The sequence below is a fragment of the Marinobacter sp. CH_CUG1437-1 genome, assembly GCF_037029655.1.
GTDB lineage: Bacteria > Pseudomonadota > Gammaproteobacteria > Pseudomonadales > Oleiphilaceae > Marinobacter > Marinobacter salsuginis.
Genome location: NZ_JAYMEW010000003.1, coordinates 172868 through 228004, shown reverse-complemented (window position 1 = coordinate 228004; position 55137 = coordinate 172868). Strand labels below are relative to the sequence as shown.

The window sequence follows — 55137 nt, the reverse complement described above, 5'->3', positions numbered from 1 at the left end:
CCAGGGTCATTTCCAGGATGTCACTGGCCACGTGAGATTGATTGCCGGATTTGGCTTGAGCTCCGCCAGCCATACCACCCAGTCCACCGCGCAACAGTGAGGGCAGCAATCGACGCAACAGCGGATAAAGAAACGCCAACCCGGCGAACACAAAATGCAGGCGTCCGGTTACGGCGAGAACGACCACGATCCCGATACCGACCAACAAAGCGAGTTTGAGAATGGCTGCATTACGTTGGCTGGCTGGCTGATTGCGCAACCACACCCAGGCAACAACCGCGACAACGATGGCAACAAGCGTTAACGGCACTCAGATACCCCGGGCACACCGGCCCTTGAATGGATTTCCAGAAGCACTATCGGATCTGTTTCGTCAGGCGCTTCACTTCCGGGGAACTGCGGCTTGAAAAGTCCTGCAGGGCCTTGGCTCCCCCGGAAGCATAGACCGCAACCGCCGCCATAAGATCCTTCAGAACCTCTGGGCTGTTCCGATCAAAGGGCGCGTACGCGCCGCCAGAAAGCTTGCTCACCTGCTGGAAGACCGCCCTGGCATGGGCGTCACTGCTTTCATGAAACATAAATACCGGCGTGCGCAGCATGCCCAATTCCCCGGCGGTATGGCAGAGCTCGTCTACAGGTTCCTCGCAGCAATCGCCGATAAACACCACCGCCTTGACGGGGTTTGTGCGAGTCTCTTTCACCGCGTGGGCCAATACCCGGCTGATCTGGGTTCGCCCACCCAGACAGGAAACGCCGTTCATCAGGTTCAGTAGCTGTCCGGTCCCGGTCACAAAGACTGTGGCCTTGAACTCGCCAAAACCTCGATAGTAACAGAGCTGAATGGCCAACCCGCCCAGATCCCGGGTTGCCATAAACAGTTCGCTCTGCAAATGGCAAGCCTGATCCCAGGTTGCCTCCCGGCTTGCGGTTGCGTCCAGCGCGAAAATCAGACGCCCCTGGCCGCCACCCTGTTTAGGCAGCGAGCGAACCTCGTTAATAAACTGATCGATCGCCTGTTTGTCGGATCGGATTCGTAAATCTTTATCGGCCATGGGCTCCTGAAAATCGCAGCGATTGCAGAATCTGACGCTAAAATAGTAGGGCATAGATTGCTCAATTCACAGGTTTGGGAAGAGGCAACGCATGTTGGGCACAGTGCGTTGGTATCGAATCGGGAATTTGGCCAGATTCCGGCTGCCCCTTCTGGCCCTGCTCCTGTTTGTCTCCCTCGCGCTGCCATGCGCGGTGCAGGCCTCAAACAGCTTTTATCTGCTCTATCGCCAATGGCAGCCTTACGATTGGCCAGAGAATCTGCCGTCTGCCAACGAGGTGACCCGCTCGCAGCGAGGGCTCGGCTGGCACACACAGGGTTCTGCCAGCATCCTCGGTCTCGACTACGATTATCAGCCACTGCGCACCCGCAACGGCGATCCGGCCCACAACGGGCACTTGCATCGGTTAACCTTCGGTGGCGAATGGCAACATCAGTTGTACCGGCTAGAAGCGCGGGCCGGCGTTGCCGGCACCTCCAACATGTTCAAATATCAGGACTTTCACAGCGAGGTCCTTAACGGCCGTATAGCACTATTCCGGGCCCTGAACGACTCCAGCGCCCTGAGCCTGGGTATCGGCGGCGATCACAGGTTTGGTTCCTTCAGGTGGCTCCCGAGAGCAGGCTGGGAAAGAAGTAATGCACAAGGCCATTGGCTGGTCGACCTGCCGGTACTGATCCAGTGGCAAAGTCCGCGGGAGCTATGGACATTCCGGGTGGAACGCGACGGAGATCGTTGGGCGACGTTGGACAAGGCCAGAGAGGTAGAAGGTGCGCTGTATTTACGCGAGTGGAGAACAGAACTGACCTACCTGATAAACAGGGGCCACGGACCATGGCCAACCCTGACTATTGGAATCGGTGCCAGCTTTGATACCCGTGTCCAATATGAAGACCTGAACACGGGCACCATCGATCTGAGCCTGGGCGATGCCCTGCTGGGCAGCCTCAGGCTCGATTGGTAGATCCCGAGACCGGATCAAAACCGGGGATCAGTCCACCCGGTTGAGAGTCACGTCGATGTTGCCACGGGTCGCATTGGAGTAAGGGCAAACCTTGTGCGCTTCATCGATCAGCTGCTTCGCTTCGGCATCGTCCATACCGGGCAGACTGATACGCAGTTCCACCTCGATGCCAAACCCATTGGGAATCTGGCCAATGCCAACAACACCCTCGATGGAAGCATCTTCCGGCATCTTGAGTTTGTCACGGCCGGCAACAAACTTCATCGCGCCAATGAAGCAGGCAGAGTAACCTGCGGCAAACAGCTGCTCCGGATTCGTGCCCTTGCCGCCGGCACCACCCATTTCTTTCGGGGTTGCCAGCTCGACGTCGAGAATGCCGTCTGAAGAAATGGCCCGGCCGTCACGACCACCGGTTGCTTCTGCATGGGCACGGTATAGCACTTGTTCGATAGACATAACGCTTTCCTCTTCTACTTGGCTTTCAGATGAGACTGCCAGCTCAGGCACTCTCCTCCAGATGACTTTCCAGGTGACTGTGCAAGCGGCTCCTGAGTGCACAAAGCTCCGTCTTCAAACCATCCAGCTCCGACAATGAGCAACCCGAAGCGCCGGCGACCCGCTCCGGAATCCTGGCTGCTGCCTGCTGAAGATTCCAGCCCTGCGGAGTGAGACGAACAATGACCTGACGCTCGTCCTCGGGCGAACGCTGCCGAACCAGCAAGCCCTGCTTCTCCAACCGTTTCACGAGCGGGGTCAGAGTGCCGTAGTCCAGAAACAGACGATCTTTCAGACCGGACACCCGAATGCCGTCCGTCTCCCACAGAACCAGCATGACAAGGTACTGGGGATACGTCAGCCCAAGCTCTGACAACAGTGGCTTGTACAGCTTGGTCATAGCCAACGACGCCGAGTACAGGGCAAAACACATTTGCCGATCCAGTGTTAACAGATCATTTCCGGGGACCGATCGTTTTGAAGACTGATGCTCTGGCATTTAACTCGCTCACGATTACCTTGTGCACGATTTAAATTAGCGAAACACGAGTAAGGATGCAACCCCCGCTCGTTCTACCAAGCGGGGAAAGCTTTTGATCAACCCGTCAGCGCAGCTCGAACTTTCTTGCTCAGATGCCCCATCTCAACCCGACCAAGCACTTGGGGCTTAAGCTCATTCATCACTTTGCCCATGTCCTGCATCCCTTGGGCATCGGTTGAACTGATGGCCATTCGGATCAAACCATCCAGATCATCTTCGCTCAGGGCCGCGGGCATGAACTCTTCAATGATCACCATTTCGGCGCGCTCTTTATCGCCCAGCTCTTCACGGCCGGCGTCATCATACTGACTCGCGGCATCGCGGCGCTGTTTGAGCATCTTGTCCAGCACCTTCAGAACATCTTCATCGTTGAGCTCGCGGCGTTCATCAATCTCGATCTGCTTTACGGCAGACTGGGCCATGCGCAAGGTAACCAGACGGGTTTTATCCTTGTTCCGCATTGCCTCTTTTACCGCGTTGTTCAGTTTTTCCTTCAGAGTTGGTGCCGTCATTTCCGATCTCCTGTTTGTTTGCGCCTTTTCCGTTTACATGGGGACAGGATCCCGAAAATGCAAAGGCCCCTCGGTGAGGGGCCTTTGGGTCGGTGACGTGGTTTAACGATCAGACTGCCGGTTACATTTTGCCCTCAGCGATCAGCAAGCGGCGCTCATGGTGAAGCCCCTTGAACAGGCTGTAGGTCATTACCAGCAGCACGAGAGTGAAAGGCAGACCCACGCTCAGGGCACCGGCCTGAAGCGCTCCCAGCGCTTGCTCGCCGCCTACGAACAGCAACACCCCGGCAATCGAACCTTCAATAACCGCCCAGAAAATCCGCTGGGCTTTGGGAGCATCGGTCTTGCCGCCCGAGGTAATGCTATCGATGACAAGCGAGCCGGAGTCCGACGATGTCACGAAGAAAGTCAACACGAGGGTAATACCGATAAACGAGGTAATCCCCGACAGTGAAATATTTTCAAGCGCCTGAAACATCGCCAGTGATACTTCGGTGAGTCCCTCCGAGGCCAGCACGCCAATATCATTCTGCACCTGATGGAGGGCACCGCCGCCGAAGGCGCTCATCCAGAACAAAGTGATGATGGTCGGGATGATCAGAACCGCTGTGACGAACTCACGCACCGTGCGGCCATGGGACACCCGCGCGATGAACATACCCACAAACGGCGACCAGGAAATCCACCAGGCCCAATAGAATACCGTCCAGCCGTGGAACCAGGTCGTGTCTTCCTCCCGGCCGAACGGGTTACTGAGCGCGACCATGTTGGAGGCGTAGGACACCGACGTATCCCAGAGCCACTGGAACACCGCCAGCGTGGGACCGGCAAACATTACAAACAGAAGGAGCAGGCCCGCCATGATCATATTCGCGTTACTCAGGATCCGAACACCACCGTGGATGCCTCGAATCACAGAGTAAGTGGCCACAGCCGTAACGCCGGCAATCACGCCTACCTGAATATTCAGGCCTCCCTCAATATCAAACAGGTAGGAAATACCAGATGCGGCCTGCTGGGCCCCGAATCCGAGCGAGGTCGCAAGACCAAAAATGGTCGCCAGCACCGACACCGTATCGATCACATTACCCGGCCAGCCCCAGACCTTGTCACCAAGTATCGGGAAAAACGCAGAGCGTATGGTTAGCGGCAGGCCCTTGTTGAAAGCAAAGAAAGAAAGTGAGAGCCCGACAATTGCGTAAATTGCCCAGGGGTGCAGGCCCCAATGGTACATGGTTGCACCCATTGCCAAGCGCGCACCTTCTTCGGTGTTAGGTTCAACACCAAGAGGCGTTCCATACCAGTCGGTATAATAGGCAACCGGCTCGGCAACCGACCAGAACATCAGCCCAGTGCCCATACCGGCTGCAAACAGCATGGCAAACCAGGAAAGCAGGGAAAATTCAGGCTTGGCTTCAGTCCCGCCAATCCGGATCTTGCCTACCGGCATGAAAATCAGGGCCAGGCAGAAGAGAACAAACAGGTTTGCGCTGAGCAGAAAACCCCAGTCGAAAACAGCGATCGCGCCATTCTTGGCGCTATCTAGCAATTCCTTTGCACCGGATGGAAAAATGAGTGTCCCGACAACAAAGGCCACGATCAGGATGGCGGTTAACGGGAATACGATGTTGTGGATGTCGAAGCCGAATTTCTCGATATTATCCTGACCGGCCACGTAGTCAGTCTGGTAATCATCTTTAATGACGTCGCCCAATGTGAGGACTCCTATGACTGCATCGACCCGCAGTCGGTTGGAAAATTTACCTCCTTAAGTGCCACACCAATATTTTGAACTCTAAGAATTGAAATTTCCAACCGGTCTGCAAAGCTCCGCACAAACCACTGCGTTCACAAATTTCTATTCGTTCGCATCGCGTTGAATTTAATGCGCGAGCTACTCTGATAGACTTGCTTTAACGGTTATCTCCTCGAGCACGTAAATGGGCCAAACACCATGAAACTCAATCCCTTTAATACCCGCATTGGCCTTGCCCTCGGTGGCGGCGCGGCAAAGGGCATCGCCCATATCGGCGTTCTTAAGGCCTTCGAGGAAGAGCAAATCAGGATTCACTGTATTTCCGGAACCAGCGCCGGCGCACTCATTGCGAGCTACTACGCCTTCGGCCGCCCGGCGGAGTCCATCCTTTCCATCTGCTCCACCCTGAACCTCTCGAAAATCATCAACTTTACCTTCGAGCGCGGCGGGCTTTTCAGCACGCATAACATCAGGGAAATGATCCATCGGGATCTCGGGGATGTCCGGATCGAAGACGCCAAGATTCCACTGGCCATCTGCGCAACGGATATCGAAACCGGCGAACAGTTGATCTTCCGGGAGGGCAACCTGGCAGACGTTGTGTGCGCCTCAATGGCGGTACCCGGCCTGTTTGTACCGGTAGAGATCGATGGGAGAACACTGGTGGACGGCGGGCTGGTAGAAAATGTGCCGATTTCACCACTGGCGAAAATGGGCGCCGGCATCACTGTGGCGGTTGATCTCAGCCATGTGAGCCGATACCCGAAGCCGGATAACACCTTCGATGTGATCACCAACGCCATCAACATTGGCATCGATTTCAACACCCGCAAGCAACTCAAGAATTCCGATATAGCCGTGCCTCTGGACCTGAGCAGCTATAGCCTCACCAATAACGCAGACCGTGTTGAGGAGCTGTACCTGGAGGGCTATCACCCCATGAAGAAAAAGATCCGCCAGGTTCTCTGGTACAAGCGAATGCACGTTGCCATCAGCCTTCTGAAGACAACCCGCACGTTGATGCCCTTCAAGGTGCCCGAGATTCTCAAGGAGCTCAAACGCCACAGCTTTGCCGTACGCAATCGGCATTAGCCCAACAATCACCTTCCGCGGTGAACCAAAACGCTTTTTGAAGCCTACTCTTCACACCAGATCATTTTTCGATGCGAACGGAGCTTGCGCATGATTACCGTCCACCACCTGAACAATTCCCGCTCACAACGCGTTCTCTGGATGCTGGAAGAGCTGGGTGTGCCCTATGAGATCAAGCATTACCAGCGTGATCCCAAAACCATGCTGGCGCCTGAAAGCCTGAAGAAGGTGCACCCGCTGGGAAAATCCCCTGTGATTACCGACGGCGATCTGGTGGTAGCCGAATCGGGCGCCATCATTGAATACCTGGCCCACACCTACGGCAAAGACACCATGCTGCCCGAGAGCGGCGGCCAGGCCTGGCTCGACTACACCTACTGGCTGCACTACGCCGAGGGCTCACTGATGCCTCCTCTGGTCATGCGCCTGGTGTTTGAAAAGGTCAAAACCAGTCCGATGCCGTTCTTTATCAAACCGGTCGCCAAGGGCATTTCAGACAAAACCAATGAAGTCTTCATCGGCCCGATGATCAAGACGCATCTGGATTTTGTGGAAGACCACCTCGCAAAAAACACGTGGTTCCTGGGTGACAAACTGAGTGCTGCAGATATCCAGATGAGCTTCCCGCTTGAAGCCTCGGTAGCCAGGGGCATTGTCGGTAAGAACAGGCCTCACATCACCGGCTGGGTGAAACGGGTTCACGCCAGGCCGGCTTATCAGAAAGCACTTGAGAAAGGCGGTGACTACGACTTTGCCTGAAGAGGCAGCACAGTCATGTCGAAACTATTCACACACTGGCGCGCATCGGAGTGAGCTCGTCAATGGGTTTGAGCCGCGCTTTACTTTTTCAGGCTGATCTGCTTTGAACCTGTGGAAGAAACTTGTCCGCTCTGGCCCTTGCCGACATATTCGACAGACCCGCCCGCTTTCAAAAAGGCGGCAGTCTGTTCCTCAATTTCGGCGGAGGTCAGGGTAGCTTTCTCGTTTTTCTTGCTCATGATGATATCCAGGTCAAGGTGGCTTGTTTTACAGCATAAGCCGTTCATTATACCCGATGTGGCTAAAAATTGTTCGCTTCCTAAAGGCCGCGTTCCTGGCGCGCCTCAGCAACAATCTTTACGGTGAAACAGAACGGAGGAGTTCATTGCATGGAAACCGCTGACATCTTGCTAGCGCTGCTGTTCGGCTGCATCGGCTTCGGGTATTTCATGTATGGCCGGCGAACGAAAAACCTCGTAACCCGATACTGCGGCATTGCCATGATCATCTATCCTTATCTGGCCAGTAGTGCATGGGAAATGGCAGCTGTGGGTGTTGTGCTGATGGTGGTGCCGCGGTTTGTAGAACTCTGAAGTTCGAGGGTTCGGTCACTCCGCTGCAGGCAGACTCCCACCCAGCATATTTTCAATCACCGCTGCGTTATAGAAAGTTTCAACGCACTGGATCTTTTGCTCCCTTACGCGACACCAGATTGCCAGGCGCACATCACCAATCGGCTCGAAGTAGGTGCGGTAATCCAGGATCGCAAACACGTGCTCACCGTCGGCACTCAGTTGCCGTAAAACCAGATCTTTCTGAATGGCAAACATGCCGAACTGATAAGCCAACATGTCGTCCCGGCTGAGGAATCGCATGTTGGGGCCCACATACTCAAAGCCCTCTTCAGCAAGCAGATCCTTGGCTTCATCCAGGCGCTGGGCGCGGATATTTTCGATGAACTGAGCCACAATGTCCTTTGGCTGCATGACCGTTCTCCAGATTCCGGAACTGACAATCTAAACTGCTCCCACTACCTTGAACAGTAGCCTATTCGGACCTGCAGCAACACAGTCACCAATCAACCTTGGGCTCAAAACCAAAGCCTTTCAGAACACACCCGTCTCCGCCAATTGCCGTATGATCTGAATGGTTTCCACGTCTGTGGCCACATACGCTTCATGAAGATACTGATCATAGGGCATCGAGTCACCGCGGTTCTCGATGCTCGCTGTGTGATACCGGAAGCGGACAAAAAGCGCCCCAGGCGCCGGGCTCGGAGCACAAGGCCTTCCCAAACCTGGAATCGGGTCAGGACCGGTAGCTCTGGCTTGGTCAGGTCGTTTATCTGAACAATATGCTCGAACGTCATCTAGTCTCCTGTCAGGTGCAGTACACAACACTGTGCCAGTCCTTTCGCGCGTACGGAACCCGCGATTCAGAGCCCCGAACGGAACACAAAAACGAGGAGAGTCGCGAACAGCGCGATGTTTACTGCCCAGACGATCCAGGAAACCCGGCGCCGTAGACTTGCCCGCTTGATGGGATTAGTCATAACTGAAACGCTCCGATAGGATGTGGTGGGAAGGCGCGCCTCGCTTGATCAGATGATCCTCAACAACATCCATCATGGGTGCAGGCCCGCACATCACAAAGAGCCATTCGCTGAATTCTTCCTCGGAGAAAACCCTGTCGATCAGCGCGCCATCAATGAAGCCGGTCTCACCCTCCCAGTTATCTGGTGGTTCCGACAACACGTAGACCACATCCTCGGTCCCGAGCTCTTTCCGGTGAGCGATCTGATCAATCACGCGATTACCATAGATCAACCTCACCTTGCGGGGATCGTTGGTGGCCCGCATTTGCCTGAGTATACCCAGCAGTGGCGCTAGTCCTACTCCCCCGGCAATGAGGGCAACCCCAGGTTCCGCTCGACCATCAACAGAAAGATTGCCGTAGGGGCCGTCAAGGAAGGCAAGGGTTCCAGGTTCTATCTGGCCAATGGAGCGGGTAAAGTCGCCGAGCTCTTTGATCATGAAAGATACCCGTGGTCCCTCGGCAGGTGCCGAACAAATAGAGAAGGGATTTTCTTTCAGCGAGAAGGGGCTGTGCCCCACATTCAGCCACAGAAACTGACCGGCTTTGTAATCCAGCCCCGCATGCCCTTCAGGCTCCACGGTCAATTCCCATTGCTTCGTTGTCAGCTGGTTCACGGAGACCACGCGCCAAGCGCGTGCCCTTTTCTGAAGGGGAACCCACAGGTAAACCATGAGCAATGACCCGACCGCAACTCCTGTCATTGCCAGCCAAACCCAGGTCATCACTGGCTCTGATCCGTAACGTCCCCCATAGACCGTGTGGTGCAGCAGAAGAAGTGCAATCAAAAGCGCGCCGACCCCGTGCATCAGGCGCCATGTCTCGTATTTATAGTCCAGCTGGGTCCGGCCGATGGCGAGGAGAACAAGGCTGGGAAGAAGCAAAAAAGCGCCAATTCCGCTTAAAATCGCGGAAAAATCGGTTGTGAGCGTCAATTCACGGGTGGGATCCCACGGACGGGGACCTCCCGAGGGCGTTTCCTGGTAGAGAAATGGGTGCACAAGCGCAAAAACCAGGGCCGTACGGGCCATAATCTGATGAAACCGCATCGTCACATCCATTCCGACGCCATTCGAAATGGCCTTGAAACGCCCGGAGAGAATGAATTCCATAAGGATCATCGAGAAGGCGAGGATGCCCAGACCCGAGGCGAGTTCCTGGTGCCATTCGCGCGGAGGTCCCCCAACCGCAGCGGACAGGATCAACGGCAACGTGACAGCACCAAGATATACAGCAATCAGAAAAAACGGCTTCATTTCCAGAACCTATGCCAACTAAATCGCAACGCAAACACCCTGCTCGTCCAGGATATGTTTAACTATAGCCATCAAACATCAAAGGACAGCTTTACGTGCAATCGAAGTCCTGGGTAAACCATTTGCGCCCCAAAAAAATTCCTTTCCGGCGTCGATTTGCCCGAGCGTCAGTCGCGCTGATCTTTCGGCGAATGGAAAACGCCCACGAGGAACTGCTGTTTATCCAGCGGGCGCGTCGGGAAGGCGATCCCTGGTCCGGCGATATGGCCTTCCCCGGAGGCCGACTGCAACCAGAAGATGAATCCGCCCGGGCCGCCGCCGAGCGGGAAACGCTAGAAGAAACCGGCATGGATCTTGGCCGCCATGGCCGATACATAACCCGACTGTCAGATCTGATCACCCGACACCACAGCCGCCTTCGCCCGATGGTCGTCACTCCCCACGTGTTCGAGTGGCACGGGTCGAGGACGATCTTGCCGAACCATGAAGTCGAACGGGCGGTCTGGGTTCCCCTGGACTACCTTGCAGCCGGGGAGAACCAGAGCCAGCTTCCCTGGCGAACACCTCTTGGTACGCTGAACATGCCCTGCTGCCGCTATCAGGATGCCTGCATCTGGGGATTAAGCTACAGCATGCTGCAGGAATTGCTGACAGCAGACATCAAAGCAAAGTCAAAAATACCCCAGTAACCTGCCGAGAATCAGTACGCTGATCCAGACAGCCAAAGACACCAGGCCCCCGACCCGGAGGACCACAGGCATAGGAGCCCTCATCGGGAGGCTCCGTATATCCCGGAGTTTCATTAACCGGCCTACCGCAAACGCATTCAACACACCCAGCAGGACAAGCGTAATCTTCGCCTGAAACAGCGGCGAAGTGGCGTAGTCCGGGGCTGCGGTGGTAAACAGCAATGCTCCGCAAACCACGGCCAACGCCAAACCGACCGCGGCTGAGATTCGAAGCACATCGACAAACACCATCACCGGGTATTTACGCCAAAGCCCGAGCAGACGCAGATCCAGCGGCACGATGCCGCCTACCAGTAACGAAACCCCGAGGATATGTCCGGCATTCACCAACGGGTACATGAATGTGGAGTTGCGTAGGGCCGAGACAAAAGCCAAGTTTTCGATGGCAACCAGCGCTTGCTCAATCATCCCGGGTGTCAGGACGTTCGGCCCGGATACAGGTTGTAGTCCTGCCCGTCGATCACAACCTGCTCCGCCTTGACCAGCCGCTCGCCTTCCCGGGCGGAGCGATGACCATGCACTGTGATTTCCCGGCCCTGACTCAACATCTCTTTGGTGAGTCCGACCCGGTCGTTGCGCCAGGGCTGGCCGACTTCCACAACCCAATCCTCGCCATCCACGCGTATGGTGACTTCGCCATGGGGATTACCCAGGCGCACAGACTGAATGACACCGGTGATTTCAAACTCCTCATCGGTCGCCCACGCCCAGCCGTGATGGGCCTGTGCGGAAGAGGCGGCGAGGAAAGCGGCAAGAACAGCGAAACACATCAGGTAGGTAAAACGAAGCTGAGGCATATCTAATCCTCCTATCGCGATTGTTCGGGGCAACGACGCACCTGAATCAAACCCCTCAATCAGGTACGCATCTGCCTTCACACCAGACTAGGACAGGGAAGCCTGAAATTCGTGCCCGAACAGCAAAGTACCCCTAAAGCCGAATGACACCCGCCCCCTGATCATGCAACCAGCGCCGCCAGTCCAGAGCCAACATAGCGACACCGCCGATGTAATTGTCGTTGACCAGATAATAAGAAATGGTGCGATCACCCCGATTAAAGTTGTGCATCAGTCGAACCACAAAGTTTCGGCGGGTGGAATTGGATAGCAGGAAATACACGAACTGGCCGGATTGGGCCCTCAAGCTTCCGCGCCCCGACAGGTCTGAATGACGCCACTTATTACTGGGCAGTTTCAATAGCTGGTCGATACCCGCCAGGGAACCATGTTCACGGGCCTGGTTAACAACCCATTTGTTCTCGCGGTGCCGCTCAAAATACAAACCCGACTCATCACGCTCGATGGTCTCCATCTGCTCGGCCAGCCCTTCGTTCAGCCAGGCGGGCGCATAGGGAACGATGGTATCAACAACCGCATGACTCACTTCATGCTTGATGGTCGGAAAGGTAAGAGCCCTGTTTTTCCGTATATAGACGACGATCTGGTTCTCGGAGGACATGTAGATCCCGTAAGAAGCAACGGCCATCCCCCTGTTACGACGGATGAGGTAATTCCGGTAGGCTGTACTGTCCTTGAGGATCAGGATGTTGACCGGTACCGTCCTGTTCATATCAAAGGACATCACCCGGTCAAAAAACTCATAGACGTTGTTCACACCCTCCACGATCTGCTGGTGTTCCTGTTCACTCAGCTCAACATCAACAGTTTTGATATCGATCTCGAAACGCGACCATTCCGAAACACCCGGCTTAACGTCCACCACTTCCTGCTCAATGCTGTGGTCCTGGCGGTCGCTGAAGTGAACCTTTCCATCCTCATCAACCCATTTATAGATCTTTGCCTGACCTGCGCTCGCAAATAGCAAAAGCAGCGAGAAAAACAGGACGGGATCTATGGTTTTCCTTAACCTTTCAAACACTGCGCGTTACCCAAGGGTGATGGCAAGATGACTCCTTGCCATGTACGTCTTCAATGATGATGCCCACCCGGCCCATGTACGTGGCCGTGTGCAATTTCTTCGGCATCGGCGTCGCGGACTTCCAGGATCTCGATGTCAAAGGTCAGGGTTCTGCCCGCCATCGGATGATTGGTATCGACATCGGCAAACTTATGGCCAACCTTGGCAACAACCACATGGCGCGGGCCCTGTTCGGTCCGTACCTGCGCAACCATGCCTGCCTTCCAGCGTTTGGCGCCCATCAAGTGCTTGATCGGCACCCGCTGAATGGCGTCGGGCTTGCGCGGTCCGTAGGCCTTTTCCGGAGTGACGGTGACGCTGAACGTATCACCCGCATCGCGACCTTCCAGGGCTTCTTCGAGGCCCTTGATGATGCCGCCGTGGCCATGGAGGTAAGCGTTCGGCTCGCCGCCGTGGGAGTCTTCAACAACGTTATCTTGTTCATCGCGGACACTGTAATGGAACAGGACGACCTGGTTCTTTTCGATTGGCATAGGATTCTCTTCGACGTTTAAAGATGCGCCATTGTAACCGGCTGCGGCTTTGACTTCAGAGTGGAAATTGGCTTCATCCCTGCCAATATGCCTTACTCGCTTCATCCATCGGAAAGAAATGCTCTATCCGCAGATTCTGAGCGGTGACATCCAGCGGGGTGCCGATGGTTGCGATGGTGGAAAAGATTCTGAGCTGTTGGTCGCCCAGATTCAGTGTGAAGGGAATCGCCGGATAGTCCAGGTGTTCCACCACATGGCTTTTCCAGTTCGGAGGAACGCCGGGCACAGTCAGAGCCTGCTCCAGCAACCGATTGGGCTGATCCCGGAAGGGACCGGCAAGATGCTCATGATAGACCCGTTGCAGCATGTGGCAGGCAATATTTTCCCAGTCGCCGACGAATGGCTTCATGCCGTGTTCATCCAGTAGTGACAACAGAAAATTTGGCCGGGCCGGGAACTGAGCCCCCAACTCGATCATTCTCGCCATCATCGCCTGCATGGCCTGGTTGGCCATCACCAGATAATACTCGTGGTCGAATACCACGGCCGGGTACGGCAGGTGTCCCTGCAACAGGTGCCCTAGCGCCTCCCGGATCATGGCCATGCCGGGCGCGTTCAAATTCTGGTCGGAGTAAACCTGGCTGTAACCGGCCGCCGACAGAAGCCTGTTGGTTCCGGCCAGATCCGTCTGCAGCATCTGCGCCAGATGCAACACCATGCCTTTGCTGGGTTTGCTTCGGCCTGTTTCCAGAAAGCTGATGTGTTTGGGTGATACCTCACAGGCAAGGGCAAAATCCATCTGGCTCAGGCGCTTGCCCTGCCGCATTTCTCTGAACAGCGTACCGAAGGCGCTCATTGACTTTCCCGTGAGTTCCGAGTGTTCAATCATTATCGTAGTCGAGGGTAGGCGAAACCATTACCTCACAGGTAATTGAGACTAACACCGCCCGGGTAGAAGCTTTGCAGTGTAGTCCAACCCATTGCGAAACCCGATTGAGGTGATCCCATGAAAAACCTAGTCCGTCGATTCAGCGTCAAGCAAATTATCCTGAGCGATGTCTTCCTCTCCACGCCCCTGGCATTGGCGCTAATCCTGGCTGCAGAGCCGATTGCCCAGTGGGCGGGTGGCCCTGGCGCAACTTTCTATCTGGTGGTCGGCGTCGTCATGCTGCTGTGGTGCGTGGATATGGCCGCTATCGTCAGCAAGGAACAATGGCAGGAAAAGTTTCTCAACCTGATGGTAGTGGTGGATGTCACGTGGAGCCTGTTGGCCCTTGGCCTGATGATCTGGTTTGCCCCGAGCCTCCAACCGTTGGGCTGGGTGCTGTTCGCCCTCAACGTGCTGGTTCCACTGGACATGGCTTGGATGAAGCGGATTGCTGGCAGTAAGCCACCCCAGCCTGCGTTCGGATGATGGATCAGCCCCAAAACGCTACCCAGATTGGGTAATTTCTTACCCAATCTGGGTTTTCAATACGCCTTCCGAAAACTACCCCGATAATCAAAAACCCGCTCCTGCACCTGCCAATAGTGCTTCTGCTTGCGAGCGATCACGAAATCCGGGGCCGGCAAGAGGGCCTGACATTCAAGCACCTCATCCACTGAGCTGAACACTTTCGGGGCCTGGCCATTGGCAAAACGACGCCCGAATATCCTGTTGAAGACGGTGCGCTGGCCCGGTTTGCTGAAATCAAACGATTCGTTGAGTTCCTCTCCATCCTCGCCGTGATAGGTGATCCTCAACTTGCTGCCGTCAGCGCCCAGCGATAGGCCGGCACATCGAATCACCATGGCATCCTTGAGCTTCAGGGCATCCCGGAGCTGATCGTCCGGATCGATAATGGCTTTTTGGCACTGACGGCAGTTGCGGGCGGCAATGTCATTCTCGGCGCCGCAGTGTGGGCACTCCTTGAACCGGAAACGGTAATCGCACTGTTGCGGGCTCTGGCCGGCGAAGCCATCATTGCCCGCGGGCTCCAGCAGGCCCTGACAACGACGCCCGTAATGCTCGATCACACCACCGTCACTGTCGGTTTTGCCCCAGAAGATATTGGCAAACCCACAGCCCGGGCAGAACACCTGCACCGGTTCGCTGTCGGGGTCCGGTTTCGGCTCACCCACTTCCGGGTGATGCAGGTTCACATGGTTGCCGGCGTAATCAATCACCAGGCAATCACGCTTCCCCTCGTCCAGACGAAGACCGCGACCCACAATCTGCTGGTAAAGACTTACTGACTGCGTGGGCCGCAGTATGGCTATGAAGTCCACGTGGGGCGCATCAAAGCCCGTGGTCAGCACGGACACATTGACCAGATACTTGAGCTCCCGCTGTTTGAAGCGCTGAATCAGCAAGTCCCGGTCCTTCAGATCGGTCGCGCCCGTCACCAGTGCGGTTTCGTGCTCCGGCAGATACCCGGTAATCTCCCGCGCATGCTCCACCGTGGCCGCAAAGATCATCACACCCTGGCGGTCCGCGGCCAGCTCCATCACCTGCTCAATGATCGCCCGTGTAACTCGCTTGTACTTACTCAGCAACCGGTTCACGTCTTTCTCGGCATACTCGCCAAAGCGATCCTGCGGCAGCGCCGAGAAATCGTATTGCGCCACAGCTGCGTTCACGAGTTCGGGTTTGGTGAGATAACCGCGGTTGATCATGTAGCTCAGCGGCAGCTCATAAATGCAGTGCTGAAAAGGCTTGTCGTCCTCACCACGAACAAAGCCCCGATAGTGGTAGCGATAGATCCAGCCCATCGCAAGACGATAAGGTGTGGCAGTCAGCCCGAGCACTTTCAGGGACTCATTCTGCTCGCGTAAAAGTTCAATGATTCGTTGATACTGACTGGTTTCCTCACCGCTGACCCGATGGCACTCATCAATGATCAAGAGAGAGTATTCATCCCGGAACTGATCGAGATTCGCCGACACTGACTGCACGCTGGCAAAGGTCACCTGATGGTGGCGTTCCTTGCGCTTCAGCCCAGCTGAAAAAACGCCGCCCTCCAGCCCATAACTCTCATATTTCGCGTGATTCTGCTCGACCAGCTCTTTCACATGGGTCAGCACCAGTATCTTCCGCCGGGCGAGACGAGCCAGCTCGGCAATCACCAGACTTTTTCCGGCGCCGGTTGGCAGCACAATAACGGCGGACTCATCCGACTTTCTGAAATGATTCAGCGTGGCCTCGACCGCGTCCTGCTGGTACGGGCGTAGTTTGAAAGGAGCGCTCATGTTGCAGTATCTGGCCATCTTAAGTACGAAAATTTGGCCATACTAGCAGATGCCATTACCTTTACCCTTGGACCGACACGAGATCCGTCCCGTCTCCCTGAATGGCCAACCTGGACCACCATGAACGACGCTGCCCCAGAGCCACTCATCACTCCCACCCCTGCTGAGAGCGGCCTCACCAGCCAGCAGGCCAGTGCCCGGCTGGAGGAGTTCGGATACAACCGGCTGCCCGCGCCTCCCATACCGGGTGTTGTAGAGTTGTTTGCTCGGCAGTTCCTCAGCCCTTTCATTTACATCCTCCTGATCGCTTCCGGGGTTTCATTTGCCCTCGGCCAGACCCCGAGCGGGGTTTTTATTCTGATTGTTCTGCTGATAAACGCGATCATCGGCACCGTGCAGGAGTTTTCGGCTCAGAAGGCGGCGGCTGCGCTGAAACAAATGATGAAAGGGACAGCCCACGTGCTTCGGGACAGCCAGATTGTCACCGTTGACGTCGAGGAGATCGTTCCGGGCGATATTGTTTTGCTGTCCTCCGGCGACAAGGTACCCGCTGATCTTCAGTTACTCAGCGCCAGCAGCCTGGCAGTGGATGAGTCCATGTTGACGGGGGAATCCCTGGCGGTTGCCAAGAATGTCGATACCACAAGCGATGACAGTACCCCGCTGACTGAGCGCGCTGACCAGTGCTTTGCCGGCAGCATAATCACCCATGGGCGCGGGCGCGGCCGGGTGATCGCTACCGCCTCGGCGACCCAGCTTGGCAAGATTGCCCAGGGTGTTACCGGCAAAACCTCGGCCGAGCCGCCGCTGATGATCCGGATCCGCAAATTCACCTATCAGGTCGCCTTCGGCATTCTGGCGGCTATTGCCGCCCTGGCAGGTCTGATGATCCTGGATGGAGGTTACTCCATCGAGGAGATGATCCTCATGACCATCGGCCTGGCGGTTTCGGTGATCCCCGAGGGTCTGCCTGCCGCACTCACCGTTGCCCTGGCCATTGGCATGTCCCGAATGGCAAAACGCAATGTCATCATTCGCAAGCTTGTCGCCGTGGAGGCTCTGGGATCCTGCACTCTCATCTGCTCCGACAAGACCGGCACACTGACCGTTAACGAGCTCACCATTCGCAGGGTGATGCTGCCTGACGGGCGGCAGTTCGAGGTTACTGGCGAGGGCGTGGCACCGGGAGGGGAAATCACAGGGCATGCCGGCACCGAGATGGATGCGACAGGCCAGGAAACACTCAGGGAACTCTGTGTCGCAGGCGTCCTCGCCAATGAAAGCCACCTGGACTACAGCGGCGGCGAGTGGGTTTCCCAGGGAGATATCGTAGACATCGCCTTTCTGGTGATGGCCAAGAAGCTGGGTATGTCCATCACGGACCTGCGAACCCGGCAGGAACAGGTGGCCCTGATCCCTTACGAGTCGGAAAAGGCCTACAGCGGCGTGGTCAACCGGGTTGGTGATCAAACCGTGATTTACGCCAAGGGCAGCCCCGAAAAAATGCTGGCCATGTGTGACCGGATGACCACCGCGGACGGCTCCATAGCCATCGACAAGCCGGCCCTCGAGCGTCAATTCACCGAACTGGCCTCCCGGGGCTACCGGATTATTGCCCTTGCGAAGAGAACCTCCGCCCACGGCGACCATGAAATGGCCGGGATGGTCTTTCTCGGCATGGTTGCCATGATTGATCCACTTCGCCATGAAGCCTTCGACGCCATCGAAAAGTGTCGTACCGGCGGTATTGAGGTCGCCATGGTCACCGGAGACCACCCGGCGACCGCCAAATCGATCGCCCAGGAACTGGGCCTGTGTGACGCAGACGCAACCGTCGTAACAGGTCCGATGCTGGATGAAGCCAGCGCTCGAGGCCAGGAGGCCGTCGATCAGCTCATTCGCCCCGCCCGGGTATTCGCCCGCATAGAACCCACTCGAAAAGCCCAGATCGTGGACAGCTTTATGCGGGATGGCCATTTTGTTGCGGTTACCGGGGATGGTGTGAACGATGCCCCCGCCATGCGACAGGCCCATGCCGGAATCGCCATGGGTAAGCGAGGCACCGATGTGGCCAAGGAAACGGCCGACCTGATCGTCACCGACGATAATTTTTCGTCGATTGTCGCCGGCATCGAGCAGGGCCGGGTGGTATACAACAACATCCGCAAGGTCATCGGGCTGCTGGTTGCTACCGGTTTCTCCGCAATCCTGCTCTTTTTCCTCTGCGTCATGGCCGGTCTGCCGATGCCGATGATCGCGGTACAGCTCCTGTGGCTGAACCTGGTTGCCAACGGCTTCCAGGACGTGGCCCTCGCCTTCGAGCCGAAGGAAGGCGGTGAGCTCTCTGTGAAACCGCGCTCTCCCCACGAGCCCGTGTTCGATAAACACATTATTGAGCATGTTCTGGTGGTGGGCTCATGGATGGGCCTTGTTGCCTTCCTCAATTTCCAGTGGACGCTCGACCAGGGCCAAACCATTGAGGAAGCCCGCAACCTCACGCTGATGCTGATGGTGCTGTTCGGCAACATTCACGCGCTCAGCAGCCGCTCGGAATCCCGCTCGCTGTTCCGCATTCCTCTGCTCCGCAACCCGTTCCTGATGCTGGCGGTTCCCCTGGCCCAACTGGCGCACATTGGTGCCATGTATGTGCCGGGGCTCTCCGATGTCCTGCAGATTCAACCCATATCCCTGGCGGAATGGCTGCAGTTGCTCGCACTTGCCATGAGTCTTGTCATTGTCGAGGAACTGCACAAGGTATTGATCAGGAAGCGGCGACAGTGAATCTGTGGTGAGATCCCGATAAGCTTGGAACAGGTTTTCTTCAGGACACTGAACACATGATCGATTTTCGCAGCGACACGGTCACCCGCCCTACCCCTGAAATACGCGAGGCCATGGCCAGCGCCGAGGTGGGCGACGACGTTTATGGCGACGACCCCACCGTGAACAGCCTTCAGGCCTACGCCGCCGAACGGCTGGGCTTCGAGTCGGCCCTGTTTACCGCCACCGGCACCCAGGCCAACCTGCTGGCCATCATGAGCCACTGTGGCCGGGGCGATGAGTACCTCTGTGGTCAGTCGGCTCACAACTACCGCTACGAAGGCGGTGGCGCTGCTGTCCTGGGCAGCGTGCAACCACAACCGATCGAGAACGAGCCGGATGGCAGCATCAACCTTGGCAAAGCCAAGACCGCCATCAAGCCCGACGATTTCCATTTCGCCCCTACCCGCCTGCTCTCACTGGAAAACACCATCGGTGGCAAAGTGTTGTCGTTGGACTATCAGCGCGAGGCCCGCGCCTTTTGCGACGAAAACGGTCTGCTGCTGCACCTTGATGGCGCCCGGGTGTTCAACGCAGCCGTGAAATCCAACTGCGACATTACCGACATCACCAGGTACTACGATTCGGTGAGCGTTTGCCTTTCAAAAGGGCTGGGTGCACCCGTCGGTTCGCTGCTGCTGGGTTCGAAAGCTTTTATCGAGCGAGCGACACGGCTGCGTAAAATGGTGGGTGGCGGCATGCGCCAAGCCGGCATACTGGCTGCAGCCGGGCGCATCGCCCTTGAGAAAGGGCCACTTCGACTGATTGAAGATCACGAGAATGCCGAGTACCTGAGCGCCGGCCTGGCCGACATTCCGCAGCTGGAGATAAACCCCGCCAGCACTCAGACCAACATCGTCTACGCCCGCTGCACGTCCGGCAGAGCCGCGCAGCTGCGAGACTACCTGGCTGACCAGGGCATACTGATCACAGCGGGAGACCCCATTCGCTTCGTGACGCACCTGGACGTCAACCGCCAGGATGTTGACCGGTTGCTGGATGCTATCCGGCAGTTCTACCAGGGTTGAAGGGGGCTCCATGGCAACACCAAAACGTATCTACCTCGCCGGTCCGGAAGTCTTCTTCCCCGCCGAAGAACACCAGGCCATCGTGGCCGAGAAAAAGCGCCTTCTGCTGGAATACGGTTTGCAGGGCGTAGACCCGCTGGACGCCGAACTGGCCTCCTCCGAACACGAGGCGAAATTCAGGCTTGGCCATAGGATCTACCGGGCCAACCGCGAACTGATGGACAGCTGCGATGCCATCATCGCCAACCTCACCCCGTTCCGTGGCATCAGTGCCGACCCGGGTACGGTCTTCGAAGTCGGCTACATGATCGGACAGGGCAAGCCCGCCTTCGGGTTTACCCTGGATAACCGGTACTACCGGAAACGGGCAGGCGGCACCGACCTGGACGGTCTGGGCCACAGCATCGAAGACTTCGAGATGAGCGACAACCTGATGATTGAGGGCGGCATCTACAGCTCCGGTGGCCAGCTCTTCGTGGCAGACCGGCCAGGCGAGCATTCCTTCTTCTCAGCGAACCTGTTCCGTCTATGCGTGGAGGCGCTGGCGAGCACCTGAGACTATTGGTTTTGCGAAGCAAATGAGTGCGCGCATTGCTCGGCGATATCACAATACTGGCCCCGGAAATACAGCAATGGCCGGGAGGCTGTGGTTTCCTTCACATTCAACGCCCTCACTTCGCCAATCACGATCAGGTGATCCCCTGCCGCGTGTTCAGCGTGGATTTCGCAATCCAGCCAGCGCAGGCTACCGGGGATGATCGGGTTGCCCAGCGGCGATGCCTGCCACTGGACGTCCTTCCATTTGTCGGCGCCCTGGCGGGCAAACAGATTGGAAATTGCTTCCTGCTCGGCGGACAGGATATTGACGACGAATCGACCGGCACGGCGAATCCGCGGATAGCTGAAGGAGCTGGACTTCACGCTGAATGACACCAGCGGCGGGTTCATCGACACGCTGTAGAACGACTGGCACGTAAAACCAACCGGTTCGCCCTCATCGAGAGATGAAATCACCGTGATACCCGAGGCGTAGTGCCCGAGCGCTTCGCGAAAGCGCGCGGGTTCGATAACGCTGCTGGTAGACGATAGGGTCATCAAATCCGCACTCATTTGAGACTTCCCGTCACCGAAAGCTCGCGCCTGACAATATCAGCGCCGGCACTCAGCGCTCGCAGCTTGCCGCTGGCCACACCGCGGGAGAGAGGCGTCATGCCACAGTTGGTGCAGGGATAGAGCTTGTCGGCATCGACAAACCGGAGCGCCTTTCGGAGCGTCTCGGCCACCTCTTCCGGCGTTTCGATGGTATTGGTGGCGACATCAATCGCACCCACCATCACTTTCTTGCCCCGGATCAGCTCAATCAGCTCCATCGGCACGTGCGAATTCTGGCATTCCAGTGAAATCAGATCGATATTGGAGGTTTGCAGCCTGGGGAAAATCTCTTCGTACTGTCGCCACTCGGACCCAAGCGTTTTCTTCCAGTCGGTGTTGGCCTTGATCCCATAGCCATAGCAGATGTGCACGGCGGTCTCACAGTTAAGCCCTTCAATGGCCTTTTCCAGGGCAGCGATGCCCCAGTCATTCACCTCATCGAAAAACACGTTAAAGGCGGGTTCATCGAACTGGATGATATCCACACCGGCCGCTTCCAGCTCCCTGGCTTCCTGGTTGAGTATCTTGGCGAACTCCCAGGCCAACTTTTCGCGGCTTTTGTAATGGGCATCGTACAGCGTGTCGATCATCGTCATGGGGCCAGGCAGTGCCCACTTGATCGGTTGATCGGTCTGCTCACGCAAGAACCGGGCGTCGTCCACAAATACAGGCTTCTGGCGACTCACAGCACCGACCACCGTGGGCACGCTGGCATCGTAGCGATCACGAATTCGAACGGTCTCGCGCCTCTCGAAATCAACGCCGTCGAGGTGTTCGATGAAGGTGGTCACGAAGTGCTGGCGCGTTTGCTCGCCATCACTGACGATATCAACGCCAGCCAGTTGCTGGTCCTGCAATGACACCCGCAAGGCGTCCTGCTTGCCCTCAACGAGTTCCTCACCCTGCAGCTTCCAGGGCGACCAGAGTGTCTCGGGCTGAGCAAGCCAGGCCGGCTTTGGCAGACTGCCGGCGGTTGAAGTAGGTAACAGTTTTTTCACGATGGGTAACCTATGGGTTCTTGATGATCAAAGCGCGTAGTCAGGCAAGTAGTTCGCGGACCACTGCTCAAGGAGGGCTCGGTAAGGTTTGATGAGGCGCTCCTCGGCATATTTACCCTGCTCAACCGCCAGTTGGCTGCGCTCATCGCGATCGTATACAACGTCTGTGGGTGAGTGATCACGGTTTTTCAGATCCGGTTGATAACGCTCGCCTGCTGCAGAGTGGGCGTTGTAAATCTCCGGTCGATAGATTCGCTGAAAGGTTTCCATGGTGGCGATGGTGCTGGCCAGCTCAAGATTGCTGTAGTCGTTCAGCAGATCACCGAAGAAATAAAACGCCAGAGGCGCGACGCTGCCGGCGGGCATGAAATACCGAACCTCCAGTCCCATCTTCCGGAAATACAACTCGGTTAAGGAGGAGTCGTTGGGCTGGTATTCAACACCCAGCACAGGGTGCTGATTGCCGGTGCGATGATAGGTTTTGCTGTCTGAAACGCTGAGGCAGATAACCGGCGGCTTGCCGAAATTCTGCGTGTAAGCTTTTGAATTCACGAAATGCTGAAAGAGCTTTCCATGCAGATCGCCAAAATCCTCGGGCACGCTGAATCCGGATTGATGCCGGTTGTGCTCCAGCAGCCGCACACTGAAGTCATAATCGCGCAGGTAGGAGGAGAAATTATTGCCAACGACGCCTTCAATGCGCTTGCCAGTTTTGCGATCAACGATGCTCGTTTGCAGCACCTCTATCGCCGGGAAGGTGTCGGCCTGCTGTTCAACACCCACGATCATGTCAACGGAAACGATATCAAGCTGGACTGAATAGCGGTTGCCTTCGGGGTTATCCCAGTGCGCCAGAGCGTTGAAACGATCATCAATCATCGTCAACGCGTTGTGCAAATTCTCCCGGCGCTTCTCTCCCCTGGCCAGATTGGCAAAGTTGGTGGTAATGCGCGTGTTCTGCGATGGACGGTAGTTTTCATCGAAACGAAGACGCTTGATGGCGAATGTGAACTCGTTGTTCATGACGATCCGGTATCCTGATTTCTGAGATAAAACCTGAATTCATTGGCTGTCTCCCGCCGTCGCCTTTCAGTCGGCCACGGTTGAGACTGAAATCTATGCTAGGCGCATGAACCAATGATTAAAATTGATTTAATCTCATCTAACTATGAACCTTCGTCATATTTCGACTTTCAGATCCTCAAGTCTGAGCAATGCCGAGCCTGCAAAATACGCAGCTCGACACCCTCACGCACAATAATGTGCTGGTTCCGCGAATCCTGATTCTTACATCGAGGTTTTATCCCCGTCGGACATTTCATCTTTTTTCATGGTGTCTTTGTCCATATGCTCCTTCTTCATTCCCTCATCCATCATGCCGTCGGTCTTCATCCCGTCATGCATGGTATCGGTCTTCATTGAGTCCTTGGCCATGCCGTCATCTTTCATCTCGTCATGCATCATGGTCTCGTCCATACCCTTGCTGTCCTTATCCATGTCGTCTGCGTGGGCCGGTGCCATCAAGGCCAGGGTGGTACCAAATGCCAAAAGAGTGGCTGTCAGCTTTTTCATTGTGCATTCTCCTTGCTGGAAACAATTTGTGTTCGACACTGCCCGGCTCCTGAGTCGGAGCCTGCAGCGCCAGAATGCAGGATAAAAAGGAACGCTTACGCGGCCGTCACGGCCCGGTCAAAAGTCGGTAAAGAAGAGGTCACAAAACCTTCACGGGGAGAACCAATCCAGCACGCAAGGCGTAATGGCCTGCAGCGTTCTAACCCAACGTGAATACGGTAATACCGCGTTAACACCAACAGCCTGCAACGGAGCTTTTTAATGAACTACGAACACGCAGTTGTGGAAGTGAAAGGAGACGTTTCCATCCTGCTCTGTAACGGCTGTGGCATTAAGATCGCAGAAGGCACCAGCCACGAGGACCGCGAGCATTACTGCACCATGTGCATGAGCGGTAACTGCAAAGCAAAATTCAAAAAGGGAGATTAATCCAGACTGGCGTAGTCTGGGCGAGCATCGATGAGAGCGCCCCATATCCTCAACACGGGTTGACGAGTGGTGATCGTGACCAGAATGCAGGCGTCATCAACGCATGCAGACAGGAAGAGGATGATCACTTTTTAAAGCTCCAGTTATCGTATATGATAACCAGATGGAAGAGGAGCACCCATGGATTGGGATATAGAATTCTACAGGAACGTAGAAAAAGAGTTCGCCGACCTGCCGCCCAAGATTCAAGCTAGAATGATTCGCCTGATGGAATTGATGGAGAAACATGGTGCAAATCTCGGGGAGCCGCACACAAAGCCACTAGGAGAAGAACTCTTTGAAATCCGCGCAAAAGCCAAAGAAGGGATAGGAAGAGGTATTTTCTGCTACATGCAGGGAAAGCGAATCATCATCCTGCATGTTTTTGTAAAGAAGGATCAGAAAATCCCGAAAAAGGACCTGGAGCTCGCCAAAGAGCGGTTGAAGGAGGTCAGGAAATCATGAATTTCAAACAGTTTAAGCAGAAAGCACTTGAAAATCCTGAAGTCCGTCGGGAATACGACTTTCTTGAAGACGAATTCAGCCTGATCGATCAACTGATTACGATGAGAACCAAGGCTGGCCTAACCCAAGAAGAGGTTGCCAAGAAACTCGGAACCAACAAGAGCAACATCTCCAGACTTGAGCGCGGCCGAAGCAACCCGAGCTGGGAAACACTCAACAACTATGCTGCTGCCTGTGGTTTTCGGGTGAAGCTAGAGGCTGTTGAAAACGGTTCGGTTTCGCCATAAACGGTCCGGAATCGTAAACAAAGAATCTACAATCCCCAGATTCTCTATTGTTTCTAAGAATCCTTCAAAGGCGAACCGGACCGGTAAGGCACCTTCCCCGCAGGCGTATATCTGGCCGCCGGCTCCAGATGCACATCCTGATCATCGAAAAAAATGTGCGCCTTGAACGCCTTGATGATCTTGGATTTATCCAGGCCACCCAGGAAAAAAATCTCATCCACATATACGCCCCAATGGCGCAGGGTTTTGATCACGCGCATCTCGGCCGGGCTGTTTCTTGCGGTGATAATGGCCACACGAACCGGTGAAAAGTCGACCTTGTGGGGCAGCCGGTCCTGCAAGCGCGAGAGCTTCCGAAGCAGCGTTGCGTAGGGGCCATCGTTCAGGGGATTGTCCTGTTCTCTGTCCTCCGCCGAATGGAATCCTTTCAGGCCCTCGGCCTTGTATACAATTTCACTCTCATCGCTGAACAGCACCGCATCGCCATCAAAGGCTATCCGTACCTGGCCATCTGGGATCGCTTCCATGTTGGCGGGCGGCTCTTTTACCAAAGCCACAGCACAGCTGTCGCTATCAATGACTCGCTGGGCGTCTTTGGTGTTGGTGGTCAGGAAGAGGTCGACATCGTAGGCATCCAGATAGTCCACCACCGACTCACCTCCGGTGAACGCAGAGCGGGTGATATTCAGACCGTATTCACGGATATTGTGAAACACCCGCACTCCGGTTTCCGGGCTGTTGCGAGACATTACCACCACTTCCACCAATGGGGTTTTGTCGCCGGACTGGAACTGGTTCAGGGAGAGAAGCGCCTTAACCAGGTAGAACCCGGTGCCGGGCTTCAGCGATTCAGACTCACGAGCGGCCATGTAATCACGGTACTCCTCGATGGCCTCTTCTCGATTGGATTCGAACTTACGCCGGAATACTGCATCCGCTTCGCTCAAATCAAACAGCGCAGTTGCTGTGATGCCAACCACCAGAGTATCCGACAAATCATAGGCCATAAGCAGTCCTTTCAAACCGGCAATTCGTTAATCTCGCCCACTACACCGTCTTCACTCACTTGTAACCTCCTCAATCGGCCGTCGCAACGAGCGCGGCATCTGCGGGCCATGGCCAATCCGTACTACCAGGTCGGGCCGCCGGCCGCCGATGCCAATGGTGCGGGCGAATTCCGGGCGCAGTGCCGCCACTTCCACAGGCTGATTTATAAACGCCGTGCGTAAATCCAGGGCGGTGGCCTGAAGCGCCAGGCGTTGGTAACACCGACCCGCCTCGATCCAGTGGGGAATATCATCGGCCTCGGAATGGATAACGGCAATGGCAGACGAGCTTTGGATATGCCGCCGATCTTTCTGGTTCTGGTTTTTGGCAGAGAACGAGCCCTTCATCGCCAGCAATCCCAGCCAACGGGGAACGGCCGGGTTTCCCATGGCAGGCCCGTAAAGGCCATCGCCGGAACGGATCGCCTCCTTGCCATTGAACCTAATCCAGCCTTTGAGTTCATCAGCCCAAGCCGCGTCCGAAAACTGTTCCTTGTTGCCCCTCGCGACGTAGTCTGCCACCAGGCTTTTCTGATCGGCCTCGGTCATCAGCAGCACCGACACACCTTCACCCTCGCCGGCACTCTGAAGCAACTCCAGCTCTTCGGGGGTAAGGGGCACACCGTCATACTCTGAGCGGCTGCACTGGCGCAGGGGAATTGCCTCGAAAAGCGCAGACCGCTCGGCCTCGGCTTCTTCAAAGTCGACCACCAACCCGGACTTGGATGCATCGAATCGGCAGTCTCCCTTCAGCCCGCCCGCCCGCGCTGCCAGCAGCAGATTCTCCGTTGCGCACCCGAGGCTGGCGTACAGATGGTGATCATCAGGATCGACGGCGGGACAGCGCCTCGACAGATCCGGAAGCACCTGTATCTGCTTGGGTTCGAGCTTGAATATCCAGGGCTGAGTGTTGTGACTGGAGGCCGCCAGAGTGGCATAGCGCACCAGCTCTCTGTAATCGTTTGGAGATTCGCCGAGCTCACGATGCCGCCAGGTTTCGCTGACCATTTCCGTATAGTTCATAGTGCCTCCAGGCTCCGAAAATACACCTGTCGAGATTCTCGCCGCGTTATCGATATCTTCTGATCAACGTGTTCAGCTCTGACTGAAATTCAGGGTTCTGCGTGACCGCGTCAACTTCATTGATCACATCCATCGCGGAGGGGTGCTGCCGCGAAACACCAATGTGGAAAGGGATCCGGGAGTTCGGAATGAAATCAACCTGGCGAACTCTCAGCTTCTCCGAATAGCCAAGTTGTTGAGCGATGTATCGGGCGTCTTCGGCGGGCTGCACCATGAAATCGCCCGCCTCCCGCAGCATAAGAAGATGCATCATCGCTTTCATATCCCGGCCCGGCTCGCGTTCCAGATAGCCGGGAATATTGTCCTCTTCCCACCGAGAGCCCCTCTCGACGATCACCGTCAGACTGGACAAATCAGCAAAGCTGGTAGCCGATTCGATCAGGTCACTGTTGGGGTTGTCTGCCGAGTAAACCAAATGGCCAAAGTCCTGCGTGAAGAGTGGTTGGTCTGAAAAGACGGCGTATTCCTTTCGCTCCTCCGACGGATAGGTAAGAAGGCCATCGGCAAGGCCGAGTCGCACGTTGTACTGTGCCCTGGCCCAGGGCAGCACCACATGTTCCGTGGTGTAGCCGGGAATAAAACTGAAGGCGAGCTGCACCAAATCCGGAAATAGCCCGACGGCCCTGTCATCGAGCGAGGAGCTATAGGGCGGTGATTTGTCGCCGAACGCGAATGTCAGATTGCTACTTGCTAACGAGACACCGGGCAAAGCAAGCAAAACAACCATGAATGTGCGGCAAAGCGCCGCCGACAATCTTTCCAAACATTGCTTTTTCGCCAAGGTTACCTCTGAGGACATCTGCGCCTCTTATCAGGGATCCATGTAGACACCCGGTCGATATCATCGGCCCATTCTATGTCGTTCAATCCTCCGGGGAATAGGCCTACTGCCCCTAAAGCCGCTCAATGGCCTTAAGTAGCGAGCTGAAGGCTCTCGAAAAGCTGCGCTCAGCCATTCGATCCATCATCCTTCCAAGTAAGGGCACCTTCACAGAACCCTCGGAAATCCAGATCACACGTGTCTGTTCACCTTCGGGCTTCAAAAAAATCTCCCCCTTCGTGTGCTGAACGCGAAACGGGCTGGATTTCTCGATGCGATAGTCCATACGGTTTGGCCTCTCAAACCGCGTAATTCGTTCAGTCAGTTCAAGCTTGCCGGCGCCGATCACCCGGAGCGCACCGGTGCCATTTTTTTCGTCTTTTCCCTCTTCAACCAGCAAAGACTTGCTCACCCCAGGGAACCGATCGTAACGAGCATGGTCAGCGATGGCCTCAAAGACCGTGTCGATATCCATCCCAAGCACACGCTCGACGTGAATGCGAAACATAGTTACTCCTCAAAAATGCGCTGACCAGAACGATACGCATACGATTCCTCAAAAGAATGGGTTTTCTTCCATTTTTTGATACCTTCGTGAAAATCGAAAGGCGGAGCTGATTCGCCTCTGTGAACGAGCGAGCACCGATGTCTGAACCATCCCTACTTCAAACCCTGCTGGACACCCTGCCCCAATGTGGCCGCGTGGAATGGATTGGCATCCGACCTGCCCGCGGTGAACCCGTTAAGGCACTCGACAGCGTGGCGGTAACCATTGGCAAGGGTTTGGAGGGCGACCGATTCAAGGGTCGAGAAACCAGCAAACGGCAGGTAACCCTGATCCAGCAAGAACACCTGCACGCCATTGCCTCGTGCCTGCAACGGGAGACCATCGCACCCGAGGTTTTCCGGCGCAACATCGTCGTCTCTGGCCTGAACCTGCTGGCCCTGAAGGGCAAACAGTTCCGAATTGGCAATGTGGTGTTGGAATATACCGGCCTTTGCCACCCCTGCAGCAAGATGGAGACTGCGCTCGGGCCTGGTGGTTACAACGCCATGCGCGGGCACGGCGGAATCACGACGCGGGTGGTTGAAGCGGGTAGCATTGCCCTTGGGGACGATGTCCAGGCCTGTCTGTGAAATAGCTATTCAGAAGAGTACGAGGTCATCGTTTCACAGACCTTCAGCAACCTATAGTGACGACATCCAAGCCCGATCAAGTTCCTGCGGCCTGCTCCACAGCGGCGTCTATTGTCTCGATGGCCTGCCGGAGGACCCGTTCAGACTCCCCATGCTTGCCCTCCTTGTGAAGCGACTCGCCCTTCGCACGGAGTTTCGCAACTTCAGCCTTTGTGCTTGCGTCCAGATCCGCCGACTCCATCTGAGAGTCGACCTCCTTCATTAACGTGGGGCACTGGCCACTGAGAGCCGGTGCGGAAAAAAGCAGCGTTACGAGTAAAACCAGAAGATAGCGCATGATTGTTCTCCCTTCTTTGCACCCATCCTCTTAACAGCATAGTCGGTCTACAGAAAAGCATGAGGTAATCCTGAGAGTAGACTATTTCGCCGGCAATTCCTTGATGTAAACGTCTTGCTGTGGAAACGGAATGGTGATGCCTTCTTGCTTGAATCGGCGCCAGATCGCCAGGTTGATGTCCGAGCTTACGCTTCCGAAACCTGCTTGCGGGTCGGCGACCCAGACCCGGGCCTCCAGATGAATGCCGTGGTCGCCGAACATTGTTAACCGGCATACCGGCTCCGGATCCGCGATCACTCGCGGGTGCTCGCGGGCGATATCGAGAATAATGGCCATCGCACGCTCCACGTCATCACTGTAGCTCACCGACACCGGTATCTTCAGGCGTACATTGGGATCTGAATAAGACCAGTTGATCACCTCAGTGGTAATCAGGTTTTCGTTGGGAATAAGCGTATCCACACCATCGCGGTTGCGAACCACCACGTAGCGGGCATGCAGCGCGACCACCCAGCCGAACTTCTCACCAATGCTGATCACATCACCGGGGCGAATCGAGCGGTCGAACACAAGAATAAAACCGCTGATGAAATTGCTGGCAATCCGCTGCAGGCCGAAGCCAATTCCCACACCCAGCGCACCGCCAAACACTGCGAGCGCCGTAAGATCTATGCCGACGAGATTAAGAACAGACAGAGCCGCGACAGTGATCAGCACCAGCTTGGCGACTTTGGAGAACCCCACGGCCGCACCGGCGCTCAGATACGGCAACTGGGTCAGTCGCCGATCGATAATGCCCGAGAGCCAAATGGCAACAACCAACACCAGGCCCATCAGCAGGATTAGCTTAACGATCGCCAACAGGGATATGCGCAGCTCACCCACGGAGAAGGCCAGGCTATCCATGGCCTCAAGCAACCCGGGGAGCAAGCCCACGAGATGCAGGCCCACCACCAGCCAGATGAGGGTACTGATGACATTCTCCGAAGCCTTGACCAGGGGGCCGCTTCGCATGCCCTTGCGCAACATATACACCAGGGTGCGGATCAGGGCGAACGAGATCAGCAGCGGGACCGCCAGATCCAGGGCCCAGTAGGCCTGGTTCAGCGCGGCGAGCAACACGCGCCCCAGCAAAACCAACACCAGCATCGAGACGGGAAAGGCAAGGCGCTGGAGGGCACGTTGCGTAAGGTGGCGCACGCCCTGGGAGTCCGCAGCGGTGCGCCGGGCAACAAGGCGATGCAGATAGAACGCAGCCGCCCCCGCAAGCACCAGAACTGCTGCCTGCGGAAGGACATCCAGCAAACGTATTTCCTGTATGGCAACCAGTAAATCGCGCCAGCTTTCCACCATCGCCAACTCCCTGGTAACGAGAACTCAGAGACCAGCCGCCTTTGGCAGCGTTCAGCCTCTCCTCAGTATAGGCCCCCAACAATAAATCTGTTCCGGTCTTCGAACGCCTCCCATGATTGGGATAATCATTCCACCACGTATAAACTCTCCTTCGGTAACCTGAAAGCCGGCAAGGAGGCGACTGCTCCACCGGCCCAACGGGGAATTCAAACGGCAATCAGGTGACAATGGCAATGAATGAGACAACCGAAGATAAAACAGCGTCAGCGCCGCCACCTCAAAAGAAAGGCTTCAGTGGCCTGCATGTCTTTGGCATTGTCCTGCTCACCATCGTTGCCACCGTCGGCGTTGGTTACTGGTGGCTCAGCCACTATGTTTTTCCTGATAATTTCGAGCCGGTAACCCTGGATGCCAGCGAACAGAATTCACTCAACACCAAGCTGAATACCCTGGGCATTAATACCCAAGGCGGTGGATCTGGCGGCCCGTTAAAGCCGGAGCCCTACAGTGAGGAAGGCGCCAGCCGGGAGGTTCGCTTCAGTGAGCGGGAACTCAACGGCATGCTGGCCAATAACACCGATCTGGCGCAAAGACTGGCCGTGGATCTTTCGGACAATCTTCTAAGCGCCCTGCTTCTCGTACCTCTTGAAGAGGACTTCCCTGTACTCGGCGGCCGAACCCTGCGAGTGAATGCCGGCGTAGAGCTCTCCTTCGCCAACGGGCGACCCTTGGTGAAATTAAAGGGTGTCAGCCTGATGGGCGTCCCCATCCCGAATGCCTGGCTGGGCAACCTCAAGAATGTGGACCTGGTTAACGAGTTTGGCGCTAATCCGGGGTTCTGGCAGTCCTTTGCGGCAGGGGTGGACTATATCCAGGTCGAAGATGGGCAGTTGCTTGTTCGGCTCAAGGAATAGAGCCTGACGCGTTCCCCTTAGTCACTTCTGTGTCATAAGCTCATAAGGCCGCTCCAGCGCCTGCCGCGCAAACTCCGCATCCGGCCAGAACAACAGCCAGCCGAGTACCGCAAGATTTCACGAGATTTTACTCCGATTACCTGCCCAGTTCATAGCAAGCTCACCAATGCTCAGCTACCATGGCTCGCCGCTGGAAGCTCCGGCTTGTCGGCAGGAAATAACTCAAAATAATCAATTAAGTAAGAAGGAATCTACTGTGCGAAACGCAAGGATCCTGGCAGTGCTGGCTGCCCTGTTGTACCTCACCGGCTGCGCCTCTGGCGCCAAAATGGGCAACATGGTGTATGAAGGGCCATTAAAGGCCTATGACACAGCCCTGGAAGATAATGTGGATGTCACCAACGTTTCCGGCGGCGAAGAAACAAACCCTGCATGGACCTCGGAGATAGACAACGACGCCTTCGCAGGCGCCCTGAAACAAACCCTGCAAAAACAGGGATTGCTGTCTGGCACCGGTCGCTATCAGCTGGAAGCGCTCCTGCTGGAAGTTGACCAACCCATGTTCGGGCTGGACTTCGAGGTAACCACCCACGTGAGATACATCCTGACTGACCGCGAAAACAACGGCGCCGTGGTTCTCAACGAAACGGTCGTTACCCCCTACACCGCCACCATTGGCGATGCGTTCGCCGCCATCAAGCGACTAAGGCTGGCCAACGAAGGATCCGGAAAAGCCAACATTCAGGGGCTGCTCGACAAACTCTCCGAACTTCGAATCCAGCCCGGCAACATTTCCCTGGCGCAATAACTCCTCGGGAATTCAGCACCAAGACAAGGAAGCATCATGAAGTCTTCACTACTCCTTACACTGGCCGCCATCGCGTTTCTATCTACCGGCTGCGCGTCGGTGGTCTCCGGGACCGACCAGAAACTTACCTTCAACAGTGAGCCTGAAGAAGCCACTGTTACGGTTTCCGGCCGTGTGCTCGGTAAAACCCCGCTGACTGTGCCGGTGGACCGGGGCTCCAACCAATCCATTACCTTTGAAAAGGAAGGCTACGAGACTTACACCGCTCAGCTCTCCACCACAACCAACCCGTGGTTCTTCGGTAACATCGTGATTGGGGGGCTACTGGGCTCCACAACTGATGGTGTATCCGGTGCCATCCACGAATTTTCTCCCGACCAGTACTTCGTCACTCTTAAGCCTGACACCCCTTCCGGAATATCGACCTCCAAACCGCGACAGATCAAGGAAATCATCATCGCGTTCAGTGGAGAGTTTCGGCACCAGTTGGCGAGCGGCGGCGGTGAAAAGGTGGACACCATCGTGCAACTGCTGGGCGTCGATGCCTCGGAGAAAGAGACCACCATTCGGGCACTGAACCAGCTTGCGCTGGCGAATGAGAACGATCTTGAGCTGGCCAAAGCGATTATTGAGGTTTACGAGGTTCGGTAAAGGGAATCTCATGAAGCCGGGGGGCATCCATGGCGCAAGCGCCCTGCCCCTTCGCGCTTCAGCAGTTACCCTTTTTCGCCTGACCCGGTGGGCAGAAATGGCCGCGAGACTTCCGGTAAGACCGGTGATCGTCGTAGTCATGACGACGGCGATCATGGTCGCGATAGTATTCTCTATCATGATCCCTGGTGGTAATTGCAGTTCCCGTTGCCGCACCAACGGCGCCGCCGAGAATGGCACCATCTCTGCCACCTACCTCGTTGCCGATGGCAGCGCCAATTGCTCCGCCGATACCGCCACCCAGCGCGGCGTCGGCGGTGTCGTCCGCAATGGCACCCAATGAGGTGGCACTCATAGATAAAAAAACGAGCAGTGATTTCATATTCATGATGGACATCCCATGGTTCAGCTGGTCTAAGCCGCCAAGATATAACGGGAAGGAGACCATTTCTCCGACGCCCCATCCGGCACCTGGCAGTGTTTGAACCATTCGAGACTATCAGGAATACACGAGCGGCAACCTCTTAAATTTTATTTACATTTCAACAGGTTAAAAACTTTTAAGATTTGCACCGATCCTTTGATAAATGGCGGCGAGGAGTACCCACCTCGCCATCCACTATCACATCCAAATTATGGCATGCGCCCGGTTCTTTCCAACCGCTCGCTCACCCATTTGTGATACAGCTTCGCCAGCGCTGGCCGAATCACCGGCAAACCAATCAGCCAGGCAAGCGGTTTCAGCAGCCAGACCCGCGACATCAACAGGATATAGGCATCCAGTTCCCGGTGGATGTTGCCCTGGCCATCCTCCACATGGAGCTCCTGAAGCGCGGCTTGCGGGTCTATACCACGTTCCTTCAGTTCCTCATCACGGCCGGTGATATCCACCCATTGCACCGATTCGCCGGTCCTGCCCGCGAGTCGCTCATAGAGCCTGCGATCCTTGACACAGCTCGGGCAGGCGCCATCGTAGAACACGCGAAGCTGATTGCCTGGTGCCGTCATCGCCCTCTCCCTTGTTTGCATCGCATTCATCTAACTACACGATAAAACAATGTGTGGCTCCCGTTAACCGTTGGGATCCCAGGGCATGACCCGCGAGAGGTTGTACCATCGCTCTGAAATTCCAAGGGCGTTTCGATCATTGTCTGGCTCGCATGCTTGAAGGTCGAGAGTCTCGGGATAGCTCATTGCTTCAGGATCAAACCGGCAGTTCAATAATCTCACCAACCACACCGTCTTCATTCACCTGCAGCCGCCCTACCGTGATTGGAAGCGTAAAACGCCGGGGCCCGGCGCCACCGGGATTGAAGTAAAGCACGTCGCCAATCCATTCATTGCGGGGTTTGTGGGAATGGCCGGCGATCACCACGCGGTAACGGCCTTGCGGATCGAATTCTAGGGTTTTGACGTCGTGAAGCATGTAGAAGGCATGGCCGAGAAATTCCAGATCCTGAGCATCAGGGAGCGTCGCTGCACGGCCTGCCCTATCGATATTGCCACGGATAGCAACCAGGGGAGCGATGGCCTCCAGTGCTTCCAGAACCTCGTCCCGCCCCACGTCACCGGCATGCAGGATCAGATACGAGCCTTCCAGAGCCTCCAGGGCTTCGGGACGCATTTTGCTGTGGGTGTCTGCGATTACCCCGATTTGCATGTTTACGCCTCGTTCAGTCTCTCAGTCGACCTGCCTGGCCCGTGCGCGTGGCCAGGCAGATAAGCGTTGCTATAGTGAAACAAGCCCGCCTCACTCCCATAGTGGCGAGATCCAGTGCAAACGTACAACCCATGGCAGGAGATTCCCATGCCCACTTACACCGTAACGGTCGCGAATCTGTCTCTGTCGCCGCAGCAGAAATCACAGATCGCCGAGGCCATAACAGCGGCCCACAATGCCCAAACCGGCGCTCCCCGGTTCTTTGCCCAGGTTCTGTTTTCTGCGGCCAATGAGGGCGACCACTTTGTGGGTGGCAGAGTGAACACCGCGCCTCAGGTGTATGTGCTCGGCCTGGTGCGGGAGGGCAGAAGCATCGAGATCAAACAGGCCCTGATGAGCCAGATGCTGGAAGAAATCGCCCACATCGTGGACATCACGGCTGAAGATGTCTGGATCTACCTGCAGGACATTCCGGCCACCCAGATGATCGAGTTTGGGCGATTTTTGCCAGCGCCGGGCGATGAAGCTGAGTGGGAAAAGGGAATGTCTCCGGAAAAGCGGGCCAGTTTACCCAAATAACCGCGATAGTAGATCTACAGCGGTTTTCAGAGTTTTCATGTTCACTGGAAAGGCCGACAGAAACTGTCGGCCAAACTATCTCAGGTTCCTGGCTTGCAGGAATTCAGATTAAGCGCGTGCGCTGCAACCGTCGATTTCTTCGTCAATGATCAGATTCCCTTCTACACGGAATCCTATCCGACCAACCAGAAACGCTTGCTGCAGACTGGTAATGACAAGGTCAGACAAACCAACGGCGCACCGATCTTTTTCAATAGCATCATCTACGGCTGTCTTAACATTGGGGATACCAAGCGGAAAGAGAACGACGGGCACGATGTCCTCGCCAGTTACCCGATCACCCTTCAGAAAGCTTGCAGAGTTAATGTTGTAGTTTTTGGTACTACCGACTGTCAGATCAGCGACGCGGTGAGCACAGCCAGACGCCAAAACCGTAGCTGCGATGATTCCAACAATTGCTGCCTTTTTCATTATCTACCTCTTCCTTAGGTTGCTTTATTTTTCGGCGCAAATTTATGTTTTTATTGGGAAGAGGTGAAAGAGCGAATTGTAGTCAATTGTAAAAGGTTGCTTGAACGGGGCGAAAATCACGCAAATTGGAAGTAAGACCTGCAGATTTATCTTTAGGTTTGGGCTGCAAATCGCGCCTCCTCGGCACCTAGGGTTATTCTCGAACTAAAACGGGATCCGGAATCCGGACAGCTGGAAAGTGGGACAATAAATCTGCGTCGGATTCCGAGCGGTCACGACTGGCCTGACAAAAGCCATAAAAACAGGCTAGCAGCAGCGAAAAGAAGCACTGCAAAATGGACAGAAAGGTTCTTCCGGATCGTTGGGGCGGGCTTGGCGTTGAAACTGAAATATTCCTCACCAAACAGCCCAACGCCACAGCGCTCACAGTAGTTTTTCGAGTAAGACACCCGGAGCTCAGATGGCTCAAACCTTTTTCGGCAACTGTAACAACTGGGTTTGATCAATGGGGACTCCACTTTTTCTACAAAACCGGGCAAAATCACCCTGGTCTGTTTCATCATCCGTTCATCCTTGCTTTTGAAGCAAAGAATCCGTTCTCTGCAGTCCCGGTTTTGTAGAGTTTATCGAAATCACAGGGTATAGCGGTATCCCACCGTTACAGCATCAAAGCTGTCATTTTGGTCCACATTCAACTCAATACTGTGATGTTCCCTAAACCAGAGTGCCGCACCTATTGAAGTCGTGCTGTCAGAGTTCTCCTCATCGGAATCTGAGAAACCACCGCTGATCTCCAGGGTGCCCGGCACCACCCAAATACGGGTAAACAGGCCGTAAGATAGAGCACTGTCGTCTTCGGTGGCACAGATGTTATCCGCACAAGCTTCGACCTCGTTGCCCACATAGCCAACGCGGGGAATAAGGTCTACACGATCCCCAATGGGAATAGGTACAAACAGGTTTAAGCTAATTGAGGAGTTGGTGATTTCGGTGCGATTGCCTTCGTTGGTGAAAATACCCGCTGATGCCCCGATCGCCAGGTTATCAGCCAACTGAACCGCACCATTGATGCCGGCAGCACCGAAGTCCTCGTATACCTCATTCAGAAAAACGATTTCCTCATCCGGCGTTACCCGCCCCAGGTACCCGCCAACGGTACTGTATGAAAAATTACTTTTGCCGATAACGGATGAAGTTTCTTCCGCAAGCAGAGGAGTAGTTGTAATAGCTAGAACAGCCGAAAGGGCTACTGCGTTCCTTTTTTGCATTGTGTTTCCTCTTAATCATCTTGTGACTGTCTCGTCACTTAGTCAAAAATAAATCTGTCCCGGTTTTCCTCAAGCTAACTACTGAGCAGCATTCGCAAAAACTTCCGTAAACACCTGTGTAACGCCTAGCATATCAGTTATCACAAAAAACTCGAAAACCATCATAGAAGTAGGAATTAAATATGGGAGAAAATATATTAACCTTGATTTAAAATGCAGGAAAAGTCTTTTAATACCAGTTATATCGAAATCTTGCCTTGATTCCAGAGTGGCCAAAATAAAATCTACTCTATTATGATTTTCAGGCTCTGACGACACAATGTGATATTCGTGGTGGAATTTCTCTAAATCTATACTCACCCCACTCTGAGACGATTCAGCTATTTCGTGGCGAAGCTTTCTAATTAACTCCTTAATTTTTACACCGCAATTATCTAAAGCTGAAGCTCTTGCATCATACTTAGCCGTTGCATTGACGACCGAATAGACCAAAACCGCAACAGCCAAAAATATCTGAAGCATATTAATAACTTGGTCAGTATAAGGAATCTCCAAACCAGACTTATGATACAACGGTATAAAAATTAATCCGAGCGAGAAAATTGTTGTAGTAAGAAATGAATAACGGGCTAACCGCTGTAAACGAACTGAGGCATTAAATCGACATTTTGCTGTCAAACGCATGCTATTCAGCAGTTTTTTTGCGGGATCATCTATATACTTTTCTTCGGACTGAAGAGAAAAAAGCCATCTAAAGAACTTCAAACAGGACTCCTTTTTTACTTCATCACTCGGAATTTAATGCACTAATCTTATTACTATACTCTTGAATGGCAGGCTCTTGAACCAAAAAATATTTGCGACGTTAAACCCTAGGTTATCGGACTAAAATATTAAATTGACCGACTGGCTGACCCGATTTGGATTGATGGTAATTTTGGCATGGGTATCTGACCTCCTACAGTAGAAGTGGCAAGTCTCTCATCGTAAAAAAACACACCTTTAGTTTTTAAATAACCGAAGTTTGAATCTGCCATAACATAATCTTTACCATCCGGATCAGGCAGCCATCCTTTAAAATTTGCCTCATAGGCAAGCAGCCAGTGCTCATCATAAAGACCAGCGGCACTCATCTGGGCCTCCCATATGCTAGTGTCTAAGGTCTTAGCGAGAAGGCCTCTATTTCTGCAATCTAACGCAAGTAGCGCTACGCAAGAATCCTCACATCCAGCAAGAGCGTCGACCGCCTCATCATGAAGCGTGAGCTTCAGGGCTAGGCATGCCCACAATGCGTTTGCTACTTCGCTGGAATGACGAAGCGAAGCATGGTTCACAACAAGGACATTAACTATTTCTTCCAGAGGCGCTTTCAGCACAGCCGCTCCGCGGTTGACCCTACTGATTATTTGTTCCAACACATAAGGAAAAGTGGCTGGCTCTGGCAAAGCACAAAGTAGGACCAATCGCTGGAAAAGCTTCCAATTTTTAGAATGAATGTCTTGATATCGCAAGCGTGCAACGGCAAATTGCAGAACTGGCTCACCTTTGAATTCATGGTGCAGCTCAAACGCACGAGAAAAAAATCCCTCTAGGTCAGCGGCTTGGCCAGCTACAGATGTTCGAAACTGAATTTTTTTTAGCTCTGAGGACCAGGGGGATCCTAGCGGCATCGGTAGTTCTGAGACACTCGTCTTCTTAGGATTGAGTGCTATTTCATATTTGGCTAAGCAACTTCCCAATATATGAAACGCGTCTTCAGCTTCTGTCCGCGTGGCAAAGCTCAACTCGTAATCATCTATAAATCTATGGCCTCTAATACTAGGCAGCTCAGCGATTAACTCATCATCACATCTTTGCATTATCAATTCGGCTAAAACCAGCGACGTATCTGGACCAATTGGAATTCCAACCGTTTGGCCGTCCTGGCCTTGCCTTACTAAAAAGTCGAGTCTGTTCCCGAGCAAGCCAAAGCTATGATCTTTCTTAGCTAGAGCCTTAGTGTGAAGCGCCCAAGGAATCGAGTGAGTATATACACTGTGGTAAAAACGACTTATGTCGGTGGTAAGCACGAATCGGCGACCCAATCTTGACTTTTGGGCCAGGTTCGCTCTGCATGACTGGGGAAGTTTTCCATTAATCGCTCGCCCCGTCGCCTTGAATTCTGGAGCCGTCGCAGAAAGCGGAGTACCAGCTGCATACTCGGAAATCGTCTTCCAATTAACAACAATCTCTCGTGATAGCAGATAAAAAGACACAGGGTTGCATAAACTCAACTGCCTCCGTAATAGCCCGCCTCGTGCGTGGGAAAACTTTGTTGTCTTTGCTTTTGGAATTTTTTCGCCCTTTTTCACCAATTTTCCAAAATCAGAGTCCGCCGGTTTGGAACCAGTTGTCATCAGCGAAGCAAAGCTTTCTGTAACAAATGGAGCTGGCAATTCTTTTGGAAAATAGCCTCGACTCAACAATTCCGATAACAAATTAAGTTCCTCAGTTCCGAGTTTTATTGAAAGTTAGCAGAGGACGAAAAGGCCGACTTTTGCGCAGACACCCTGTTTTGGAAGTCATTTTCTTTTTCATGGTTTCGTTCTCCGGCTGGAAGTTGTGCCTAGCTACCCTTTCGGCATTGGAGTAATCGACATCATCAACGATATTGAACTGCTTGTCAGTCAGGACGGTGAACTAACGGAGCCAGTTGTAACTCTGGCCCAGTTGGATACCCAGCTCCCGGCCAATAAAAGCTGCAACACTGCCAGGCCGTTCAGCTCCTCGAACGGCTTAACGACAAAATCAATCGGTGCATGCACAGACCGTCTTCCGGCTCACAGAACACCCCAATGATAGATGCATACCTGACCATGACAGAAGGTATCTGTAACTGGACCGCCTAACGTCTTCATCATGCACGACCATCGAATGGAGCCGAAGGCCCTATGTAATGGGCGTCGTCGTCCCTGCTATTATGGGCTGAGCAAATGGTCACGCCACAAATATACGGCGTTCTTCTTTATAAACTGTGATACCGCCATCCTCAGAAATTTTGACACCTAAACCTAGTCCGCTCCCTTTCTTGGCTGCGGCGGTTCGACCACCACCTTCACTACCCCCTGGAACGCTGATGATTGCGCCAGCCGCAACGATATTGCCAGTATGGTCGAGAACCATTGCTCCATCCAGAGCAAGAAGTTCTTGGCGCAATCTACGATCTAGGTCCTGTAATTTTCCACCCACCATAGCCTGTATCGTTTTTGCCTTAATGGACGGATTTCGTCCCTCAAGAAGATCGTGATCAGAAACGAGAGCTCCCACCTCGTCAATCGAGCCAGACCGGATTACGATAATGCAGCCCCCCGTACGAGCAAAAGATATATCTAGGCAGCTTTGGTAAATGGCTTCCCGCAAAGCTCTATTTTGAGGGGGCTGGAGTTGCCTGAGATACATTTCATGAGCGTAAAACTGCCATTCACCACGTCTCTTTGCGAAGACCAGCCTCTTATTTCGGAAGATCATCTGCTCGCCAAGCCGATTTAATACTAATGCAATTCGCTCTCCCGAAGCCCAATCTGCAATGGCATTCAATCTATAAGGCACATAGTCAAGGCCAATTTGATTGGCAGTGAGTTGGCCAGAGCCTGATACTTCGCAATCTGGAGTTACTACAAGAAGAGTGTCAAACCCGTTACTTATTACAGCAGAGAAATCTTGATCGAATATCTCGTTGAGATTACTGCCATGACCATTTGCATCTGGATCGATCCCGATTGACGAGGTAATTGCGCCTCCCTCATATGTTCGAGCTGACCAAATTTCGAACTGGCGCAAGATTTGACTTACGGCGTCAAGCCCTCCCAAGTGACGAGCGATCGCCCTCGAGGGAAGAAAGGTAAATAGCTCTGCGCGGTATTGAGGAGCAGCCGCGTCATGAATTGCGACAAGCTCCTCAACGAAATCTTTCGTAATTTCAAGTTCTTCTGGCGTAAATCCAGGTTGACGATAGAGAACAATTCTTTCGACATCTTTTTCATGAGCCTTGATGGCCGTCTTGCATGGCTCAAGCGCCGCAACTCGCCTGCTGTTGGCTCGACAGCTCACAGTTCCGGGAAGAATCTGTGCAGAAAGGAGGGGGCCTAGATAAGTATCAAGAGCAATACGCAGTTCATCAATAGTCAACGGAGGCCTCCGGAGTTCATGTGTATAGAGTTGCTTCTAGACACCCAATAACAACTAGACTGAATTATTCCACGACGCGGAACTCGGACTTTTGCATCGCTATACAAAAAGATGGAATAAAGCTCCTCCGAGCCATATTTAAAACAGTACCTTAGTTCATAGATTGGTCGAACGCACGGACTAGCCCCACTTCCTTATTAAACATTCTTCCGGAATGCGGGGCGGTTCAGAAAACAGTTTTTCGGCATGGCTGGCGTTCAACCGCAACCGGTTGTCGCGGAATAAGTCCGGGGCTAAATTTTGGCACTTTGATTCCTAAGCTAGGCTCCTTAAATACGAGAAAGCCGCACGGTTTCCCGAGCGGCTTTCTATTGATCTTCTGGTGGTTTCGACATTCGAATCAAGCAGCCGCCAGGTACGCCCCGGCAACCGCCAACACACCACCAACACCACGGCTAAACCGGCTATCCGCCCTCAGCATCAGGCCACCCAACCCACGCCCAGCGAAAGTGATCGCGAGCGTAGCGATAGAGAAGCCAGCCAGGTAAGCGGCAAGTGTCGCACCTGCAGGCATTTCAGCCCCATGAGCAAAACCATGGAACAGCATGAACGCACCAACCAGTGTGCCACCAACCGCGGTTGGCAGCTTGGCCAATGTGGCAATCAGGATACCGGCGACCAGTACTGAAAAGGTAATCCCTGTTTCCACGCCCGGCAGGCTCAGGCCGCTCCAGGCGAGGGTGGCGCCGAGAATCATGCCGCCGATCACGAAGGCCGGGGTAGCGTTTTTCATGTGTTTGCTCTGGCGCACACTCCAGAAGCCGATGGCGGCCATTGCCAGCAGGTGGTCCAGGCCCAGCATGGGGTGCAGCAGACCGCTGGTGAAACCGCCTTCGGCGTGGCCGGAATGGGCCATGGCGGTGGCGGAAGCAGTCAGCAACGCGGCAGCGGTGAGGAGTTTGGCTGTGAATTTCATGGTTTTCTCCTGATGGTTCTCAAGTCGTTCGAAGTCGGTTGGCTCAGGCGGGTTCCGCCAGTTTTTCAGGACGACGCTCCGGCAGCATGCCCCGCTCCAGAATGAAGCTGATGATGGTCTCCAGCCCTACCCCGTCGTACAGGTTGGTGAACACAAAAGGCCGTTCGCCGCGCATCTTCTTGCTGTCCCGTTCCATTACCTCCAGGGAGGCATGCACCTGTTCGGCGATGTCGATCTTGTTGATGATCAGCAGGTCGGATTTGGTGATGCCGGGGCCGCCTTTGCGGGGGATCTTGTCGCCGGCGGAGACGTCGATCACGTACAGGGTGAGGTCGCTCAATTCGGGGCTGAAGGTGGCGGAGAGGTTGTCGCCGCCGGATTCCACCAGTACCAGTTCCAGATCCGGGTGGCGGCGCTGGAGGTCGTCGATGGCGGCCAGGTTCATGGAGGCGTCTTCGCGGATGGCGGTGTGCGGGCAGCCGCCGGTTTCCACGCCCAGGATGCGGTCTGCGGCCAGTGCTTCGTGGCGCAGGAGGAAGTCGGCGTCTTCCCGGGTGTAGATGTCGTTGGTCACCACCGCGATGCCGTAGTGGTCCCGCAGGGCTTTGCACAGCTGGCGCAGCAGCGCGGTTTTACCGGAGCCAACCGGGCCGCCGACTCCAACTCTCAGACAATGTGTCATGGCAGATCTCCTCAATTGTTATTCAGCTTCTGAAAAGCCGTGAATACTGTGTTTCGTGTAAGGCACTTCCGAGCGCCAGTCCCGGCAGGATGGGCCCGAGTTCGTGATCGTCTCGTTCCAGGGCAATGTCTACTGCCGCCACCAGTTGTGGGCGCAGCCGTTCGATGATGCGTTGCGCGGCGGTGTGCCCCAGGGGCAACGCTTTGCAGGCGACGGCGAGCTGGTTTTCCAGCCAGGCCCAGGCGAAGCCGAGCAGCGTCTGGCGCACGGGCACAAACCGTTTGTGGGCGGCCCAGGCGAACATGGTGATGTAGCCCGGCTCTTCCGGAATCAGGTGTGGCTCCGGCAGCAGGTCGAGGTTGCGCAGCAGGGTGACCAGGGCACCGCTCAGGCGGGTGTCTTCGTCGCTCAGTTCGGCGGTTTCCCGGGTGGCGTGCAGCCAATTGTTCCAATGGGCCAGCGTGTCGGCATCGCTTTCCGCCCAGGCGCTCTGCAAACGCACCAGCAGGGGCAGTTCGCAGCGGCTGAGGCCGTCTTCCAGTACGCCTTCCACCCACTCGGCCAGTTCGGCTTCGTTGTTCACCCAGCACAGTTCGAAGGCGCTTTCCAGGCCCTGGGACCAGGCGAAGGCGCCGATGGGCAGTGCCGGGCTCACCAGTTGCATCAGGCCCAGCAGGGCCAGATCGCCAGCCGGGCCCGCGCCGGCCTCAGTGGGTGTGCTTGTGGCTGTGGCCATGGTTATGCCCGTGGTCGTGGTCGTGTGAATGGCTGTGCCCGTGGGAATGGCCGTGGCTGTGACCGTTGCCGTGCCCATGTCCGTGGGAATACCCGGCCTGGGTGTAGGCACCGGGTTCCGGATCGAACGGGGCGGTGTGGTGAATCAGCGTGGCGCCGAGGCGCTCCGCGAGCTCTTCCAGCACGTGGTCCGGGGTGATGCGCACATAGGCGCCCTTATCGTCCATGCCGATGGCCAAGGTCACGTGGCGGTTGCCCAGGTGGTAGCACAGGCGCGCCAGGGGTTGGCCGTTTTCGATGCGGGCGGTCACCACCTGCTCTTCGGCCGCTCGGACGCGGATGATCTCGCCGGTTTTGGCCTGCAGCAGGTCACCGTCACGCAGTACCGGGCCACGGTCGAGAAACAGGCCCACGTCCACGTTCGTTTGAGTGGTGGCTCGCAGGCGACCACGGATGCGCAGTTCGTAGGGCAGGATCAGGTTGTCGAGAATCTCGGAGCTCTCGATCCCGGCCGCTTCCTGTTCACTCAGTCGTTTTGTCAGTTCCAACATTAGTGTGTTCCTCTCAGAGCAGCCCTGAGCTGTATTGATTAAAAAAGATGATAGCGCTGGGCCAGGGGCAGTTCGGTGGCGGGCTCACAGGTGAGCAGCTCGCCGTCTGCGTGTACTTCGTAGGTTTGCGGGTCCACGGTGAGGTGTGGGCACGCGTCGTTCAGTTTCATATCGCCCTTGCGTACTTCCCGCACGCCTTTGCAGGCGGACAGCGGGCTGTCCAGACCCAGCTCCTTGCCAATGCCGGCATCCAGCGCGGCCTGGCTGACAAAGGTCAGGCGGGTGGCACTGGCGGCCTTGCCGAAGGCGCCGAACATGGGGCGGTAGTGCACGGGCTGGGGCGTGGGGATGGAGGCGTTCGGGTCGCCCATGGGCGCCGCGGCAATCATGCCGCCCTTGATGATGCAGGCGGGCTTCACGCCAAAGAACGCCGGGCTCCAGAGCACCAGGTCCGCCAGCTTGCCCACTTCCACGGAACCCACCTCATGGGCGATGCCGTGGGTGATGGCGGAGTTGATGGTGTACTTGGCGATGTAGCGTTTGGCGCGGAAGTTGTCGGCGCCCAGCTCTTCATCTTCTGGCAGCAGGCCGCGCTGCACTTTCATCTTGTGGGCGGTTTGCCAGGTGCGGCAGATCACCTCGCCGACCCGGCCCATGGCCTGGGAGTCGGAGGAGATCATGGAGATCACGCCCATGTCGTGCAGGATGTCTTCCGCCGCGATGGTTTCCCGGCGAATGCGGGAATCGGCGAAGGCCACGTCTTCAGGAATGTTCGGGTCCAGGTGGTGGCACACCATCAGCATGTCCAGATGTTCGTCGATGGTGTTCACGGTGTAGGGCCGTGTGGGGTTGGTGGACGACGGCAGCACGTAATCCTTGGAGCACGCGGTGATGATGTCCGGGGCGTGGCCGCCGCCCGCGCCTTCGGTATGGAAGGTGTGGATACAGCGGCCCTTGAAGGCGGCCAGGGTGTCTTCCACAAACCCGGATTCGTTCAGGGTGTCGGTGTGGATGGCCACCTGGATGTCGTATTCGTCGGCCACGGTCAGGCAGTTGTCGATGCTGGCCGGGGTGGTGCCCCAGTCTTCGTGCAGTTTGAGGCCAATCACGCCGGCTTTCACCTGCAGCTCCAGCGCTTCCGGCAGGCTGGCGTTGCCCTTGCCCAGGAAGCCGATGTTCATGGGCAGGCTGTCCACCGCCTGGAGCATCTTGCCGATGTGCCAGGGGCCCGGCGTACAGGTGGTGGCGTTGGTGCCGGTAGCCGGGCCGGTGCCGCCGCCAAGCATGGTGGTGATGCCGCTCATCAGGGCTTCTTCCACCTGCTGGGGGCAGATGAAGTGAATGTGGGGGTCGATGCCGCCAGCGGTGAGGATCTTGCCTTCCCCGGCGATGATTTCGGTGCCCGGGCCGATGACGATGGTCACGTCCGGCTGGGTGTCCGGGTTGCCGGCCTTGCCGATGGCGGCGATGCGGCCTTTCTGGATGCCCACATCGGCCTTCACGATGCCCCACCAGTCGAGGATGAGGGCGTTGGTGATCACGGTGTCCATCACCGCGTCGTCGCAGCGCTGGCTCTGGCCCATGCCATCACGAATGACCTTGCCGCCGCCGAATTTCACTTCGTCGCCGTAGTGGGTGTGGTCCTTTTCCACCTGGATCCACAGCTCGGTATCGCCCAGGCGAACCCGGTCACCCACGGTGGGGCCGTACATGTCGGCATACGCTTGTCTGGAAATTTTCATGCCTTGCCCTCCAGCTTGCCCATCACTTCCTGGCGGAAGCCGTAGATTTCCCGGTTGCCTGCAAACGGAATCAGGGTGACCGAGCGGGTCTGGCCGGGCTCGAAGCGGATCGCGGTGCCGGCGGCTACGTCAAGGCGGTAGCCTCGGGCTTTAGCGCGGTCGAAATCCAGCGCCGGGTTGGCTTCGGCGAAGTGATAGTGGGAGCCAATCTGCACCGGGCGGTCGCCGGTGTTGGAAACCTCGAGTTCGATGCGTTCGCGGCCGGCGCAAAGCTCGATATCGCCGTCCTGAATCTGGTATTCACCGGGGGTCATGTCGGTCTCCTTACACAATCGGGTTGTGAACGGTGACGAGCTTGGTGCCGTCCGGGAAGGTGGCTTCCACCTGCACCTCGTGCACCATGTCGGCCACGCCGTCCATCACGTCGTCACGGGTGAGGATTTCCGTGCCGGCACTCATAAGCTCAGCCACCGTGCGGCCTTCCCGGGCGCCTTCCATGATCTCAGCGCTGATCAGCGCCACGGCTTCCGGGTAATTCAGCTTCAGGCCCTTGGCCTTGCGGCGCTCCGCCAGCAGGGCGGCGGTGAAGAGCAGCAGCTTGTCTTTGTCTCTTGGGGTGAGTTCCATGGTGACTCCGTTCTCTCTCTGTTGCGGCTAACGCCGTCAGGTAAGCCAGATTCTGGGTGTGTGGGCCGGCACACCGGCGAGCATGGGTCGCAACAGATGCCACGCCTGTTCGCACAGGGCCCAGGCTTCGTTGCGTTCGGTGCCCAGGTAGCGAAACAGCAACACGCCACGGCGCCGGGTGACGGCCCAGCGGTTGTTGTCCGGCAGTTGTTCTCTCAGCAATTCAATGGCAGCGGCCTCATCGTCCAGACCAACCGCCCAGAGGGTGGCCTGCACGGTAGCCCCACCCTGCCCCCAGTGGCCGGTAAAGCGCCGGTGGCTGGGGTCGAGAAGCTGGCGTTCCAGCCAGAGCGGCTTGCCGTCCAGGCTCAGATGGAAGCGCTGTTCCAGGGCGCCGGTGGCAAACGGCAGATTGCTGGCCGGGCGGCCCAGGGCGAGGACTTCCCAGCCCAGGGTTCGGGCACCGTTGGCGAGTTCAATGGTGGTGGTCTGTTCCCCACGGGAGCCATCGAAGGCAATGGTTTCCTGGGGCAGGTATTCGAGGATGGCGTCTTTCGCCACCTGCAATCGCGTGTGCTGGCCCCAGGCCACGCCGTGGCTGTCGGCCTTGTAGAGTTTGGCGGCGGCCGGGGTGGTGAGCAGCGCGTGTCCGCCTTCGGCTACCGACGCCTCGATACGCAGCTCGTCGCCGCTCACCAGGCCGCCCGGTGGATGCAGCAGATATACATGGCAGCAGCCGGTTTTGCCTTCCGGGTAGAAGGGGCGCTGCACCCGTAGCGGGCCAATATGCCGGCGGCGCACCAGACGGGTCACCGGCACGGGGGCACCCTCGTTGCGCGCCTCAAACCCCAGGTCGATAGCTGCGGCCCAGCGCCGTTCGCCATCAAAACGATGGCCGGACGTGTGGGCGGTGATGGGCTGGAAGGCGCTCATACGGTCAGGTGCTTCTTGATGAGTTCATCGGTCAGTTCGGCAATCCCACCGTCTGCCACGCGGCGGCCCCGGTCGAGGATGGCGAAGCGGTCGGCATACTTGCGGGCGAAAGGAAGCTTCTGCTCCACCAATAGCACCGTCAGGCCGTCTTCCTCGATCAGCCTGCGGATTACCTCGCCAATCTGGGCCACGATGTTGGGCTGGATGCCCTCCCCGGGCTCGTCCAGGATCAGCAGGCGCGGTTCGATTACCAGGGCCCGGCCAATGGCCAGCTGCTGTTGCTGACCGCCGGAGAGATCACCACCGCGGCGGTGCTTCATTTCCTTCAGCACCGGGAACAGTTCGTACACCCGCTCGGGGATTTTCTTGCTGCCGTCCTTGCGCACCGCCAGCCCTGTGCGCAGGTTTTCTTCCACGGTCAGCAGCGGAAAAATCTGGCGGCCCTGGGGCACGTAGCCAATGCCCAGGCGGGAGCAGTCTTCCACTTTCTTTTTGGTGAGTTCCACATCGCCGGCAAATTCAATACTGCCGCTTTTGGTGGTTTCCTCACCCATGATACATTTCATCAGGGTGGTCTTGCCCACGCCGTTGCGGCCCATCACGCAAGTGCACTGGCCCTGGGGTACGTCCAGATCCAGATCCCAGAGGGTGTGGCTTTCACCGTAAAACTGGTTGAGCTTTTCAATCTTCAGCATCACGCCTCCTCCCCGAGATACACCTTGATCACTTCCGGATCGTTGGAGACCTGGTCCATGGTGCCTTCGGCCAGCACGCTGCCCTGGTGCAGCACTGTGACCTTGCGGGCGATGGAGCGCACAAAGCCCATGTCATGTTCCACAACCACAACCGACTGTTTGCCGGCCAGGCTGGTGAGCAGTTCGGCGGTGCGTTCCATTTCCTGCTCGGTCATGCCGGCAACAGGTTCGTCCACCAGAAGCAGGCGGGGCTTCTGCATCAGCAACATCCCGATCTCCAGCCACTGCTTCTGCCCGTGGGAGAGGATGCCGGCGAGGCGGTCACGGAGGGATTCCAGGCCGATCATTTCCAGGACTTCGTCGATGCGGTCCCGGTATTCGGCTTTCATGATGGCGGTGAGCGTCGGGAATACCCGCTTGTCCGCCGCCATGGCCAGTTCCAGGTTCTCGAACACGGTGAGGGCTTCGAACACCGTGGGTTTCTGGAATTTGCGGCCAATGCCGAGGGAGGCGATGTCCGGCTCGTTCATGGTGAGCAGGTTGTGGCGGCTACCGAACCACACCGAGCCGGTATCCGGCCGGGTTTTACCGGTAATGATGTCCATCATGGTGGTCTTGCCGGCGCCATTGGGCCCTATGATGCAGCGCAGCTCGCCATCGTCGATGGTGAGGTTGAGATTGTTGATGGCCTTGAAGCCGTCAAAACTCACGCTCACGTCTTCCATGTACAGGATAGGGCCGTGGCGCACGTCCACCGGCGATTGCACCTGAGTGAGAAACTCGAACACGTGCTCCCGGTCAGCCAGTTCCGAAAAAATGCTCATGCGGTGGCCTCCTGCCCGGCGGGGGTATCGTCATCGGTTTTGGCTTTGCGGCGTTTCTGCAGCAGCCCGGCAATGCCCTTGGGCAGGAACACGGTAACCAGCACAAACAGACCGCCGAGGGCGAACAGCCAGGCGTCCGGCATGATGCCGGTGAACACGGTTTTGGCGTAGTTCACCAGGATGGCGCCTATCACCGCGCCGTAGAGGGTTGCACGACCACCCAGAGCCACCCACACCACGATCTCGATGGAGAACAGCGGCGAGAACTCGCTGGGGTTGATGATGCCTACCTGAGGCACGTACAGCGCGCCGGCCACGCCCGCCAGCATGGCGGACACCACGAATACGAACAGCTGAACCCGTTCCACCCGGTAACCCAGGAAGCGGGTGCGGGCCTCGGCATCGCGGCAGGCCACGCTCACCCGGCCCAGTTTGCTGGTCACGATGCCACGGCAGATCACGTAGCCAATGGCCAATGCGATGCCGGTGGCAATGAACAGACCGAGGCGGGTGGCATCGGTGCGCAGGTTAAAGCCGAGGATATCCTTGAAGTCGGTGAGGCCGTTGTTGCCGCCAAAGCCCATCTCGTTGCGGAAGAAGGCCAGCATCAGGGCGAAGGTCAGCGCCTGGGTGATGATGGAGAGGTATACGCCGGTCACCCGCGAGCGGAAGGCCAGGAAACCGAACACCAGGGCCAGCAGGCCCGGCGCCAGCAGCACCATGATGAACGCGAACCAGGCCATGTCGAACCCGTGCCAGAACCAGGGCAGCTCCTGCCAGTTCAGGAACACCATGAAGTCCGGCAGGATGGGATCGCCATACACGCCGCGATCACCAATCTGGCGCATCAGGTACATGCCCATGGCGTAACCGCCCAGGGCAAAGAAGGCGCCGTGGCCCAGGCTGAGAATACCGAGGTAGCCCCACACCAGGTCCACCGCCACCGCCAGCAGTGCATAACACAGGTACTTGCCCAGCAGCGTCACGGTGTAGGCGCTGACGTGCAGAGCACTGTCCTGCGGCATGAACAGATGGAGGAAGGTAACCACCACCAGGGCGGCGAACAGCACGCCCAGGAAGATCTGGGTTGAACGCTCCTGCAAGGGTCTTGTTAACCACATAGCTTAACCCTCCGCAGCCCGGCCTTTCTGGGGGAAGAGCCCCTTCGGCCGTTTCTGGATAAACAGGATGATGAACACCAGCACGATGATCTTGGCGAGTACGGCACCGGCCCAGGGTTCGAGCAGCTGGTTGATAGTGCCCAGGGAAAGCCCAGCGATGAGCGTGCCCCAGAGGTTACCGACGCCGCCGAACACCACCACCATGAACGAATCGATGATGTAGTTCTGGCCCAGGTTCGGGCCCACGTTGGTGAGCTGGGAAAGCGCCACCCCGGCCAGGCCGGCCACACCGGAGCCCAGGGCGAAGGTCATGATGTCCACGCGGGTGGCACGAATACCCATGGATCGGGCCATGGCGCGATTCTGGGTAACGGCGCGCACTTCGAGGCCCAGGCGGGTCTTGCGCATAATCAGCATCAGGCCGGCGAAGACAATCAACGCGAAGGCAAGCACGTAAAGACGGTTGAGTGTCAGCGACAGGGCGTCGTTGATCACCAGGGAGCCACTCATCCAATCCGGCGTTACCACGGTGCGGTTCTGGGGCGAGATCACCGTGCGCACCAGCTGCTGCAGGATCAGGCTGATACCGAAGGTGGCCAGCAGGGTTTCCAGCGGTCGGCCTTTCAGATACTGGATCACGCTGCGCTCAATGATGATGCCGGCGGTGGCCGCCACCAGGAAGCCGGCGGGAATAGAGAGAATCAGTGCCAGGCCGGGTTGGCCGGGGAAGAGCTGCTGCATGCCCCAGGTGGTGTAGGCGCCCAGCATGATCAGTTCGCCGTGGGCCATGTTGATCACGCCCATCACGCCGAAGGTGATGGCCAGGCCGATGGCAGCAAGCACCAGAACCGAGCCAAGGGATAGCCCGAAATACAGGGTCTCGGCGGCGCGGTTCAACTTGAGTTTCTGTTCGATACTTTCGAGGGCTTTGGCGGCCCGCTCGGCCAGCGCCTCATTGTCACCGCGAACGGCCTCGTTCAGGGCGGCGCGGGCGCGGGGATGCAGGCTTCCGGCCAGCACGTCCACGGCCTCGAGGTTGCCCTCACCCACCCGGTAGATGGCCAGGGCTTCTTCAATGCGGTTGCGTACGGCGGCGTTTTCTTCTTTTGCCAATTGCGCTTCCAGCGGCTCAACCAGGGACGCATCCACCTTGCCCATCATGTCCTGTGCGGACGCTTCGCGCACCTCCGGGTCTTTGGCATTCAGGTCCAGCATGGCCAGTATGCCTTCAAGCTGGCCCCGTATGCGGTTGTTGATGGCGACTCTGTCCAGCTCGCGGCGGGACATTTCACCCATGTTCTCTCCGGTCAGCGGATCTGCAATTTCCCAGTCCCTGCCCCGGTTGTTCAGTACCAGTACCACCTGCCCGGTGTCTTTTACCCGGCTCAGGCGATTGTTTCCGTAAGCTTCAAGCCAGCCCCTGGCCCGTTCATCACCGCTGCTAACGATGGCGTTTACCGCCTCTTCCACTTTGCTGGCCGGCGCTTCTGCGAGGTTAATCAGCAGAGCCTTGCCGGGGTCGTCTTCCTGCGCCGTTGCGGGCAGCGATAGCAGGGAAAACAGGGCGATAAGCAGCAGTGTGAGCGATCGGAAGATGCTCATGAGAATGTCCTGTCTGTTTCAAGCGTGTTGCGGGGAACAGCCGGGAGCGGCGCTTGCCACCCCCGGTTGTCCATGGTGCTATGCCAACTGAGCCTTACTCGGCTTCAGCGGCCATTTCGCCCGCAGAGGCGCCACAGGTGCCGGTTGCGGTGTTGAAGGTTCCGCAGAACATCGGCTTGCGCCAATCTGCAATCATGTCCCGCGAACCAGGCAGGTAGTCAGACCAGGCGTCGCCAGCGACCAGCGACGGGGTTTCCCAGACGACGGAGAACTGGCCGTTGTCCTGGATCTCGCCGATCAGCACCGGCTTGGTGATGTGGTGGTTGGGCATCATGGCGGCGTAGCCACCGGTGAGGTTGGGCACGGTGACACCGATGATGGCGTCTTTCACCGCGTCAACGTCTGTGGTGCCGGCCTTCTTGACCGCCTCGACGTACATATTGAAGCCGATGTAGTGGGCTTCCATCGGATCGTTGGTTACGGCTTGCTCGTTGCCGGTGTGCTCAATCCACTGGTCGATGAAGTCGTAGTTGGCGTCGTTGTCCACGCTCATGAAGTAGTTCCAGGCAGCCAGGTGGCCAACCAGCGGGCCGGTGTCGATACCGGAGAGCTCCTGCTCACCCACGGAGAAGGCAACTACAGGAATGTCGGAGGCCGCGATACCCTGGTTACCCAGCTCACGGTAGAAAGGTACGTTGGCGTCACCGTTGATGGTGGAAACCACGGCGGTCTTCTTGCCGGCGGAACCGAAGCGCTTGATGTCAGAGACAATGTTCTGCCAGTCGGAGTGACCAAACGGTGTGTAGTTGATCATGATGTCTTCCTTGGCCACACCCATGTCCATCAGGTAGGTCTCAAGGATCTTGTTTGTGGTACGCGGATATACATAGTCGGTACCTGCCAGAACCCAGCGCTCTACCCCGATTTCGTTCATCAGGTAGTTAACCGCAGGAATCGCCTGCTGGTTGGGCGCAGCGCCGGTGTAGAAAACGTTTTCGGAGGATTCCTCACCCTCGTACTGAACCGGGTAGAACAGAAGGCCGTTCAGCTCTTCCACCACCGGCAGCACGGACTTACGGGAAACCGAGGTCCAGTTACCGAAGATTACGTCGACCTTTTCCTGGGCCAGCAGCTCGCGGGCTTTCTCGGCGAACAGCGGCCAGTTGGAGGCCGGGTCTACAACAACCGCTTCCATCTGACGACCAAGCACACCGCCTTTGGCGTTCTGCTGTTCGATCAGCATTTCAACGGTGTCTTTCAGAACGGTTTCACTGATGGCCATGGTGCCGGACAGAGAGTGCAGGATACCCACCTTGATGGGATCTTCCGCCGCAATGGAATTAAAAGAGATGGAAAGTGCGAGTGCAGAGAGGCCAAGTTTCACGTGTTTTTTAATAGTCATTTCAGGCGTCCTTTTCTTAGTTAGGTATGCAGTTCGTCTTAAAACGCAGCAGGGCCTCTGCATCTGCTGTTCCACACACCTCACATCTCATTTAAAAACAATTAGTTATCTAGTATACAAGGCAAATTCCGCAGGCCAGCACCACTAAACATGCCTCCAGAGCACAGCATTCATGAGCGTTTTTGGTGCGCCCGCACCTGATGCGGGCAGATCTGAATCGTCCCGTGCATCAAAAAAACTCATAACCTTATGTTTTTCAGTCACTATCGATAAAAATCGGTAAATGGCACAGGCATTGCCATTCCTCATGTATACAAGTTGATTACGCACATGAGGAAGACGAATGCCTTCAATGCTCGGATGGACCATCAAGGACTGGCAGAACGCTTATAAGGAGGGCGCTACGCCCAGTTTTCTGCTGGGTGAGTTGCTGACCGGCCTGGATTCAAACGATGCTGCGTGGATCTCGATTCTGGACCAGGAAGGGCTGGGTAAAGCGCTGTCTGAGCTGGATGAGGAGCTCGAGAAGGCTGGTGGCGATATCAGCACGCTGCCTCTTTACGGCGTTCCGTTTGCGGCGAAAGACAACATTGATGTGGCCGGGTTTGAAACAACCGCAGCCTGCCCTGCCTTCGCCTACACGCCGGCGGAAGATGCCCACACCGTGGCCAGACTCAAGGCCGCGGGCGCCGTGGTGATTGGCAAAACCAATCTGGATCAGTTTGCCACCGGCCTGGTAGGCACACGCTCCCCTTATGGTGCAGTCCCGAACACGTTCAAACCGGAAGTTATCAGCGGCGGCTCCAGCTCCGGCTCAGCATCGGTTGTCGCGCGAGGGCTGGTGCCTTTTGCCCTGGGTACCGACACCGCCGGTTCCGGCCGGGTGCCTGCCGGGCTGAACAATCTGGTGGGCCTCAAGCCAACCAAAGGGCTGTTCAGCATTCGAGGCGTGGTGCCGGCCTGTCGTTCGCTGGACTGCGTATCCATTTTTGCGCTCACCGTAAACGACGCCGGCCTGGTGTCGGATACTCTGGCCGGCTTCGACGCCGGCGATGCCTTTTCGCGCAAGTCCCCGGACGCCTTACCGCTTGATGGCGCCGCCCTTCGGCGACCTGGACCCATTAAACGACTCGCCATTCCCGAGCATCCGCACTGGTTTGGCGATCAACAGTCGGAAGCGGCCTGGAACACGGCCATCAGCCAGTGGCGTCAGCAGAATGTGGAACTGATTCCATTGGACTTCAGCCCCCTGCTGGAACTCGCCGCGTTGCTCTACGAAGGCCCCTGGGTGGCAGAGCGCCATGCGGCCGTGGAATCGTTCATGGCCAGCCATGGCGATGAGATGAATCCGGTGGTCAAAAGCATTATCAGCAAGGCTGCGAACTTCAGCGCCACCGATACGTTCAAGGCCCTTTACCGCAAAGAAGAACTGCTTCGCCAGATCGATGAGCTGCTGGCAGACGTGGATGCCCTGCTGGTACCCACGGCTCCGACCGCGCCCACCATCGAAGCGGTGAATGCAGACCCGGTGACCCTGAACAGCCAACTGGGCACCTATACCAATTTCGTTAACCTGGCCGACATGAGCGCCCTCGCTGTGCCAGCGGGATTCCGGGATGACGGCCTGCCTTTTGGCGTTACCCTGATCAGCGGCGCGTGGAAAGACGCGGAGCTGCAACACCTGGCCTGCCAGTGGCTGAATTCACACCCCACACCGTTGGGCGCTACCGCCCGGGCGCGCCCCGAGGAGACACC

General features: G+C 56.3%; 65 protein-coding genes (2 of these 65 only partly in view). 19 read left to right on the top strand and 46 right to left on the bottom strand.

Translation table 11 applies throughout. The annotated features are described in order from the left end of the window. Together WA411_RS09830 and WA411_RS09825 are read right to left on the bottom strand one after the other, a co-directional pair. Positions 1-310, bottom strand: the 5' portion of a protein-coding gene (locus tag WA411_RS09830) for a DnaJ domain-containing protein (protein WP_291906319.1). 410 nt of this gene lie to the left of the window's left edge; only the first 310 of its 720 coding nucleotides appear in the window; it begins with the start codon at positions 308-310; the stop codon falls past the left edge of the window. 46 nt (positions 311-356) lie between these two features. Continuing rightward, positions 357-1052 (bottom strand): VWA domain-containing protein, encoded by a 696-nt coding sequence (locus tag WA411_RS09825; protein WP_291906321.1) that lies wholly within the window; start codon positions 1050-1052, stop codon positions 357-359. A 91-nt stretch (positions 1053-1143) separates the two neighbouring features. On the opposite strand from WA411_RS09825, the gene WA411_RS09820 reads away from it, so the two are divergent. Beyond that, positions 1144-2016, top strand: a complete 873-nt coding sequence (locus tag WA411_RS09820) for a hypothetical protein (RefSeq protein ID WP_291906323.1) — start codon at positions 1144-1146, stop codon at positions 2014-2016. 27 nt (positions 2017-2043) lie between these two features. On the opposite strand, the gene WA411_RS09815 is transcribed toward WA411_RS09820, so the two are convergent. From WA411_RS09815 to WA411_RS09800, 4 genes are all read right to left on the bottom strand, one after another. After that, positions 2044-2472 carry an organic hydroperoxide resistance protein gene (locus WA411_RS09815; RefSeq protein WP_222465174.1) on the bottom strand — a complete coding sequence of 143 codons (429 nt, stop codon included), beginning with the start codon at positions 2470-2472 and terminating at the stop codon, positions 2044-2046. A gap of 43 nt (positions 2473-2515) precedes the next feature. After that, the gene (locus WA411_RS09810; RefSeq protein ID WP_291906327.1) at positions 2516-3010 is read right to left on the bottom strand and encodes a MarR family winged helix-turn-helix transcriptional regulator; all 495 of its coding nucleotides are present in this window, start codon (positions 3008-3010) and stop codon (positions 2516-2518) included. A gap of 98 nt (positions 3011-3108) precedes the next feature. After that, a complete protein-coding gene (locus tag WA411_RS09805; RefSeq protein ID WP_291906329.1) occupies positions 3109-3564 on the bottom strand; it encodes a GatB/YqeY domain-containing protein in 456 nt (151 codons plus the stop codon). Between the two features lie 121 nt (positions 3565-3685). Next, positions 3686-5278: a BCCT family transporter gene (locus WA411_RS09800; RefSeq protein WP_153637243.1), complete on the bottom strand. Its 1593-nt coding sequence runs from the start codon at positions 5276-5278 to the stop codon at positions 3686-3688. Positions 5279-5518: 240 nt separating this feature from the next. On the opposite strand from WA411_RS09800, the gene WA411_RS09795 reads away from it, so the two are divergent. Both WA411_RS09795 and WA411_RS09790 read left to right on the top strand, forming a co-directional pair. Further along, positions 5519-6412 carry a patatin-like phospholipase family protein gene (locus tag WA411_RS09795; RefSeq protein ID WP_291906331.1) on the top strand — a complete coding sequence of 298 codons (894 nt, stop codon included), beginning with the start codon at positions 5519-5521 and terminating at the stop codon, positions 6410-6412. Between the two features lie 90 nt (positions 6413-6502). Further along, entirely contained in the window at positions 6503-7171 is a 669-nt protein-coding gene (locus WA411_RS09790) for a glutathione S-transferase family protein (RefSeq protein WP_291906333.1), read from the top strand. Between the two features lie 80 nt (positions 7172-7251). Here the strand turns inward: WA411_RS09790 and WA411_RS09785 are convergent, their stop codons facing one another. Next, the gene (locus WA411_RS09785; RefSeq protein WP_167352711.1) at positions 7252-7410 is read right to left on the bottom strand and encodes a hypothetical protein; all 159 of its coding nucleotides are present in this window, start codon (positions 7408-7410) and stop codon (positions 7252-7254) included. A 150-nt stretch (positions 7411-7560) separates the two neighbouring features. Between WA411_RS09785 and WA411_RS09780 the strand changes: the two genes are divergently transcribed. Further along, complete coding sequence (locus WA411_RS09780; protein WP_291906335.1) at positions 7561-7764, top strand: hypothetical protein; 204 nt, start codon at positions 7561-7563, stop codon at positions 7762-7764. 15 nt (positions 7765-7779) lie between these two features. Here the strand turns inward: WA411_RS09780 and WA411_RS09775 are convergent, their stop codons facing one another. After that, positions 7780-8157 carry a nuclear transport factor 2 family protein gene (locus tag WA411_RS09775; protein WP_291906337.1) on the bottom strand — a complete coding sequence of 126 codons (378 nt, stop codon included), beginning with the start codon at positions 8155-8157 and terminating at the stop codon, positions 7780-7782. 558 nt (positions 8158-8715) lie between these two features. After that, positions 8716-10020: a ferredoxin reductase family protein gene (locus WA411_RS09770; RefSeq protein WP_291906339.1), complete on the bottom strand. Its 1305-nt coding sequence runs from the start codon at positions 10018-10020 to the stop codon at positions 8716-8718. Between the two features lie 95 nt (positions 10021-10115). Between WA411_RS09770 and WA411_RS09765 the strand changes: the two genes are divergently transcribed. Beyond that, positions 10116-10709, top strand: coding sequence for an NUDIX hydrolase (locus WA411_RS09765; protein ID WP_291906341.1), 594 nt, complete (start codon positions 10116-10118; stop codon positions 10707-10709). On the opposite strand, the gene WA411_RS09760 is transcribed toward WA411_RS09765, so the two are convergent. The 5 genes from WA411_RS09760 to WA411_RS09740 all read right to left on the bottom strand — a co-directional run bounded on the left by WA411_RS09760 (position 10692) and on the right by WA411_RS09740 (position 14036). Then, entirely contained in the window at positions 10692-11177 is a 486-nt protein-coding gene (locus tag WA411_RS09760) for a DUF6644 family protein (protein WP_291906343.1), read from the bottom strand. The genes WA411_RS09765 and WA411_RS09760 overlap by 18 nt on opposite strands. Positions 11178-11185: 8 nt before the next feature. Beyond that, positions 11186-11566, bottom strand: coding sequence for a DUF6152 family protein (locus WA411_RS09755; RefSeq protein ID WP_291906345.1), 381 nt, complete (start codon positions 11564-11566; stop codon positions 11186-11188). A 133-nt stretch (positions 11567-11699) separates the two neighbouring features. Beyond that, the gene (locus tag WA411_RS09750) at positions 11700-12647 is read right to left on the bottom strand and encodes a DUF4124 domain-containing protein (protein ID WP_291906347.1); all 948 of its coding nucleotides are present in this window, start codon (positions 12645-12647) and stop codon (positions 11700-11702) included. A 50-nt stretch (positions 12648-12697) separates the two neighbouring features. After that, positions 12698-13180, bottom strand: a complete 483-nt coding sequence (locus WA411_RS09745; RefSeq protein WP_291906349.1) for an FKBP-type peptidyl-prolyl cis-trans isomerase — start codon at positions 13178-13180, stop codon at positions 12698-12700. A gap of 73 nt (positions 13181-13253) precedes the next feature. After that, positions 13254-14036: a helix-turn-helix domain-containing protein gene (locus tag WA411_RS09740; RefSeq protein WP_291906351.1), complete on the bottom strand. Its 783-nt coding sequence runs from the start codon at positions 14034-14036 to the stop codon at positions 13254-13256. Positions 14037-14186: 150 nt separating this feature from the next. Between WA411_RS09740 and WA411_RS09735 the strand changes: the two genes are divergently transcribed. Then, complete coding sequence (locus tag WA411_RS09735) at positions 14187-14594, top strand: hypothetical protein (RefSeq protein ID WP_291906352.1); 408 nt, start codon at positions 14187-14189, stop codon at positions 14592-14594. A 56-nt stretch (positions 14595-14650) separates the two neighbouring features. On the opposite strand, the gene WA411_RS09730 is transcribed toward WA411_RS09735, so the two are convergent. Next, the gene (locus WA411_RS09730; protein WP_291906354.1) at positions 14651-16408 is read right to left on the bottom strand and encodes a DEAD/DEAH box helicase; all 1758 of its coding nucleotides are present in this window, start codon (positions 16406-16408) and stop codon (positions 14651-14653) included. 120 nt (positions 16409-16528) lie between these two features. On the opposite strand from WA411_RS09730, the gene WA411_RS09725 reads away from it, so the two are divergent. From WA411_RS09725 to WA411_RS09715, 3 genes are read left to right on the top strand one after another with little or no spacing between them, the layout of a single operon-like run. Continuing rightward, positions 16529-19189, top strand: coding sequence for a cation-translocating P-type ATPase (locus tag WA411_RS09725; protein WP_291906356.1), 2661 nt, complete (start codon positions 16529-16531; stop codon positions 19187-19189). A 56-nt stretch (positions 19190-19245) separates the two neighbouring features. Next, positions 19246-20256 carry a low-specificity L-threonine aldolase gene (gene ltaE, locus WA411_RS09720; RefSeq protein ID WP_291906358.1) on the top strand — a complete coding sequence of 337 codons (1011 nt, stop codon included), beginning with the start codon at positions 19246-19248 and terminating at the stop codon, positions 20254-20256. 10 nt (positions 20257-20266) lie between these two features. Next, positions 20267-20812, top strand: a complete 546-nt coding sequence (locus WA411_RS09715) for a nucleoside 2-deoxyribosyltransferase (RefSeq protein WP_291906360.1) — start codon at positions 20267-20269, stop codon at positions 20810-20812. Between the two features lie 2 nt (positions 20813-20814). Here the strand turns inward: WA411_RS09715 and WA411_RS09710 are convergent, their stop codons facing one another. The 4 genes from WA411_RS09710 to WA411_RS09695 form a co-directional block, all read right to left on the bottom strand. Continuing rightward, entirely contained in the window at positions 20815-21351 is a 537-nt protein-coding gene (locus tag WA411_RS09710; protein ID WP_291906679.1) for a flavin reductase family protein, read from the bottom strand. 11 nt (positions 21352-21362) lie between these two features. After that, entirely contained in the window at positions 21363-22406 is a 1044-nt protein-coding gene (locus WA411_RS09705) for a methionine synthase (protein WP_291906362.1), read from the bottom strand. 27 nt (positions 22407-22433) lie between these two features. Further along, complete coding sequence (locus WA411_RS09700) at positions 22434-23429, bottom strand: DUF1852 domain-containing protein (protein WP_291906364.1); 996 nt, start codon at positions 23427-23429, stop codon at positions 22434-22436. 264 nt (positions 23430-23693) lie between these two features. Beyond that, on the bottom strand, positions 23694-23978 hold the full coding sequence (locus WA411_RS09695; RefSeq protein WP_291906365.1) for a hypothetical protein: 285 nt from the start codon (positions 23976-23978) through the stop codon (positions 23694-23696). Between the two features lie 261 nt (positions 23979-24239). Here WA411_RS09695 and WA411_RS09690 point away from each other — a divergent pair, with 261 nt between their 5' ends. The 3 genes from WA411_RS09690 (at position 24240) to WA411_RS09680 (ending at position 25198) form a co-directional block, all read left to right on the top strand. Further along, entirely contained in the window at positions 24240-24407 is a 168-nt protein-coding gene (locus WA411_RS09690) for a hypothetical protein (RefSeq protein ID WP_291906367.1), read from the top strand. Positions 24408-24587: 180 nt separating this feature from the next. Further along, entirely contained in the window at positions 24588-24911 is a 324-nt protein-coding gene (locus WA411_RS09685) for a type II toxin-antitoxin system RelE/ParE family toxin (protein ID WP_136630608.1), read from the top strand. Then, positions 24908-25198 (top strand): helix-turn-helix domain-containing protein, encoded by a 291-nt coding sequence (locus tag WA411_RS09680; protein ID WP_291906369.1) that lies wholly within the window; start codon positions 24908-24910, stop codon positions 25196-25198. The genes WA411_RS09685 and WA411_RS09680 overlap by 4 nt, the downstream gene beginning before the upstream one ends. Positions 25199-25251: 53 nt before the next feature. On the opposite strand, the gene WA411_RS09675 is transcribed toward WA411_RS09680, so the two are convergent. From WA411_RS09675 to WA411_RS09660, 4 genes are all read right to left on the bottom strand, one after another. Further along, positions 25252-26205: a 5'-nucleotidase gene (locus tag WA411_RS09675; protein ID WP_136630612.1), complete on the bottom strand. Its 954-nt coding sequence runs from the start codon at positions 26203-26205 to the stop codon at positions 25252-25254. Positions 26206-26256: 51 nt separating this feature from the next. Further along, positions 26257-27267: an Acg family FMN-binding oxidoreductase gene (locus tag WA411_RS09670; RefSeq protein WP_291906371.1), complete on the bottom strand. Its 1011-nt coding sequence runs from the start codon at positions 27265-27267 to the stop codon at positions 26257-26259. 46 nt (positions 27268-27313) lie between these two features. Continuing rightward, complete coding sequence (locus WA411_RS09665; protein ID WP_291906373.1) at positions 27314-28126, bottom strand: substrate-binding periplasmic protein; 813 nt, start codon at positions 28124-28126, stop codon at positions 27314-27316. A gap of 94 nt (positions 28127-28220) precedes the next feature. Continuing rightward, complete coding sequence (locus WA411_RS09660; RefSeq protein WP_291906374.1) at positions 28221-28655, bottom strand: SRPBCC family protein; 435 nt, start codon at positions 28653-28655, stop codon at positions 28221-28223. A gap of 137 nt (positions 28656-28792) precedes the next feature. On the opposite strand from WA411_RS09660, the gene WA411_RS09655 reads away from it, so the two are divergent. Beyond that, positions 28793-29284, top strand: coding sequence for an MOSC domain-containing protein (locus tag WA411_RS09655; protein WP_291906376.1), 492 nt, complete (start codon positions 28793-28795; stop codon positions 29282-29284). Positions 29285-29360: 76 nt separating this feature from the next. Here WA411_RS09655 and WA411_RS09650 read toward each other — a convergent pair whose 3' ends face one another. Both WA411_RS09650 and WA411_RS09645 read right to left on the bottom strand, forming a co-directional pair. Continuing rightward, positions 29361-29621, bottom strand: a complete 261-nt coding sequence (locus WA411_RS09650) for a hypothetical protein (RefSeq protein WP_222465213.1) — start codon at positions 29619-29621, stop codon at positions 29361-29363. 81 nt (positions 29622-29702) lie between these two features. Then, positions 29703-30974: a mechanosensitive ion channel family protein gene (locus tag WA411_RS09645; protein WP_291906379.1), complete on the bottom strand. Its 1272-nt coding sequence runs from the start codon at positions 30972-30974 to the stop codon at positions 29703-29705. A gap of 233 nt (positions 30975-31207) precedes the next feature. Between WA411_RS09645 and WA411_RS09640 the strand changes: the two genes are divergently transcribed. The 3 genes from WA411_RS09640 (at position 31208) to WA411_RS09630 (ending at position 33347) form a co-directional block, all read left to right on the top strand. Then, complete coding sequence (locus WA411_RS09640) at positions 31208-31888, top strand: arginine N-succinyltransferase (protein ID WP_291906381.1); 681 nt, start codon at positions 31208-31210, stop codon at positions 31886-31888. A gap of 256 nt (positions 31889-32144) precedes the next feature. After that, on the top strand, positions 32145-32696 hold the full coding sequence (locus WA411_RS09635) for a hypothetical protein (protein WP_291906383.1): 552 nt from the start codon (positions 32145-32147) through the stop codon (positions 32694-32696). A gap of 36 nt (positions 32697-32732) precedes the next feature. Then, positions 32733-33347 (top strand): PEGA domain-containing protein, encoded by a 615-nt coding sequence (locus WA411_RS09630; protein WP_136630623.1) that lies wholly within the window; start codon positions 32733-32735, stop codon positions 33345-33347. Positions 33348-33405: 58 nt separating this feature from the next. On the opposite strand, the gene WA411_RS09625 is transcribed toward WA411_RS09630, so the two are convergent. The 3 genes from WA411_RS09625 to WA411_RS09615 form a co-directional block, all read right to left on the bottom strand. Continuing rightward, on the bottom strand, positions 33406-33735 hold the full coding sequence (locus tag WA411_RS09625) for a hypothetical protein (protein ID WP_291906385.1): 330 nt from the start codon (positions 33733-33735) through the stop codon (positions 33406-33408). A gap of 245 nt (positions 33736-33980) precedes the next feature. Next, positions 33981-34355 (bottom strand): thiol-disulfide oxidoreductase DCC family protein, encoded by a 375-nt coding sequence (locus WA411_RS09620; RefSeq protein WP_291906387.1) that lies wholly within the window; start codon positions 34353-34355, stop codon positions 33981-33983. A gap of 196 nt (positions 34356-34551) precedes the next feature. Beyond that, a complete protein-coding gene (locus tag WA411_RS09615) occupies positions 34552-35007 on the bottom strand; it encodes a metallophosphoesterase family protein (protein WP_291906389.1) in 456 nt (151 codons plus the stop codon). A gap of 147 nt (positions 35008-35154) precedes the next feature. Here WA411_RS09615 and WA411_RS09610 point away from each other — a divergent pair, with 147 nt between their 5' ends. Further along, positions 35155-35586 (top strand): tautomerase family protein, encoded by a 432-nt coding sequence (locus tag WA411_RS09610; RefSeq protein WP_291906391.1) that lies wholly within the window; start codon positions 35155-35157, stop codon positions 35584-35586. Positions 35587-35694: 108 nt separating this feature from the next. Here the strand turns inward: WA411_RS09610 and WA411_RS09605 are convergent, their stop codons facing one another. Further along, entirely contained in the window at positions 35695-36057 is a 363-nt protein-coding gene (locus tag WA411_RS09605; RefSeq protein ID WP_209400423.1) for a hypothetical protein, read from the bottom strand. A gap of 335 nt (positions 36058-36392) precedes the next feature. On the opposite strand from WA411_RS09605, the gene WA411_RS09600 reads away from it, so the two are divergent. Then, entirely contained in the window at positions 36393-36677 is a 285-nt protein-coding gene (locus tag WA411_RS09600) for a hypothetical protein (protein WP_291906395.1), read from the top strand. 12 nt (positions 36678-36689) lie between these two features. On the opposite strand, the gene WA411_RS09595 is transcribed toward WA411_RS09600, so the two are convergent. The 17 genes from WA411_RS09595 to urtA all read right to left on the bottom strand — a co-directional run bounded on the left by WA411_RS09595 (position 36690) and on the right by urtA (position 53382). Next, entirely contained in the window at positions 36690-37325 is a 636-nt protein-coding gene (locus WA411_RS09595) for a hypothetical protein (RefSeq protein WP_291906397.1), read from the bottom strand. 78 nt (positions 37326-37403) lie between these two features. Further along, positions 37404-38090, bottom strand: a complete 687-nt coding sequence (locus WA411_RS09590; RefSeq protein ID WP_291906399.1) for an SLATT domain-containing protein — start codon at positions 38088-38090, stop codon at positions 37404-37406. A 128-nt stretch (positions 38091-38218) separates the two neighbouring features. After that, positions 38219-39802, bottom strand: coding sequence for an RNA-directed DNA polymerase (locus tag WA411_RS09585; RefSeq protein WP_291906401.1), 1584 nt, complete (start codon positions 39800-39802; stop codon positions 38219-38221). Positions 39803-40301: 499 nt separating this feature from the next. After that, positions 40302-41492, bottom strand: a complete 1191-nt coding sequence (locus tag WA411_RS09580; RefSeq protein WP_291906403.1) for a hypothetical protein — start codon at positions 41490-41492, stop codon at positions 40302-40304. Between the two features lie 400 nt (positions 41493-41892). Next, on the bottom strand, positions 41893-42468 hold the full coding sequence (locus WA411_RS09575) for a HupE/UreJ family protein (protein ID WP_291906404.1): 576 nt from the start codon (positions 42466-42468) through the stop codon (positions 41893-41895). A 43-nt stretch (positions 42469-42511) separates the two neighbouring features. Next, positions 42512-43150 (bottom strand): urease accessory protein UreG, encoded by a 639-nt coding sequence (ureG, locus tag WA411_RS09570; RefSeq protein ID WP_291906406.1) that lies wholly within the window; start codon positions 43148-43150, stop codon positions 42512-42514. A gap of 22 nt (positions 43151-43172) precedes the next feature. Beyond that, complete coding sequence (locus tag WA411_RS09565) at positions 43173-43886, bottom strand: urease accessory protein UreF (RefSeq protein ID WP_291906407.1); 714 nt, start codon at positions 43884-43886, stop codon at positions 43173-43175. Beyond that, positions 43858-44436 carry an urease accessory protein UreE gene (locus WA411_RS09560; RefSeq protein ID WP_291906409.1) on the bottom strand — a complete coding sequence of 193 codons (579 nt, stop codon included), beginning with the start codon at positions 44434-44436 and terminating at the stop codon, positions 43858-43860. The genes WA411_RS09565 and WA411_RS09560 overlap by 29 nt, the downstream gene beginning before the upstream one ends. Before the next feature lie 38 nt (positions 44437-44474). Further along, complete coding sequence (ureC, locus tag WA411_RS09555) at positions 44475-46178, bottom strand: urease subunit alpha (RefSeq protein WP_291906412.1); 1704 nt, start codon at positions 46176-46178, stop codon at positions 44475-44477. Continuing rightward, the gene (locus tag WA411_RS09550; protein ID WP_069184393.1) at positions 46175-46492 is read right to left on the bottom strand and encodes an urease subunit beta; all 318 of its coding nucleotides are present in this window, start codon (positions 46490-46492) and stop codon (positions 46175-46177) included. Before WA411_RS09550 ends, ureC begins: the two co-directional genes overlap by 4 nt. 10 nt (positions 46493-46502) lie before the next feature. Continuing rightward, positions 46503-46805 carry an urease subunit gamma gene (gene ureA / locus WA411_RS09545; protein ID WP_069184394.1) on the bottom strand — a complete coding sequence of 101 codons (303 nt, stop codon included), beginning with the start codon at positions 46803-46805 and terminating at the stop codon, positions 46503-46505. Positions 46806-46841: 36 nt separating this feature from the next. Beyond that, positions 46842-47738 carry an urease accessory protein UreD gene (locus WA411_RS09540; protein ID WP_291906415.1) on the bottom strand — a complete coding sequence of 299 codons (897 nt, stop codon included), beginning with the start codon at positions 47736-47738 and terminating at the stop codon, positions 46842-46844. Further along, positions 47735-48433, bottom strand: coding sequence for an urea ABC transporter ATP-binding subunit UrtE (gene urtE / locus WA411_RS09535; protein WP_291906417.1), 699 nt, complete (start codon positions 48431-48433; stop codon positions 47735-47737). The genes WA411_RS09540 and urtE overlap by 4 nt, the downstream gene beginning before the upstream one ends. Next, positions 48433-49257: an urea ABC transporter ATP-binding protein UrtD gene (gene urtD / locus WA411_RS09530; RefSeq protein ID WP_291906419.1), complete on the bottom strand. Its 825-nt coding sequence runs from the start codon at positions 49255-49257 to the stop codon at positions 48433-48435. Before urtD ends, urtE begins: the two co-directional genes overlap by 1 nt. Further along, positions 49254-50378, bottom strand: coding sequence for an urea ABC transporter permease subunit UrtC (gene urtC / locus WA411_RS09525; RefSeq protein ID WP_153633873.1), 1125 nt, complete (start codon positions 50376-50378; stop codon positions 49254-49256). Before urtC ends, urtD begins: the two co-directional genes overlap by 4 nt. 3 nt (positions 50379-50381) lie before the next feature. Beyond that, entirely contained in the window at positions 50382-51980 is a 1599-nt protein-coding gene (gene urtB / locus WA411_RS09520; protein ID WP_291906422.1) for an urea ABC transporter permease subunit UrtB, read from the bottom strand. 94 nt (positions 51981-52074) lie between these two features. Further along, positions 52075-53382, bottom strand: a complete 1308-nt coding sequence (gene urtA / locus WA411_RS09515; protein WP_291906424.1) for an urea ABC transporter substrate-binding protein — start codon at positions 53380-53382, stop codon at positions 52075-52077. Positions 53383-53734: 352 nt separating this feature from the next. On the opposite strand from urtA, the gene atzF reads away from it, so the two are divergent. Beyond that, on the top strand, positions 53735-55137 hold the 5' portion of the coding sequence (gene atzF, locus WA411_RS09510; protein WP_291906681.1) for an allophanate hydrolase. The gene runs 412 nt beyond the window's last position; only the first 1403 of its 1815 coding nucleotides appear in the window; the start codon lies at positions 53735-53737; its stop codon lies off the right edge, out of view.

Coding starts and splice junctions, on each gene's coding strand:
- WA411_RS09825 (WP_291906321.1), bottom strand. CDS start 1,052: ATGGCCGATAAAGATTTACGAATCCGATCCGACAAACAGGCGATCGAT.
- WA411_RS09820 (WP_291906323.1), top strand. CDS start 1,144: ATGTTGGGCACAGTGCGTTGGTATCGAATCGGGAATTTGGCCAGATTC.
- WA411_RS09815 (WP_222465174.1), bottom strand. CDS start 2,472: ATGTCTATCGAACAAGTGCTATACCGTGCCCATGCAGAAGCAACCGGT.
- WA411_RS09810 (WP_291906327.1), bottom strand. CDS start 3,010: ATGCCAGAGCATCAGTCTTCAAAACGATCGGTCCCCGGAAATGATCTG.
- WA411_RS09805 (WP_291906329.1), bottom strand. CDS start 3,564: ATGACGGCACCAACTCTGAAGGAAAAACTGAACAACGCGGTAAAAGAG.
- WA411_RS09795 (WP_291906331.1), top strand. CDS start 5,519: ATGAAACTCAATCCCTTTAATACCCGCATTGGCCTTGCCCTCGGTGGC.
- WA411_RS09790 (WP_291906333.1), top strand. CDS start 6,503: ATGATTACCGTCCACCACCTGAACAATTCCCGCTCACAACGCGTTCTC.
- WA411_RS09785 (WP_167352711.1), bottom strand. CDS start 7,410: ATGAGCAAGAAAAACGAGAAAGCTACCCTGACCTCCGCCGAAATTGAG.
- WA411_RS09780 (WP_291906335.1), top strand. CDS start 7,561: ATGGAAACCGCTGACATCTTGCTAGCGCTGCTGTTCGGCTGCATCGGC.
- WA411_RS09775 (WP_291906337.1), bottom strand. CDS start 8,157: ATGCAGCCAAAGGACATTGTGGCTCAGTTCATCGAAAATATCCGCGCC.
- WA411_RS09770 (WP_291906339.1), bottom strand. CDS start 10,020: ATGAAGCCGTTTTTTCTGATTGCTGTATATCTTGGTGCTGTCACGTTG.
- WA411_RS09760 (WP_291906343.1), bottom strand. CDS start 11,177: ATGATTGAGCAAGCGCTGGTTGCCATCGAAAACTTGGCTTTTGTCTCG.
- WA411_RS09755 (WP_291906345.1), bottom strand. CDS start 11,566: ATGCCTCAGCTTCGTTTTACCTACCTGATGTGTTTCGCTGTTCTTGCC.
- WA411_RS09745 (WP_291906349.1), bottom strand. CDS start 13,180: ATGCCAATCGAAAAGAACCAGGTCGTCCTGTTCCATTACAGTGTCCGC.
- WA411_RS09740 (WP_291906351.1), bottom strand. CDS start 14,036: ATGAGCGCCTTCGGTACGCTGTTCAGAGAAATGCGGCAGGGCAAGCGC.
- WA411_RS09735 (WP_291906352.1), top strand. CDS start 14,187: ATGAAAAACCTAGTCCGTCGATTCAGCGTCAAGCAAATTATCCTGAGC.
- WA411_RS09730 (WP_291906354.1), bottom strand. CDS start 16,408: ATGAGCGCTCCTTTCAAACTACGCCCGTACCAGCAGGACGCGGTCGAG.
- WA411_RS09725 (WP_291906356.1), top strand. CDS start 16,529: ATGAACGACGCTGCCCCAGAGCCACTCATCACTCCCACCCCTGCTGAG.
- ltaE (WP_291906358.1), top strand. CDS start 19,246: ATGATCGATTTTCGCAGCGACACGGTCACCCGCCCTACCCCTGAAATA.
- WA411_RS09715 (WP_291906360.1), top strand. CDS start 20,267: ATGGCAACACCAAAACGTATCTACCTCGCCGGTCCGGAAGTCTTCTTC.
- WA411_RS09710 (WP_291906679.1), bottom strand. CDS start 21,351: ATGACCCTATCGTCTACCAGCAGCGTTATCGAACCCGCGCGCTTTCGC.
- WA411_RS09700 (WP_291906364.1), bottom strand. CDS start 23,429: ATGAACAACGAGTTCACATTCGCCATCAAGCGTCTTCGTTTCGATGAA.
- WA411_RS09695 (WP_291906365.1), bottom strand. CDS start 23,978: ATGAAAAAGCTGACAGCCACTCTTTTGGCATTTGGTACCACCCTGGCC.
- WA411_RS09690 (WP_291906367.1), top strand. CDS start 24,240: ATGAACTACGAACACGCAGTTGTGGAAGTGAAAGGAGACGTTTCCATC.
- WA411_RS09685 (WP_136630608.1), top strand. CDS start 24,588: ATGGATTGGGATATAGAATTCTACAGGAACGTAGAAAAAGAGTTCGCC.
- WA411_RS09680 (WP_291906369.1), top strand. CDS start 24,908: ATGAATTTCAAACAGTTTAAGCAGAAAGCACTTGAAAATCCTGAAGTC.
- WA411_RS09675 (WP_136630612.1), bottom strand. CDS start 26,205: ATGGCCTATGATTTGTCGGATACTCTGGTGGTTGGCATCACAGCAACT.
- WA411_RS09670 (WP_291906371.1), bottom strand. CDS start 27,267: ATGAACTATACGGAAATGGTCAGCGAAACCTGGCGGCATCGTGAGCTC.
- WA411_RS09665 (WP_291906373.1), bottom strand. CDS start 28,126: ATGTCCTCAGAGGTAACCTTGGCGAAAAAGCAATGTTTGGAAAGATTG.
- WA411_RS09660 (WP_291906374.1), bottom strand. CDS start 28,655: ATGTTTCGCATTCACGTCGAGCGTGTGCTTGGGATGGATATCGACACG.
- WA411_RS09655 (WP_291906376.1), top strand. CDS start 28,793: ATGTCTGAACCATCCCTACTTCAAACCCTGCTGGACACCCTGCCCCAA.
- WA411_RS09650 (WP_222465213.1), bottom strand. CDS start 29,621: ATGCGCTATCTTCTGGTTTTACTCGTAACGCTGCTTTTTTCCGCACCG.
- WA411_RS09645 (WP_291906379.1), bottom strand. CDS start 30,974: ATGGTGGAAAGCTGGCGCGATTTACTGGTTGCCATACAGGAAATACGT.
- WA411_RS09640 (WP_291906381.1), top strand. CDS start 31,208: ATGAATGAGACAACCGAAGATAAAACAGCGTCAGCGCCGCCACCTCAA.
- WA411_RS09630 (WP_136630623.1), top strand. CDS start 32,733: ATGAAGTCTTCACTACTCCTTACACTGGCCGCCATCGCGTTTCTATCT.
- WA411_RS09625 (WP_291906385.1), bottom strand. CDS start 33,735: ATGAATATGAAATCACTGCTCGTTTTTTTATCTATGAGTGCCACCTCA.
- WA411_RS09620 (WP_291906387.1), bottom strand. CDS start 34,355: ATGACGGCACCAGGCAATCAGCTTCGCGTGTTCTACGATGGCGCCTGC.
- WA411_RS09615 (WP_291906389.1), bottom strand. CDS start 35,007: ATGCAAATCGGGGTAATCGCAGACACCCACAGCAAAATGCGTCCCGAA.
- WA411_RS09610 (WP_291906391.1), top strand. CDS start 35,155: ATGCCCACTTACACCGTAACGGTCGCGAATCTGTCTCTGTCGCCGCAG.
- WA411_RS09605 (WP_209400423.1), bottom strand. CDS start 36,057: ATGAAAAAGGCAGCAATTGTTGGAATCATCGCAGCTACGGTTTTGGCG.
- WA411_RS09600 (WP_291906395.1), top strand. CDS start 36,393: ATGGACAGAAAGGTTCTTCCGGATCGTTGGGGCGGGCTTGGCGTTGAA.
- WA411_RS09595 (WP_291906397.1), bottom strand. CDS start 37,325: ATGCAAAAAAGGAACGCAGTAGCCCTTTCGGCTGTTCTAGCTATTACA.
- WA411_RS09575 (WP_291906404.1), bottom strand. CDS start 42,468: ATGAAATTCACAGCCAAACTCCTCACCGCTGCCGCGTTGCTGACTGCT.
- ureG (WP_291906406.1), bottom strand. CDS start 43,150: ATGACACATTGTCTGAGAGTTGGAGTCGGCGGCCCGGTTGGCTCCGGT.
- WA411_RS09565 (WP_291906407.1), bottom strand. CDS start 43,886: ATGGCCACAGCCACAAGCACACCCACTGAGGCCGGCGCGGGCCCGGCT.
- WA411_RS09560 (WP_291906409.1), bottom strand. CDS start 44,436: ATGTTGGAACTGACAAAACGACTGAGTGAACAGGAAGCGGCCGGGATC.
- ureC (WP_291906412.1), bottom strand. CDS start 46,178: ATGAAAATTTCCAGACAAGCGTATGCCGACATGTACGGCCCCACCGTG.
- WA411_RS09550 (WP_069184393.1), bottom strand. CDS start 46,492: ATGACCCCCGGTGAATACCAGATTCAGGACGGCGATATCGAGCTTTGC.
- ureA (WP_069184394.1), bottom strand. CDS start 46,805: ATGGAACTCACCCCAAGAGACAAAGACAAGCTGCTGCTCTTCACCGCC.
- WA411_RS09540 (WP_291906415.1), bottom strand. CDS start 47,738: ATGAGCGCCTTCCAGCCCATCACCGCCCACACGTCCGGCCATCGTTTT.
- urtE (WP_291906417.1), bottom strand. CDS start 48,433: ATGCTGAAGATTGAAAAGCTCAACCAGTTTTACGGTGAAAGCCACACC.
- urtD (WP_291906419.1), bottom strand. CDS start 49,257: ATGAGCATTTTTTCGGAACTGGCTGACCGGGAGCACGTGTTCGAGTTT.
- urtC (WP_153633873.1), bottom strand. CDS start 50,378: ATGTGGTTAACAAGACCCTTGCAGGAGCGTTCAACCCAGATCTTCCTG.
- urtB (WP_291906422.1), bottom strand. CDS start 51,980: ATGAGCATCTTCCGATCGCTCACACTGCTGCTTATCGCCCTGTTTTCC.
- urtA (WP_291906424.1), bottom strand. CDS start 53,382: ATGACTATTAAAAAACACGTGAAACTTGGCCTCTCTGCACTCGCACTT.